We start from the raw sequence: 55,844 nt of genomic DNA, 5'->3' as shown, positions 1-55,844 counted from the left end.
GCGGCGTGAACGCAGGGGGCGGCCCGATCTGGCCAAGGCGTCTTCGCGGGTCGTGTGTCGAGGGCGACTTATCGGCGGTCGCCCTTTCCCTGCCGCCAAGCTGCGCGGCGCATTGTCTATGTGCGGAATGCGCCCGGCACGACTTGACGGCCCGGAGCGGAAATTGCCCACGTCCGATCCTTCAACAGCGAGAGACGCTGCCGGGAATAGATTTGCACCTTAAACATGGGCATGTTCTATGATGCGTTCTCCAATCCACTCACGAGATATATTGCAATATGATGTAAGTTTCAATTTATCGAAGTATAGAAAACTTGTCTCGGAATGTTTCCGTGCGTATTAGGCTGGGCAGGTCATCAAATTGCCCTATTGATCGGATGAATGCAAAATGCCGAATGCGGGTGGTGAGCCAAGCCCCGGCTTCATCCCCGTATCGCGACGCGGACAGATCTCCAACGATGGCCGCAATCGTCCGACTGGCGCTTCTGCGCCCCTATACCTTCGTGGTGATGTCTATCCTGATCCTGATCTTCGGGATCCTGTCGATCTTCCGGACGCCGACGGACATCTTTCCGAGTATCGGCATCCCGGTCATCAGCGTCGTCTGGCAATATACGGGTCTTCCGCCTGAAGACATGTCGGGCCGGATCGTTTCGGTCTTCGAGCGGTCGCTGACAACCACCGTCAATGACATCGAACATATCGAATCGCAGTCGGTCCCGGGCTACGGGATCATCAAGATCTATTTCCAGCCGACCGTCGACATCACCGCGGCCCAGGCCCAGGTGACGGCCATCTCGCAAACGCAGCTGAAGCAGCTGCCGCCTGGCATCACGCCGCCCCTGATGCTGGCCTACAACGCATCGAGCGTGCCGATCATCCAGCTCGCTTTGTCGAGCGATACGCTCTCGCAATCCGCCCTCAACGACCTTGCGATGAACTTCATCCGGCCCCAGCTCGCCACGGTGCCGGGGGCGCAGCTTCCCTACGCCTATGGCGGCGCGGCGCGGCAGGTGCAGATCGACCTCGACCAGTCGGCGCTCCACGCCCACGGGCTGTCGGCGGCCGATGTCGGCGCGGCGCTTGCCCGACAGAATCTGATCACCCCTGTCGGTACGCAGAAGATCGGCAGCTACGAGTGGGTCATCGACCTGAACGACTCGCCCAAGACCATCGAGGCGTTCAACGACCTGCCGGTGAGGGTGGTCGACGGCGCGGTGGTGTTCATGCGCGATGTCGCCCATGTTCATAACGGCTCGCCGCCCCAGACCAACGTCGTCCAGCTCGACGGCAAGAAGGGCGTGTTGATGTCGATCCTGAAGATCGGCAACGCCTCGACCCTCGACATCATCGCCGGCGTGAAGGCGCGGCTGCCCGCCATCCAGGCGACCCTGCCCGCCGGGGTGGACCTGAAATACGTCGCCGACCAGTCGGGCTTCGTGAAGGAGTCGGTGGTCGCCGTGGTACGCGAGGGTCTCATCGCCGCCGCGCTGACCGGTTTCATGATCCTGGTCTTCCTCGGCAGTTGGCGCTCGACCCTGATCATCACCGTGTCGATCCCGCTGGCGGTGCTCTGCTCGCTGATAGCCCTCTCGGTCCTGGGCCAGACCATCAATGTCATGACGCTGGGCGGCCTCGCGCTCGCGGTTGGCATCCTGGTCGATGATGCGACAGTGACGATCGAGAACATCAACCGGCACATGGAGGAGTTCGGCGAGGACATCGTCACGGCGATCACCCGCGGCGCGCAGGAGATCATGCCGCCGGCGACCATCGCGCTGTTCTGCATCTGCATCGCCTTCGCGCCGCTGCTCGCGCTCGGCGGCGTGGCCGGCTTCCTGTTCCGGCCACTCGCCATGGCGGTCGTCTTCGCGATGATCGCGTCCTACGCGCTGACCTATACCGTGGTGCCGACCCTGGCGCGCTATCTCCTGACGGAACACGCCCACGGGGCCGAGGCACACGCGCGACGTGGTTTCTTCGGGCGGTTCCAGCAGGGGTTCGAGCGGCGGTTCGAGAGCCTGCGCCGCGGCTATCTCGGCCTGCTGGCGCTCGCCCTCGCGAACCGAGGCCTGTTCGCGGGCGGGTTCCTGCTCGTCGTCGGCCTGTCCTTCGGTCTGCTGCCCTATCTCGGCCGGGACTTCTTCCCGTCAATCGAATCCGACGCCCTGCGGATGCATGTCCGCGCTCCCACCGGCACGCGCATCGAGGAGATGACGGCGCTGACCGGACGGATCGAGAACCGTGTCCGCGCCCTGCTTCCGCCAGGCCGCGTCACCAGCGTCGTCAACAACATCGGCCTGCCGATCAGCGGCATCAACATCTCCTACGGCAACAGCGGCACGATCGGCACGTTCGACGCCGACATGCTGGTGACCCTGGCCGAGGGCGAGGTTGCCGCCGACGCCATCACCCGCGATCTGCGCAGCCGCCTGCCGCGGGAATTTCCCGGCGTGACCTTCTCGTTCCTGCCGGCCGACATCGTCAGCCAGATCCTCAATTTCGGCTCGCCGGCGGCCCTCGACGTGCAGATCGCGGGCCACGACATCGAGGGCAACCGCGCCTACGCGTACACGCTGCTGTCGCGGATCCGGCGGGTCGCCGGCGTCGCCGATGCGCGGATCCAAGAGCAGTCGAAGGGTCCGGCGCTTCGGGTCGACTTCAACCGCGCCCTGGCCGGCGTCGTCGGCCTGACCGAAGGCGACGCGGCGACCAGCGTCCAGGCGAGCCTCTCGGGCAGCACGCAGACGGCGCCGACCTACTGGCTCGACCCGCGCAACGGCGTCTCCTACCCGGTCTCGGTCCAGACGCCACAATATTCCATCGACACGCTCGGCGATCTCAACAACCTGCCGATCACCGCCGCCCGCTCGGAGCAGCTCCTCGGCGGCCTCTCGACCATCTCGCCCGAGCCGCTGAGCGCGGTGGTGACGCACTACAACGTCATGGGCACGGTCAATATCCTCGCCGCCGCGCAGAGCCGCGACCTCGGCGGCACGGCCGCGGATATCCAGGCGCTCATCGACGAGACGAAGGGTACGGTGCCGAAGGGCTCGACCGTGGCGGTGCGCGGTCAGGTCGTCACCATGTCGAACGCCTACCAGCAGCTGCTGATCGGGCTCGGCTTCTCGATCGTGCTCATCTACCTGCTGATCGTAATCAACTTCCAATCCTGGCTCGATCCGTTCGTGATCATCATGGCGCTGCCGGCCGCGCTCGCCGGGATCGTCTGGATGCTGTTCGTCACGCAGACGCACGTCTCCGTCCCGGCGCTGACCGGCGCGATCATGTGCATGGGCGTCGCGACCGCCAACTCGATTCTGGTGATCAGCTTCGCCCGGGAGCAGCTCGCAGAGGGCCTGAGCGCCCTCGACGCCGCGTTGGCGGCGGGCGCGACGCGGCTGCGGCCGGTGATCATGACGGCGCTCGCCATGGTCATCGGCATGCTCCCGATGGCGATCGAGCCGGGGCAGAACGCACCCCTCGGCCGCGCCGTGATCGGTGGCCTGCTCTTTGCCACCACGGCGACGCTGTTCTTCGTCCCCGTCGTCTTTGCCATGGTACATGGCCGCGCGCGCGGCCCGGCAGCTGCGTCGCTCCCCGGTGCTCTTCCCTCTCCGTCCGTCTGAGCTGGATCACACATGGACCCCGTCGAGACGCCAACGCCGTCCAAGCGCAAGGTCGTCGTGCTTTTGCTCGGCGTCGCGGCGGGCGCCGCCGCGCTGGCCTATACCGGCATCGCCAACCGCGCGAAGGGCATGCAGGAGATCGAGGCCTGGACCGAACGTCAGGCCGTTCCGACCGTCCGGGTCGTCCAGGCCAAGCGCGGCCCGCGCGATCAGGAGCTGTCGCTGCCCGGCACCCTCAACGCCTATTACACCGGGTCACTCTATGCCCGCGCCAGCGGCTACGTGACGGCGTGGCACAAGGATATCGGCGCCCGCGTGCGGAAGGACGAAGTGCTGGCCGACATCTCGGCGCCGGATCTCGACCAGCAGCTCTCCGAAGCCCGGGCGAACCTGGTCCAGCTCCAGGCTGCCGTCCAGCAGGCCCAGGCCAACGCGGATCTCAGCGACGCCACCAACAAGCGCACCGCCCGCCTCGTCACCCAGGGCTGGTCCAGCGAGGAGCGGGGCGATACCGACCGCTTCACCGCGGCCTCGCGGGCGGCGGCGCTGTCCGTCGCCAAGGCCAACCTCGTTGTCCAACAGGCGGTCGTGAGCCGCCTGGAGGAGCTGACGCGGTTCAAGCAGATCAAGGCGCCCTTCGACGGCATCGTCACCGCCCGTGCCGTCGATATCGGCGATCTCCTCACCGCCGGCGGCACGTCGGGACGGCCGCTCTACCGCGTCTCGGACATCCACCGGATGCGCGTCTACGTGAACGTGCCGCAGGGATTCCTGGCGGTCATGAAGCCGGGACTGAAGGCGTCCCTGCACGTTCCCGGACAGGATTCCCCGTTCTCCGCCGAGGTGACGTCGACGGCCAACGCGGTCGCGGAGGATTCACGCAAGGGGCTGGTCGAGCTGCAGGCCGACAATCCCGACGGCGCGCTCTGGCCGGGAGCCTTCGTGGAGGTGCACTTCCAGATCCCGTCGAACCCGGACACCCTGCGGATCCCCACGACCGCGCTGCTCTTCACCAAGAACGGCACCCAGGTGGCGGAGGTGCAGGACGATCATCGGGTCGCCCTGAGAAAGGTCAAGCTCGGCCGCAACCTCGGCAACGACGTGGAGATTCAGGGCGGCGTGACCCTGGCACAGCGTCTGATCGACAACCCGCAGGAATTCCTGAGCTCCGGCGACGTGGTGCAGGTTGCCGGCGAGGCCGCGTTGCCGCGGACCGCGTCAGCGGAATGAGGCGCAGCCGTTGAGAGCGGCTCGGCAGCCGACAACGCCACGTGATTCCGCACCGATTCACGATGCGGATCTCCCCATTCCAGCTCTCGGAAGCGTGCCGTCGCTCTGCGGCCCGGACGCCTGCTTAGCAAAATTTTGGCCTGCGCGAAGGCACCTTCGGTTTGCGCGGCACAGGCGGTCACATGGGCGGCTCTCCCCTACCAAAAGCCGCAGATGATTTGCGGGAACTGAACCCGTGGTGGGTCAAACCGTGCGGAAGGCCGGGCGGCTCTAGCGGCTCTGGCCGGGACGGGCTGTGGCATTGCCTCCGGCACCGCGGCCGTCGCTGGCGATCGATCCGGTCCCTGCGCTGCAGCCGTGCGGCCTCATTTCCGGCGAGCTGATCGCCATGGCTCGCCAAGCCCGCGCCTTCGCGGATCGACAGGATCTCACGAAATCCATCGACATTTTGAGGTCAGTCACGGTTTGCCGGGAGGTCCGTCTTGGGGCTCCTCGCCTTCATTCTGTTCGTCTGTCCATGGATGGGCCTGGCCGGGCTTCTGTCGCGGCAGGAGCGACGGAGCCGGCCGCTCTGAGAGCGGCCCGGCTGCGCGGCCGGCTTTGAGCTTGGACCTCGGCCACGAGCCTTCGGCGGGGTCGAAGCATTTCTGACCCTCCGGCCGCTGCGCACCTGACGCTAAGGCATCGGCAATCGATTCCCGCTCCGAGCATGGCCGGCGGGAGCGAAGCTATCTGCCGATTCCGCCTAGATTGGGAGCACATTCCCGTCCAGACGGCCTATCTTGACCACATTCCCATCGCGGATCGGCGCGGGCGCCGGGTGGAGGATTGCGTGTCTGTTCCGTCCTTCGAAGCCGCATCGGGCCTTTCGCTCCCGATCACCGGCCGCGAAAGCCTCGGCACGATGGCCCAGCCCGGTCGGCTGCCGCGCCGGGCGCGAAGCTGCGTCCTCACCCCTCGGCATCGGAACCCGCACCGGCCAGCGAGACCGGTCGACCCGGCCGTATGCCCGCCTCAGAACCCCCGACACCGCTCCCGACACGAACGAGGTATCGATGAAGACGACGCGACGCTCGGTTCTGGCAGGCGCGCTGGCGCTGTCGGCGACCCGAGCACTGGCAGCGGACCCCTTGCGGGTGATTGCCTCCTCGGTGCCGCATGCGGAGATCCTACAATACGTCACCGGCGCGCTCGCGCCCGGCTTTCCCCTGACGGTGATCGAGATCAGCGGCGACGTCCGGCCCAACGCGCTCCTGCGGGACGGCGATGCCGATGCCAATTTCTTCCAGCACGTCCCCTATCTCCGCGCCGAGGAGGCTGAACTGCGGGTTCAGTTGGCGGTGGTCGCCACCGTCCATGTCGAGCCGCTCGGCATCTACTCGCGGCGCGTGAAGGCGCTGGCCGAGGTGGCCAAGGGCGCCCAAGTCGCCGTCGCGAACGACGTGACCAACTTCACGCGCGGATTGAAGCTCCTCCAGGCGAATGGCCTGATCCGGCTTCGGTCCAGCGATGCGGGGGCCTTCGCCACCCTGCAGGACATCGCCGAAAACCCGCGAGACTTGCGGTTCATCGAGGTCGCGCGGTCGCAGCTGCCCCGTTCTCTTGACGATGTCGCGCTCACGGTCATCAACGGCAACGACGCCTTGGAATATGGTCTCGTTCCGGCTCGCGATGCGCTTGCACTCGAACGCGCCGAGGGCAACCCGTACGCGAACGTCCTGGTCACGACGCAGGCCCTCGCCAAGGATGAGCGGATCCAGCGACTGGCGTCACTGCTGACCTCGGCTGACGTCGCCCGTTTCATCCACGACCGTTACAAGGGATCGGTGATCCCGGTACGGGCCGCGTGACAGCTCGGCTTCGGATCGGTTCGACGGTGGCGCGACACTGATCCCTTTGGGTGCCCGCTATCGGAGGCGGTCCCAAGAGGCGCCACGATCTGCGTCGAGACGATTGTTCTTCGAACACCGGGGCGACGAGAGAGATCGACATCACGTGTCGGAAAGCTTTGGCCTGTACTTGCCTCGGCCCTGCGCAAGCGACTCCCGGATAAACAAAGCTCAACCTTCTCCACGTGTCGCGGGCCGGCGGGTACCTAAGAGGGAGTTCCGATTGGTCGTCTCCGTATCGCCGTCGCCTTGTCGCGAGGCCGGCGCAAAGCTCATCCGGTTCGAGCAGGTGTCGAAGGTCTACCCGATCCCGGGCGATGCCGACCCGATCGCGGCGCTCGTCGGCGTCGACCTTGCCGTTGAGGCGGGCTCGATTCACGGGATCATCGGGCGCTCCGGCGCTGGAAAGTCGACGCTGATCCGGCTCATCAACGGCCTGGAGCGTCCCAGTAGCGGACGGGTCTTCATCGGTGACGTGGAGGTCTCGCGGCTGACCGAGCGGGAGATGCGCGGGACGCGAAGCCGGGTCGGCATGATCTTCCAGCATTTCAACCTGCTCTCCTCGCGCAGTGCCGCCGACAACATCGCCCTGCCTCTGGAACTTGCGGGTTGGAAACGCGGTGCGATCCGCGATCGTGTCGCGGAGCTTCTTGCGCTGGTGGGTCTCGACGCCGAGGCCGCGCGGTATCCGGCCGAGCTGTCTGGCGGCCAGATGCAGCGGGTCGGAATCGCGCGGGCGCTCGCGACAGGGCCGGATGTCCTGCTGTCGGACGAGGCCACATCGGCGCTCGATCCGGAGACCACGCGGTCGATCCTGGCGTTGCTCAAGCGGATCAACGCGACGCTCGGGCTCACCATCGTCCTGATCACCCATGAGATGTCGGTGATCCGGACCGTCGCCGATGCGGTGGCGGTGATCGAGGGCGGCGCCATCGTCGAGGCTGGCTCGGCCTTCGAGGTGTTCACCCGGCCGCGATCCGACATCACCCGTCGTCTGTTGGCCACGGAGACCGGGTCCGCCGTGCCGCCGGGCCTCGCCGCGCGGATCAGCGCCGCGCCGTGCCTGGGCGGCGCACCTTTGTTGCAGCTCCGCTTCAGGGGGCCCGGCGGCGATGCGGGGCTCGTTGCACGGCTGGCCCGCGAGACCGGGATCGAGGCGGCGATCCTGGCCGGCACCGTGGACGAGATCGGCGGCCAGCCGTTCGGCACGCTCGTCGTGGCGCTGTCGCCAGGACCGGAAGTGGTCGGCCGGGCGCAGGCATTCCTGAGCGCGGCGGGGACGGCGGCAGACCTCCTCGGCTACCTCGATCCGGTCGAGGAGGCCGCCTGTGTCGCCTGACTATCTCGGGCTCCTATCCGAGGCCACGCGCCAGACCCTGATCATGGGGGCGCTCTCCGCAATCATCGGGACCCTGATCGGCCTGCCGCTGGGCGTGTTCCTGGCGACGAGCCGGCGAGGTGAACTCCTCGCCGCGCCGGCCCTGAACGCGGCTCTGGGGCTCGCGGTCAACGCCACGCGCTCAACACCCTTCATCATCCTGGTCGTGGCAATCATCCCGTTCACCCGCCTCGTCGCCGGCACGTCGCTCGGGACCGGTGCCGCCGCTGTTCCGCTCACGGTGGCCGCAGCCCCCTACATCGCGCGCCTCGTCGAGGCGGCGATCCGCGAGGTGGATCACGGGCTCGTCGAGGCGGCCCGCGCCTTCGGAGCGAGCCCCGCACAGATCATCCGCAAGGTGCTGATCCCGGAGGCGCTGCCAGGCATCGTGCTCGGGCTGACCTTGGCTGTCGTCTCGCTCATCGGCTATTCCGCGATGGCCGGCGCTGTCGGGGGCGGCGGCCTCGGGGATCTCGGGATCCGCTACGGCTACCAGCGTTTCCGGCCCGAGATGATGCTCGCTGTCGTCATTGTTTTGATTCTGCTTGTCCAAGCGGTCCAGACTGCGGGCGATTGGCTCGCCCGACGCGTCAACCGACGCATCCGCCGCGACTGACCGATCGAAGGCCGGCGCCCCCTCCCCTCCGGCCCATGTCACGCACGTCGGCCATGAGGTCGTCGGTCGGTCCGGCGCCCTGAGCCCGTACCGGCTCCAAATGGCGGCCGAGCTCCCGCGACTCTGCATTCCATAGGACAGGGCTCGCCAATTAAATCCTCTCGGCGCATTGGTCGATGTGACCCTTATTGCATTACCACGATGTATTGATAATCATCGGAAATTTGATTTCTTCCTTGAGCAAGGTTAAATTGCCCAATATAATCGCTTGGAAAAACATGGATGCTGATGTTTAGGTCCGCACTTGCGCGGAGATCGTCCGCCAGCCTCCGAACGATCATCATCGGGTCTGCGGTGGTCCTGTTTTGTCTGTCCGTGGCGATCGGGGCGTTCTCGATTGCCCGCATCGGCCTGATCAACGACGTGAGTCGCACTGTCGCCGGAGAAATGAGGGTGGCGGCTATCCTAAGAACGATGAAACAGCTGAGCCAGGAGCTGCGCGCCCTCGACGTCCTGGCCCACATTGCTCCGTCGGACGAGAGCCGCCGGACCTACCGCGCTCAAGGCGACCAGGTGCAGGCGGCGTTCTCGGCGGCCTGGAGCGCCTACGCGCCGACGGTGACCGGAGCGGAGGAACAGCGGCTCGCCCGTGGGCTGCGCGAAGCCTGGCGGCATTTCCGCGCCGTCGAGGCCGAAGCGGCCGCCCTGGACGAGGCCGGTGAGATGGAACTCGCCGACACGGTGATCACGAGCGCGCTGCAAGGCGATTCGGCAGCTCTCGCGCAGGCGATCGACACCGCCCTGACCTATCGCGAAGCCAGAGCGTTCGAACAGGCGGCGGTGGCGGACGCGGTCGGCGCCAGCGCGCGGCTGGCAATTGCCGCGGCCGTGGCCGTGGCGTCTGCCCTGACGGGGGGGATCGTCTGGTTCAACCTGCGCAGGGTGGCTGCGCCGATTGCCGCGATGACCCGCGCCATGCAGGGCTTGGCGTCCGATCGTCTCGCTGCGGCACTCCCGGCGGGAGAGCGGCAGGACGAACTCGGCGCGATGGCGGGCGCGCTGCAGGCGGTCAAGGCTCGTGTGCTGGAGGCCGGGACGCGCGAGGCGGCGGCAGATCGGGCACGCGCCACAATTGAGCAGCAGCGCCGGATCGCGGTGCACGCGGTGGCGGCGGATTTCGAGTCCGCGGTTGGCGAGATCGTCGGGACGGTGGCCTTGGCTGCAGCCGAGCTGCGCGGGACGGCCGACCGGATGCGATGTGCGGCGGGGGCGGCCGTGAACCGGACGAGCACGATAGAGGCCGCCGCCGAGCGAGCCGGCTCCACGATCCAAACGATCGCGGCCGCTGCCGACGAACTCGGCAGCTGGATTCAAGAGGTCGGCCGCCAGGCTCAGATGACGGCCGCCATGGCCAGCGGCGCCGCCATGGAGGCGGAGCGGGCGACCGGTCGCGTCGAGGCTTTGAGCGGCGCCGCGGAACGGATTGGGGATGTCGTCCGGCTCATCGCCAAGATCGCGGCGCAGACCAATCTCCTCGCTTTGAACGCCGCTATCGAGGCGGCGCGCGCCGGCGAGGCCGGGCGCGGCTTCGCGGTCGTGGCTGCCGAGGTCAAGGTCCTCGCAGGCCAGACCAAGCAGGCGACGGACGACATCACCCGCCACGTCGCCGTCATTCAGAGCTCCACAGCCGAGGCGGTCGCGGCCGTTGCGGATATCACCACCCGGGCCGGCGACATGAACCAAGCCGCCGCATCGATCGCCGCTCTGGTCGAGGAGCAGGGAGCCGCGACCCGGGAGATCGTGCACATCGCACGGGCCGCACAGGGCAGCAACGCGGTCGGCGCACACATCGCCGGCATGGTCGAGACCGCAGAAACCGCGGGCGCGGCTGCGATCGGGATGCTTGACCAAGCGAGCGCGCTTTCGCGCGACGCCGAGCGCCTGCGCGACGAGGCTGCCTGCATCCTCGACACCATCCGGGCCGCCTGAGCGGTGCCGAGGCCCAGCCATGAGGGATCCCGCCGCATGAGCCGAACACGCCATGTCCGGGTTCTGGCTCGGATCTGCGCGGCAGCCCTGGCTGCACTCGCGTGCGGTGCGGATCATGCCCTCGCGACCACACTCGGCATCGCGATGACCCAGCCGGTCGGGTCGATGCAGCTGCTGCACGACAGCTTGGAGGAGCACGCGAGAGCCCGAAGCCTCCTGGTACGCTTCGCCTATGCCCCCGAAGGTGCAGGCGCGCAGCAGATCGCGCAGGTCCGGGACCTCATCGCCGCGAAAGTCGACGCGCTGCTGGTCATGCCGGTCGAGCCGGCCGCAAATGCCGCGATCACCCGCCTCGCCCAGGAGGCCGACATCCCGCTGGTCTATGTCAACGACGGGCCACGCGAGGATTGGCTTGCGGGGCGGGTCGCCCTCGTGATCCCGAACGAGCTCGTGGCCGGTCGCCTGCAGATGCGCAAGCTCGCCCAGATGATGAACGGAAGCGGCCGCCTCGCGATCATCTCGGGAAACCCCGCCCGAGCGGGTTCCGTCCTGCGCACCCGAGGCGTCAAGGCGGTGATGGCCGAGGTTCCGGGCCTTCAGCTCGTTGCGGAAGGCGCCGCCGATTGGGATCGCGGAACGGCAAGAACGCTGGTTTCCGGATGGCTCGCACAGGGAATGGGCATCGATGCGATTGCCGCCAACAACGACGCGATGGCGATCGGCGCCGCGGAGGCCGTCGAAGCGGCCGGGTTGCCCGCTGGGCGGATCCTGATCGGCGGTATCGATGCGACCGCGGACGGCATGCTGGCCATGCAGCGCAAACGTTTGGCGGTGACCGTCCACCAGGATGCCACGCTGCAGGGCCGCCGAGCCATCGACGACGCCCTGGCGCTGATCGCGCATCGGCCGGTTCAGCAATACGACTGGATGCCGTGCAGGCTGGTCACAGACAGGATGTCGACCATGCAATTTTCGAAATAGACGGCCTGGCGTCGCTACCACCTGTAGCTGTCGCACGGGACCTCGATCTGCTATGCCGCGCGCGTCCATCTGCGCGCGCTTCGGACAGGCGTTCTCGCGCGCCACGGCTGCGATCCCGCGGCCCGCAGGAGTTCGGAATGACCGTCCGGCCCGCGAGTCCGGAGCCCAGTGCCGGAACCGATCCGGCAACGAATCAGGCATGCCGGCACGGTCGGTCCGAAGGCGGCTGCGTCGCCTGTGATGTCCGCAGGGTCAGTGTCTGCGCCGCTCTCACCGGTCAGGAGCTCGAGCGCCTGGAGGCGGTCAGCCACCGGATCGTACTCGACCCGCGTCAGATCCTGTTCGGTCAGGAGGATCGGGCCGACGCCGTCTACAATGTGACTGAGGGGGCCCTCCGGCTGTCCCGCCTGCTCCCCGACGGGCGCCGCCACGTCATCGGTTTTGCGCTCATCGGCGACTTTGTTGGCCTCGCTCTTCCGGAGCGTTTCACCGTCACGGCCGAAGCGCTCACGCCGGTGGCGCTCTGCCGCTTCGACCGGCGTGCCTTCACGGCTCTCGTGGAGGACGTACCGCACCTGCTGCGGCGCCTGCACGAGCGTGCGGGCTACGAACTCACCCTGGCGCAGGATCACATGATGCTCCTCGGGCGGCGGACCGCCGAGGAAAAGGTCGCCGCCTTCCTGCTCGGCCTGCGGGCGCGCTATGCCCGGATCGGGCTCACGTCGGTGACGCTGGAGCTGCCGATGTGCCGCCAGGACATCGCCGACCATCTGGGGCTCACCATCGAGACCGTGAGCCGGATGCTCACCCGCCTGGATCGCGAAAGGGCCATCCTGATCGTGCCAGGCGGCGTGCGGCTCGTCGATCCCGGCCGGCTGGAGCAGCTGGCCGCCAGCTGAGCGGCGCATCTCAGTGCGCCATCAGGCAGCAGATCGCGGTGCTTCGAAGGATATCGCGGGTCGCGCCGCCGAAGGCCCATTCCCGGAGCCGGGAATGGCCGTAGGCGCCCATGACGATCAGGTCGGCCTCCTGCTCGCGGGCGAACCGGAGGATCTCCTCACCGTCGCTCACGGTCGTCGTCAGCAGGTGGCTCGTCACCGAGGCACCGTGGCGGTCCAGATGGCGGGCAACATCCTGTGCGCCGTCGAACCGGGCGCCCTCGCCTGTCGTGACGACGAAGACCTGATCGGCCGAGCGGATGAACGGCATGCTTCCGGACACGGCCCTGCGCGCCTCCGGCGTATCCTTCCACGCCACGACGATGCGCCGTCCCACCAGGTCGGCCACCCGGGGCGGGACCACCAGGACGGGCCGGCCGGCCTCCATCAGGACGGGTCCGAGCGCGACGCCGAGCGGATCCGGATCGAGGTCGCCCAGGCCGGCGCGTCCGATCACGAGGAGGTCTGCGGCCCGGCCCTGTTTAATGATGTGCACGAAGGGCCGTTCGGTGGCGGCGCGCCACTCGGTCCGGGAGGCCTCGCCGGCACAGCGGGCGAAGATCCCGTGAGCCCGTTCGAGTTCCTGCAGGATCTCGTTCCTTGAGCGGTCGTACTGGGCCTCGGCATCCCCGAGGTCGTGCGCGAAGAGCCGCGCCGGCACCGCCGCGGCGGCGGCCCCTGTGAGATGCGCATCGAAGCGGCGCGCGAGGCCGGCCGCGAGGCGGATCCGGTCGGGCGCGGTCTCGGCGAAATCCACCGATACGAGAATGTTGGCGTAGCGCACGGCGACCTCCTCGGGACCGGTCGTCCGGCCCCGGGGCGGCAATGTCGGCGGTGCCGTTCGGCGAAGCCTTGATCCAGCGCAAACGGCGAGGCCGGTCGCGCAATCCCCCGTGCAGCGGCACGCTTTGCGCTGGATCAAGGAACGGCCGCCCAGGGCGCGTCAGAGGTCGCGGGTCCGTTCCTCCGGAGACCGCGATGTCCGCCCTCGAACTGCCCAGTGCAGTCAACCTCGCGCGAGCCCAGTTCGCGCTCACGATCGTCTGGCACTTCCTGTTCCCGGCCTTCACCATCGGGCTCGCGAGCTATCTCGCGGTGCTTGAAGGCTTCTGGCTGCGGACCGGGAAGGCCGTCTACCTCGATACCTACCGCTACTGGCTCCGGATCTTCGCCATCGCCTTCGCGATGGGCGTCGTCTCGGGTCTGGTCATGAGCTACCAGTTCGGCACGAACTGGTCGGTCTTCGCCGATCGCACGGCGCCGGTGCTCGGGCCTCTCCTCGGCTACGAGGTCCTCACGGCCTTCTTCCTGGAGGCCGGCTTCCTCGGCGTCATGCTGTTCGGCCTGGAACGTGTCGGCAAGCGCCTGCACTTCCTGGCGACCTGCCTGGTGGCCGGCGGCACGCTCACCTCCGCCTTCTGGATCCTGTCGGCCAATTCCTGGATGCAGACGCCCACAGGCCACGTGGTCGGTCCGGACGGGCGCTTCGCCCCGGCCGATTGGTGGGCGATCGTCTTCAACCCGTCCTTCCCGTACCGCTTCGCCCATACGGTCACGGGCGCCTATCTCACCACCGCGATGATCGTCGGGGCGGTGGGCGCGTGGCACCTGTTGCGCGACCGTGCCAATCCCCGCGCCCGGCTCATGTTCTCCATGGCCATGTGGATGGCGGCCGTCGTCGCGCCGGCCCAGATGATCATCGGCGACCTGCACGGCGGCAACTCCTACCAGCATCAGCCGGCCAAGGTCGCCGCCATGGAAGGGCACTTCGAGTCGGAGCGGCGCGCGCCCGCGATCCTGTTCGGTTGGCCCGACGCGGAGGCCGGACTGGTGCGGGATCGGATCGGCATACCCGGTCTCGCCAGCCTCTACCTGACGCACGATCTCGACGGCGAGGTCCGGGGCCTCAAGGACATGCCGCGGGAGACTTGGCCGACGAACCTGCCGCTGGTGTTCTGGTCCTTCCGGGTGATGGTCGGCCTCGGCCTGCTGATGATCGCGCTCGGCCTCGCGGCTTTGTGGCTGCGCCGGCACGGCCGGCTTTACGAATCCCCGTGGCTGCACCGCTTCGCGGTGGGCATGGGACCCTCGGGACTGATCGCGGTCACGGCCGGATGGACGGTGACCGAGGCGGGCCGGCAGCCCTTCACGGTCTACGGCGTCCTGCGCACCGCCGACAGCGTTTCGCCGGTGGCCGCTCCGGCCGTCGCCGCCTCGCTGGCCGCCTTCGCGATCGTCTACCTCGCGGTGTTCGGGGCGGGCATCTGGTACCTCCTGCACCTGTTCAACCAAGTGCCCCACGCCCACGAGCCGGGGCCGCCCACCGACCAGCCGATCCGCACCGCAGGGATCACCCCGGCGCCCGTCCTCATCGCCGGTGCGGTGGCGGACGGCCGTCCCCTCGCCCAGCCCGCGGAGTAAGCCCGATGTCCCTCGATCTCACGCTCATCTGGGCGCTGCTCATCGCGACGGCCGTCTTTCTCTACGTGGTGATGGACGGTTTCGACCTCGGGGTCGGTATCCTGTTCCCGGCCGTCCGCGGCAAGGCGGAGCGGGATGTCATGGTCAACACGGTCGCCCCCGTCTGGGACGGCAACGAGACCTGGCTCATCCTCGGCGGCGGCGGGCTGTTCGCGGTCTTCCCGCTCGCCTACGCGACCATCCTGCCGGCGCTCTACATGCCGCTGATCTTGATGCTGCTGGCCCTGGTGTTCCGCGGCGTCGCCTTCGAGATGCGCTTCCGCGCCGCGACCCTGCGGTCGCAAGCTGTGTGGGACCGGTCCTTCTCGTGGGGCAGCTACGTGGCGGCCTTCTGCCAGGGTATCTGCCTCGGTGCGCTGGTCCAAGGCATCCGGGTGGAGGGCCGCGCCTATGCGGGCGGCTGGTGGAACTGGCTGACGCCGTTCTCGCTGCTGACCGGGGCCGCCCTGGTCGCCGGCTACGGCCTGCTCGGGGCGTGCTGGCTGATCTGGAAGACCGAGGGGGAACTCCAGCTCCGAGCCTACCGGCTTGCACGGCGGCTCGGATACGTCACCCTGGCGGCGATCGTGATCGTCTCCGCCGCCATGCCGTTCCTGAGCGCGGCCTTCCGGGCCCGCTGGATCGCTTGGCCGAACCTCGTCCTCGCCGCGCCGGTTCCGATTTTGGTCGCGCTCCTGGCTTGGCGGTTCTTCGTAGCCCTCGACCGGCGCGCCGAGGTGATGCCGTTCCTCTGCGCGCTCGGTCTGTTCCTGCTGTCGTATGTCGGCCTCGGAATCAGCCTGTGGCCGATGATCGTCCCGCCGGCGATCACCATCTGGGACGCCGCCACCCATCCGAGCAGCCAGGCCTTCCTGCTCGCCGGCGCGGTCGTGCTGGTGCCGATGGTGCTGGTCTATACCGGCTACGTATACTGGTTGTTCCGAGGCAAGGTCGCGGCCGGCGCCCCGGGCTACCATTAGGAGGGCGGGTCATGACCTCGGTGACGAAAACCCGCACATCCCTGCATCGGCTTGGCTGGTTCATCGCGCTCTGGGCCGGCGGCGTCGCGGGCCTCACCGCCGTGGCGCTGCCGCTCCGATGGCTCCTGAAGGCGGTGTGAGGGCCAAAGCGACGGCCGCGTCGCCCCCGAGTGACGCGGCGCTCGGCGTCAACGCATGACGAACGGGTTCTCCGGCGCGTCCCGGCTGGTCGAGATCCAGACGCTCTTGGTCTCCAGAAATTCCCGGATCGATTCGATACCGCTCTCGCGGCCGATGCCGGAGCGCTTCATGCCGCCGAACGGCATCATGTAGCTGACCGCCCGGTAGGTATTCACCCAGACGGTGCCGGCCCGCAAACCTTTGGACATGCGCATCGCGCGGCCGATATCCTGGGTCCAGACGCCGGCCGCCAGCCCATAGACTACGTCGTTGCCGATCCTCAGCGCCTCCGCCTCGTCGTCGAAGCCGATGATCGACAGGACCGGGCCGAACACCTCCTCCTGGGCGATGCGCATGGCGTTGGTGACGCCGGTGAAGATCGTCGGCTCGACGAACTGGCCGCCGATCACCCCGGGCCCGGTGGCCGGGTTGCCGCCGAACACGCAGCGCGCGCCTTCGCTCTTGGCGAGCGCGATGTAGTCGAGCACCTTCGCGTATTGCGGCGGCGTGGTGATCGGTCCGATGTTGGTGTCGGCCTGCATGGGATCGCCGAGCTTGGCCGTGCGGGCAAGCTCGATCAGGCGGGTGACGAAGTCCTCGCGGATGCTGTTCTGGACCAGGAGCCTGGAGCCGGCGATGCAGGTCTGCCCGGTGGCCGCGAAAATGCCTGAGATCGCGCCCGCGGCGGCGGCCTTCAGGTCGGCATCGGCGAAGACGATGTTGGGTGACTTGCCGCCAAGCTCGAGGGAGACGCGCTTGATCTGGCGCGCGGCCGCTTCGTAGACCTTCGCGCCGGTGACGTCAGAGCCCGTGAAGGTGATCTTCGCGACGTCCGGGTGCTCCACGATGGCGGTCCCCGCCTCGCCGCCATATCCGGTGACGACGTTGAACATTCCGTCCGGAAGGCCGGCCTCCTTGGTCAGCCGTGCGAATTCCAGCGTGCTGGCGGACGCGAATTCCGAGGGCTTCACCACGACCGCGCAGCCGGCCGCGAGCGCGGGGGCGCATTTCCAGGCCACGAACAGCAGGGGTGAGTTCCAGGCGGTCAGCGCCCCGACCACGCCCACCGGCTCATGCCGGGTGAACGCGAAGGTCTCGGGCTTGTCGATCGGCACTTGGGCGCCCTCGACCTTGTCGGCGAGGCCAGCGTAGTACCACCACCATTCCGGCTGGTAGCGGGTCTGGCCGTACATCTCGGCGAAAAGCTTGCCGTTGTCGCGGACCTCGACCTCGGCCAGCGCCTTGGCCTCCCGCTCGACGAGGTCCCCGATCCGGCGCAGCACCTTCCCGCGGGCCGAAGCGGTCATGGTGGCCCAGGGCCCCTCCCACATGGCGCGCTTGGCCGCCGCCACTGCCCGGTCGACATCGGCCCGCGAGGCACGCGGAATCCGGGCCCAGGCCTCGCCGCGATAGGGATCGATCGACTCGAACCACGAGCCCTCGACCGGATCGACGTGCTCACCGTCGATGTAGAGCTGATAGGTCTTCACGGCGCGCATCTCCGGGATGAGATGTCCGCCATATGGACCCGCCGGCGGGCGGCGGCGAGCCCGGGCGCTCAGGCGTTGGCGCTGAGGCGGCGGATGTCGGCGTCGACCATCTCGGTGATGAGCGCTTCCAGACTCGTCTTCGCCTCCCAGCCGAAGGTCGCCTTCGCCTTGGCGGGGTTGCCCAGGAGCACCTCCACCTCCGCCGGCCGGAACAGGGACGGGTCGATGACGAGGTGGTCGTCGATATCCAGGCCCGCATGCTTGAATGCGATGACGCACATGTCCCGCACCGTCGTGGTCCGCCCGGTGGCGATCACGTAGTCGTCCGGCCAGTCCTGCTGCAGCATCAGCCACATCGCCTCGACGTAGTCTCGGGCATGGCCCCAGTCGCGCTTGGCGTCGATATTGCCCAGCCGCAGCTCCTTCTGCTTGCCGAGCTTGATCCGCGCCACCGCGTCCGTAACCTTGCGGGTCACGAATTCCACGCCGCGCAGCGGGCTTTCGTGGTTGAACAGGATGCCGTTCGAGGCGTGCAGCCCGAAACTCTCCCGGTAGTTTATCGTCATCCAGTGCGCGTAAAGCTTGGCCACCCCGTAGGGCGAGCGCGGGTAGAACGGCGTGGTCTCGCTCTGGCGCTCCTCCTGGATCAACCCGAACATCTCCGAGGTCGAAGCTTGGTAGTAGCGCGCCTGCGGGGCCACCGAGCGCAGGCATTCCAGCATGTGCACGGCGCCGAGCCCCGTCACCTGCCCGGTCAGCAGCGGCTGCTGCCAGGAGGAGGTGACGAAGGATTGCGCGGCGAGGTTATAGATCTCGTCGGGCTTGGCCGCCTGGACGATGCGCAGCAGGGCGGATTGGTCGAGCAGATTGCCGTCGACCAGCTCCACGTCGTCGAGAATGCCGAGCCACTTCAACCGATGGTCGAACACGCCGGCATGGCTGGAGCGGCGCACGATGCCGGTCACCGCGTAGCCCTTCTTCAGGAGCAGTTGCGCCAGATACGCGCCGTCCTGGCCCGTCACACCCGTGATCAGCGCTCGCTTGGCCGTCATGAACCCGTCTCGTTCCGCAGTTGACCGGCTGCTACGACCGCGACCGCATCCGCGTCAAGGAGCAGCCAGACCTCAATATCTTCCGACGCTGAATGTCACCGATGCGCGGAGGATTTAGGTTGCGAATGTATTCAAATGCTGCTCGATCAATATTTATTAGTCCTTGTTCGCGCATCTCACGGGGAGGACAGCCAGTCCGCGACGCCAGAAATCGACCGGAACTCGTCCAGGGCGTGGACGCGCGCCTTCGGCAGCGCCGATCGCGCCATGGTCGCCAGGGCGTGACCGGGACCGAGTTCCAGAACCCGGTCGGCGCCGTATTCGCCGCAGGCTTCAAGACAAGCAGCCCAGTCAATCGTCCGCGAAATCTGAAGCGCGAGCTTTTCCAGCCCCGCTTCGGCTCGGAAAACCGCAGCTCCGTCGAGGCCGCTGACAAGACGCGGCGCACCGGCCGGAGGACGTTCCTGATTTGCGGCCTGCAGGATGTGCCGGAACGCATCTGTCGCTGACGACAGGAACGGCGTGTGGGAGGGGGTCCGGACCGGCAGGATGACGGCTCGCTGCGCCCCCGATCCGCTCGCCGCGGAGCACAGGGTATCGAGGGCGTCCCGCCGACCGCCGACGACGCCGCTGTCCGAGGCGTTGCGGATGGCGAGGTGGCATCCGTGGCTGGCCGCGAGCGTGTCCAGAACATCGAGCCGAAGACCCCGTATCCCCGCCAGCCCGAAACCCCGGCCCGTGGCGGCGTCCATCACCTCGGCTCGACGCGCGGCCAGCGTCAGGACGACTTCAGGAGCGAGCCGTCCGGCGACACCCCACGCGGCGAAATCGCCGATGCTGTAGCCGGCCACAATGGCGCGGGCCGGTCGAGCGCAGCTGAGGGCGTTCCAGGCGGCAAGTGCCGCGACGCAGCACAGGATCTGCCCCGTGCGGTTCGCGTGCAGGTCGTCGCCGCCGGTCCTGGCGACGTCGCGCGGATCCCGGCCGCCCAGGAGCGGCTTGGCGGCGGCGAAGATCGCCTGAGCTTCGGGTCGGTCGGCCGTGAGATCGAACATCCCCGGATGCTGGCCGCCCTGGCCGGAGAGCAGGATCGCGAGCGTCATCGGCGGATCGACGCCCGCAGAGCCGCGGCCGGCACCAGAGCCACCCGATCGAGGCTCTTGGCCACGACCGATCCGTCTTCAGGGGCGTCGCGCAATTCCCGCCACTGCACACCGGTCCCGTCCGGAAGCAGGATCTCTCCGTCGATGGACATGGGTGCCGTGTCCGCGACAGCGCCGATCCGCTCGAGCAGGCCGGCCGGCAGGCCGGTCGCGCACGGCCAGAGCAGGTCGAGATCGGACGTCGCGCTCAGATAGGTCAGACCGGTCAGGGCCTGCCAGAGCAGGGCGCCGAACGGTCGCGGCACGATCGCGTCGTGGCGGCCGACCGCGACCAGGGCGCCAATGCTCGCTTGCCACGCCGCAGGAGCATGCCGGGCCGCTTCGGCCAGATCCGGTGCCTCCCTGGGCGACAGCATCGCTGACGGCAGGGCGAGCCCGATCCGCCGCTTGCCGTCGGCGGGTGGCAGCGGCAGGCCGAGGGGAACGGCGTCACCGCTTTCCCCCGGCACCCGGCGGCGAACGATCAGCGGCCGCCCGGCCTTCGCCCAGCCGTCGAGATGGGGCGCACCGGCAAGGTCGGGGCGCGATACCAGCCACGCGGTCCAGGCCGCCGGATCAGCCTGCACGAGGTCGTGGCGGCTGTAGCCCTCAGCCAAGGCGCGCCTGATCGGCCACGGCCGTCGCGACGCCGCGGGCCACCGGGCGGCCGCCGCGCTCCTCGCCGAGGCGGTCTCGTACGTCGTCGGTCTGCGTTTCCGCGACGAGATCACGAATCTGGCCGCCCAGCGGCTTGCCCGGATCGAGGACTGCGTGCACCGCCCCGGTCGCCACCATGTTGTCGAGGCCGGGCGCGAAGACGGGTGTCGACTTGGCCATGTCCTGGAGCTTCGCCAGGGGCAGCTTCGTGACGCGGGCGACCGAGGGCAGATCCATCACGCTGGGGCTGGCGCCCGGAAGTGCCGCCAGCACCCGGGTTGCCAGCGCGGTGGCGATGAAGGCGCCTGCGGCCGAGTGGCCGTAGATCAGCCCGACCGTCGAGTGCCCCGATCGGTCGGCGAGGAGCAGGGCCTTGGCGAGATGCGCGAGGCATTCGTTCAGGCCCAGGAGCTCGTCCCGCCGGCTCATGCGCTGGCTGTCGGAATCGACCACGACCAGGATCGGCGCCTGCTCGCCCGCCCGCACCGTATCGAGTACGGCGCGCGACAGTGTCAGGGCCCCCTCGACACCGAGGGGCGTGTCGCCATCGACACCCACGACCTGGATCCGGCCGCGCTCGAACGGGCCGCTTCCGGTCACGAGCCCGTCGCGGACCGTCACCGCATGCCCGTCCGGGAACAGCGAGGCGAGGATCTCAGCGAGCGTCATGATCGGCCTCCCTGACCCGGGCCACGGTCTCGTCGAACGCGTCCGTGTCCATCCCCGGCACTGCCTCCGGATCGTTCACGCCGAGACGCGCCCAGACATCCGTTCCATCTCGGCAATCGCCGAAGCGCGCAATCCTGTCCTCGAGACGCGCCTGCTCGGCCTCCAGCGTGGCCAGATCGAAGGCCGGCGCGCGGCTGAGGAGGTCGAGGGCGGCCCCGCGGAAAGCCGTAACGGAGTCGGCGCAGAAGGCGTCGGCGCCCCCGATCAGGCGGCGGTGCTTGCCGCCCATCGTGCGCCAGACCAGCGCCCGATCGCGCGAATCGAACTCCTCGGCGCCCTTGTTGGTCTCGATGACCTCGGGGCCGGACACCGAGATCCGCCCGCCCTCCGACACCGCCAGCCGCGAGCAGGTTCCGGCGATCAGGCCGCCGCCCCCGTAGCAGCCGGCGCGGCCGCCGATCAGCCCGACGACCGGGATCCCGGCTGCGCGGGCATCGACGATGGCCCGCATGGTTTCGGCAATGGCGGTCTCGCCGGCATTGGCCTCCTGGAGACGGACGCCCCCGGTGTCGAACAGGATCAGCACCGCTTTCGGCTTCAGCTCCAGCGCCACCCGGAGCAATCCGACCAGCTTGCCGCCATGCACCTCACCGAAAGCGCCGCCCATGAAGCGGCCCTCCTGGGCGGCGATCAGGATCGGGTTGCCGTCGAGGCGCGCGCGGCCCACCACGATGCCGTCATCGAAGGCGCGCGGCAGATCGAACAGCGGCAGGTGCGGGCTCATGCGCCGCTCCGTCGGCGGCAGGAACTCGCGGAAGCTTCCCGGATCGGTGAGCGCCAACACGCGCTGACGGGCAGTCGCCTCGTACCAGCTCAGGGCATCCGGATCGATCCGCTTGGCGCGGTCGCCAGCCATGGTCAGGCCTCCATAAGCCGTGCGCCCTGGAGCAGACGCAGCGACACGGTGTCGGGACGGGCGCCACCGTCGTTGATGCTGATGCGGAGGCCGCCGGGCTGCGCCCGGGCGACGAAATCGGCCACCACCGCCGCCCAGACATCGCCGTAGCCGGCGATCGGGGTCTCGACCGCGACCTCGCAGGCATCCGGCGGCAGCACCCGCTCCAGCAGGATTTCCAGGTTGCCGGAGGCCACGACGCCGGTGATCGCGCTCGGCACCGAGCCGGAGAGCGGCTTCTTCGTGGTGTGGCGGAAGGTCAGGGTTTCCATCGCCGGCTCCTTGAGAGAGGACCCATCATCGCGCGAAGCTCACCAGTTCCGGAACCGGGCCGGCGGCTCGTAGAGCCCGCCGGACCAATGCACGAGGTCCTTGATCGACTTCGCGGCCAGCAGCGCCCGGTCGGCATCCAGCGGCTCGATGCCGAGATCCTCCGGGCGGCGGATGACGCCCCGGGCGCGCAGCTCCTCGACCTTCGCCCGGTCGCGGCCGCGGCCGACCTCGGTATAGCCGGCCACGCCCCGGATCGCCTGTTCGCGCTCGTCGGCATCGCGGCAAAGCAGCAGGTTGGCGATGCCCTCCTCGGTGACGATGTGGGTCACGTCGTCGGCGTAGATCATGACCGGCGCCAGCTCCAGGCCGATCTTCCTGGCCAGCTCGAGGGCATCGAGCTTCTCCACGAAGGTCGGTACGAGCTTGTCGCCGAAGGTCTCGACCAGCTGCACCACGAGCTTGCGGCCGCGCATCAGCGCCGGATCGCCGACGATCTGGCCCTCGCGGCCCGCCTTCATCCAGGCATCGGACGGGTGGCGCCGGCCGTGCGGGTCTGAGCCCATGTTGGGGGCACCGCCGAAACCCGCCACTCGCGACTGCGTGATGGTCGAGGAATGGCCCATCAGGTCGATCTGGAGCGTCGCCCCGATGAACATGTCGCACGCGTAGAGGCCGGCGGTCTGGCAGAAGGCGCGGTTGGAGCGCAGGCTCCCGTCCGCACCGGTGAAGAAGATGTCGGGGCGCTCGCGGATGTAGCGGTCCATTCCGACCTCCGAGCCGAAGCAGTGGATCTGCTTGACCCAGCCGGATTCGATCGCCGGAATGAGGGTCGGGTGCGGGTTGAGCGCCCAATGGGTGGCGATCTTGCCCCTCAGTCCAAGTTTCTCCCCGTAGGTCGGCAGCAGCAGCTCGATCGCCGCCGTGCCGAACCCGATCCCGTGGTTGAGGCGCTTGATGCCGTACTCGGCGTAGATCCCCTTGATCGCCATCATGGCGATCAGGATCTGCGTCTCGGTCATCGCCGCCGGATCTCGGGTGAACAGGGGCTCGACGTAGAACGGCGTGTCCGCCTCGACCACGAAATCGATCCGGTCGCCCGGGATGTCGACCCGCGGGACACGGTCGACGATCTCGTTGACCTGCGCGATCACGACGCCGTTCTTGAAGGCGGTCGCTTCCACAACTGTGGGCGTGTCCTCGGTGTTCGGCCCGGTATACAGGTTGCCGTCCCGGTCCGCCGAGACGCCCGCGATCAGCGCCACGTTGGGCGTGAGGTCGACGAAGTAGCGCGCGAAGAGTTCCAGGTAGGTGTGGACCGCCCCGAGCTCGATCTGACCGCCATACAGCATCTTGGCGATGCGTCCGCCCTGCGGACCGGAATAGGAATAGTCGAGCCGCTTGGCGATGCCGGTCTCGAACACGTCGAGATGTTCCGGCAGGACGATCCCGGACTGGACCATGTGCAGGTCATGGATCTTCCCGGGATCGCAGGCGCTGAGGCCGCGGGCGAGGCAGTCGGCCTGCTTCTGGTTATCGCCTTCGAGGCAGACCCGGTCGCCGGGCCGCAGGATCGCCTCCAGCAGATCGACGACGGAACCCGCCGGAACCACCTTGCCCTGCGCATGGGCGCGCCCCGCCTCGATGCGGGCATCACGGGCCTGCCTATCACCGCGCCACTCGCTCATTCGCGCGCTCCAACTGGTGTACAGAACCGGAGATATCAGCATTTCCGGTATTTTTAAAGTCCGCCTGATCACGGTTTCGTATACGGGATTGCGATCCCGTCAATCTTCTGCATACTGACGTCAACGGTCATTAGGCCGATTCGGGAAGGAGACGCTCCATGACGAGCGCGTCGCCACGGCCGCCGCACCGGCGAGGCAGGACGGCACTGCAGAACGGTCAACGCCGATGATCGTCCTCGGTGTCGCTCTGCTCGCTGCCTGCACGTTGATCGGCGTGTATCTCGGCGACCTTCTCGGCATTGCCCTCGGCGTGAAGGCCAATGTCGGCGGCGTCGGCATCGCCATGATCCTGCTGATCGCCGCCCGGCTCTGGCTCTCCCGCCACGGCCGCCTGACCAAAGGCGTCCAGTTCGGTGTCGAGTTCTGGGCGGGCATGTACATCCCGATCGTGGTCGCCATGGCGGCCCAGCAGAACGTGGTGGCTGCGGTCAGCGGCGGCCCGATCGTGCTCATCGCGGCGACCGGCTCGCTGGTGCTGTGTTTCGGCGCCGTGGCCCTGCTCAGCCGGATCGGCCGCCGGGATCCGGGCAGCGCCACCGTCGAGCACGGTGGATCGGTAATCGGCGGCGATGCCGAAGCCCCCGACGCAGCACCGGCTTCGGCAACCGCCGTCAGGAAGGGCTGAACGCCATGGGACACGAGATCTGGCACGGCATCGAGCACGTCTTCATCGAGCAGAGCCTCGTGGCCGCCTTCGCGGTGGTCGGGGCGCTGATCCTCGTCTCGAATCGCGCCGCCAAGTATCTCACCAACGGCCGCGTCCACGGCTCCGCCATCGCGATCGTGCTGGGGCTGGTCCTGGCCTATGTCGGCGGGCTCTATACGGGCGGGAAGAAAGGGCTTGCCGACATCCCGGCGCTCGCCGGAATCGGCCTCATGGGCGGCGCGATGCTGCGCGATTTCGCCATCGTCGCGACCGCCTTCGAGGTGGATGTGGTCGAGGCGCGGCGGGCCGGCCTGCTCGGCGTCCTAGCGCTCGCCCTCGGCACGATCCTGCCGTTCATCGTCGGAACTCTGACCGCCGTGGCTTTCGGCTACCACGATGCCGTCTCGATCACGACGATCGGCGCGGGGGCGATCACCTACATCGTCGGCCCCGTCACCGGTGCGGCGATCGGTGCGGATTCCACCGTGATGGCACTGTCCATCGCCACGGGGGTGACCAAGGCGGTGATGGTCATGGTGGGTACGCCCCTGGTGGCGCGGATGATCGGCCTCGACAATCCGCGCTCGGCCATGGCGTATGGCGGGCTGATGGGCACGGTGAGCGGGGTCGCGGGCGGTCTGGCTGCGACCGATCCGAAGCTCGTGCCTTACGGCGCCCTCACGGCGACATTCCACACCGGCATCGGCTGCCTCGTCGGGCCCTCCCTCCTGTTTCTGACGGTGCGCGCCCTCGTCGGCTAGACACCCTAATCCTGCCGTTTCCTGATCCCACTCTGTGGATTAGGCTATGCTTCCGCATCGTCTGACCCGAAGACTGGCAGTCGCCGCTCGCGGGATGGTCTAGGAACGGCGGATGCACGGAGATTTTCAGAAGATCGAGACTGGGCTGCTCTCGGACCGGATCCGCGACGCACTCACGGACGCGATCGCGTCGGGAACGATCGCGGCCGGCACGGCGCTTGACGAGCAGAATCTCGCGGATCGCTACGGCGCCTCGCGTACGCCCGTTCGCGAGGCGCTGCGGCAGCTCGCGGCCTCGGGGCTGGTGGAGATCCGGCCCCGCCGGGGCGTCGTGGTGGTGCGCCTGACGCCGCAGCGGATCGCCGACATGTTCGAGACCACCGCCGAGATCGAGGCGATGTGCGCCCGGCTGGCCACCTACCGGATGACGCCCCTCGAGCGAGGGCAGCTCATGGAGCTGCACGAGGAATCGGCCCGGGCGGTGGAGGCGGGCGACGTCGACGCCTACGACCGCTTCAACCGCACCTTCCATGAAGCGCTCTACACGGCGACCCATAACGGATTCATGGCCGAGCAGGCGCTGGCGATCCGCGAGCGCCTCGCCGCCTTTCGGCGCACGCAGCTGCGCCACGCCGACCGGATCCGCCGGTCGCGGGAGGAGCACGGCGAGATCCTGGCGGCGATCGCGGAAGGGGACGGCGAGACGGCGGCGCGCCGCATGCGCGCCCACATGCTCCGGGCCGCGGCCGCGCTCGGCCGCTACATCGCCGAGACCGGCTGAGGCGAGCCGCCGGGACCGGCGCAAACGCCAACGCGGCGCGGCGGCGGGCGCGCTCAGCCGCGTGGGGCGGATCCCCCGAGCGCGTCTGCCAGCCGCCCGATGCGCTCCGCCGCACGGCCGATTCCCGTTGCCGCCCGCGCCGCATCCTCCGCGCGGCCCTGCTCGGCGGTCTCCGTGGTCTGGCGCAGCTCGGCGACCTGCGTCTCCAGCGTCGAGAGCCGTCCCCGCAATTCGGACAGTTCATCGGCGATCGTGAGGGCGGCCATGACTTGAAGGCGCATGTCGCCGATCTCGCCGAAATTCTTGCGCATCTCGCCGATGCGCTCGTCCAGGGTCTCAGCAAGACCGGTGAGATGGGCTTCCTCGCCCGACCCGCAGGCCATGCGGTAGCTGCGGCCGTCGATAGTCACGTTGATCTGCGGCAAGGGCTGCTCCGACGGGCTGCTCCGATGAACGCTCAGAGGGCGGGGCCGTTGCCTCAGGAGCGTCCGAGCACATCCTGGACGGTCTCGATGGCGCGGTCGAGCCGGTAGCCGACCGCGCCGGTGGTGGCCGAGACCTCGGCGAGGCGGGCGCTGGCCGCGTCGAGGGCAGCGGCCAGGCGGGCCCGATCCTCGTCCATGAGGGCGAGCTCGGCATCCCGGTCGTCGGGCTGCGCCGCCGCCTCGATCCGGTGGGCGACCACGGCGTCCAGGCGGCTCAGGGCTGCGTCGAGACGCGCGAGGGCTTCGTCGATGGAATCGGTATCGGTCGCGTCGGCCATGGTGTCGTGTCCGCCTCGACGGGAAGCTTTCCGTCGAATGCTGCTGGATTTCCAGTCCGAAATGGCGTCCCGCACCGGGATCGATCCGGCCACGTAATGGAGCGCAGCAATCCTTGTTTATTGGTCGGTGGATCGACGAGGTTTGTCATGGCCGCGCGTTTGACAGGTAGGGGCGCCATGCTAGACAGCCGCGCGCTCCCGAGAGGGACCGCGCGAGACAGGCCGGATAGCCGATCCGTGACAGTCCCGAGGCCTCAGCCTGCGCCGTCTGATCCGACGGTCTCTGGCCGCGGAGCGCGGCGTCTCCCGGGCCGGTTCATCGCAGGTTCAAACCCGCCCGCCCAGATCCGCCCGGCCCGGACGGCACGGAGGCGGGCCGCCGAGACCGCCCCGCGGACCGTGCCCAGCGGTCCGGCGCGCGGTGCGCCGCATCAGGAAGGAGTCACGCCGTGACGAAGGTTGCCATCAACGGGTTCGGACGCATCGGCCGCAACGTCCTGCGCGCGATCGCGGAAGCCGGCCGCACCGACATCGAGGTCGTGGCGATCAACGATCTCGGCCCGGTGGAGACCAACGCCCACCTGCTCCGTTACGACTCGGTGCATGGCCGCTTCCCCGGCGAAGTGGCCGTTGACGGCGAGTTCCTGGTGGTGAACGGCAAGCGCATCAAGGTCACGGCCGTGCGCAACCCGGCCGAGCTGCCCCACCGTGATCTCGGCGTCGATATCGCGCTGGAATGCACCGGCATCTTCACCTCGAAGGACAAGGCGAAGGCCCATCTTGATGCCGGCGCCAAGCGCGTCCTCGTCTCGGCCCCGGCCGACGGCGCCGACCTGACGGTGGTCTACGGCGTCAACCACGACAAGCTGTCGAGCGAGCACCTCGTCGTCTCGAACGCCTCCTGCACGACCAACTGCCTGGCGCCGGTCGCCCAGGTGCTCGACGCGGCGGTGGGCATCGAGCGCGGCTTCATGACCACGATCCACTCCTACACCAACGACCAGCCGTCGCTGGACCAGATGCACAAGGATCTCTACCGGGCGCGCGCCGCGGCGCTGTCGATGATCCCGACCTCGACCGGCGCCGCCAAGGCCGTCGGCCTCGTGCTGCCGGAGTTGAAGGGCAAGCTCGACGGGACCGCGATCCGCGTGCCGACCCCGAACGTCTCGGCGGTTGACCTTGTCTTCACGGCGAAGCGGGCGACCACGGTCCAGGAGATCAACGACGCCATCAAGGCCGCCGCCGCGGGCCCGCTCAAGGGCGTTCTCGGCGTGACCGACCGGCCGAACGTGTCGATCGACTTCAACCACGACCCACACTCGTCGACGTTCCACCTCGACCAGACCAAGGTGATGGACGGCGTGCTGGTGCGCATCCTGACTTGGTACGACAACGAGTGGGGCTTCTCGAACCGCATGGCCGATACGGCCGTTGCGATGGCCAAGCTCATCTGAGCTGCCTTGCCGTGGTCGCCGCCTCGTGAGAGGGCGGCGGCCGCCGGTTTATTCAGACGGCCTTTCTTCGGACCAGGGACTCTTCAGGGATGACCGACGCTTCGCAGGGCACGTCAGCTGGGCCGGACTTCGTGCCGCCCGCACCGAGGCCGGCTCCGCCGCCCCCCGCCGCGGCGGTTGCCCCCGCCGGTATCGCGCCGTCGCACGCGCTTCCGGCCAATCAGCTCTTCGACCAGCTCGCGCGGATCGAGGACAAGTGCTCGCGCATCGAGGACAAGTACGCCCGCTCCGAGGCACTGCTGACCCGCGTCGAGGACAAGGTCGAGAACGCCGCGAATCGGATGAACGAATCGGCGCGCCAATCCGACCTCGCTGCGCTCCGCACGGAGATGCGCGGTCTGGCCGAGCGCACCCGGCGTCTGCCCGGGACCGGCGCCCTGGTCCTCACCGCCGTCATCACGGCCATTTTGACCGTCGTCCTGATGGTCGCGGTTCAGCGGCTCAACCTCGACCGCCTGCTGCCGCAGCGTACCGCCATCGGCACGACCGTCCAGTAATCCACTCGCGCCCCCGCACAGGACCGCAACAGACCGCATGAGCGCCTTCCGTACCCTCGACGACACCGGCTCCCTGACGGGCAAGCGGGTTCTCATGCGCGTCGACCTGAACGTGCCGATGGAGAACGGCCGCGTCACCGACGCGACCCGCATCGCGCGTGTCGCGCCGACGATCCGCGAGGTCGCCGAGCAGGGCGCGAGGGTGATCCTGCTGGCGCATTTCGGGCGGCCGAAGGGCAAGCGCGAGCCGAAGGATTCCCTGGAGCCGGTGGTGCCGGCGCTCGCGGCGGCCCTGGGGCGCAACGTCGCCTTCGCGACGGATTGCGTCGGCGAGGCGGCCGCGCAGGCGGTGGCGGCCCTCCAGGACGGCGATGTCCTGCTCCTCGAGAACACCCGCTACCATCCGGGCGAGGAGAAGAACGACTCGGCCTTCGCGGACGCGCTGGCGGCGAACGGTGACGTCTACGTCAACGAGGCTTTCTCAGCGGCCCACCGGGCCCACGCCTCCACCGAGGGCCTGGCGCACCGGCTGCCGGCCTATGCAGGCCGCGAGATGCAGGCCGAGCTCGAGGCCCTGACCAAGGGCCTGGAATCACCCGAGCGCCCGGTGATCGCGCTGGTCGGCGGCGCCAAGGTGTCCTCCAAGATCGATCTTCTGGAGAACCTCGTCGCCAAGGTCGACATGCTGGTGATCGGCGGCGGCATGGCCAACACCTTCCTGCACGCGCAGGGCAAGTCCGTCGGCAAGTCCCTGTGCGAGAAGGATCTCGCCGAGACCGCGACCCGGATCCTGGCGGCGGCCGAGAAGGCGGGCTGCCGGATCATCCTGCCGGTGGACGCGGTGGCCGCGACGGAGTTCAAGGCGCAGGCCCCTCACGACACCGTGTCGGTGGACGCCGTGCCGGAATCCAGCATGATCCTCGATGCCGGCCCGCGCTCGGTCGCCGAGATCGATGCCGCCATCGACGGGGCCAAGACCCTGGTCTGGAACGGCCCGCTTGGCGCGTTCGAGCTCGCGCCGTTCGACGCCGCCACGGTGGCCGCCGCCAGGCACGCGGCCGCGCGGACGAAGGCCGGCCAGCTGGTCTCGGTGGCGGGCGGTGGCGACACCGTGGCCGCCCTGAACCATGCGGGCGTGGCGCAGGATTTCACCTATGTGTCGACCGCGGGCGGCGCGTTCCTCGAATGGCTGGAAGGCAAGGCCCTGCCGGGCGTCGAGGCACTGCGGGCGAAGGACTGAGGAGGCCCTTGGACTGCTCCCCCAGCGGCGCGACTCCATCTAGTATCGCGGCGTTCCTCAGGCGGGTGGCCGAGTCGATGGGTGAAAACGAGGAGAACGCGACTTTCGAGATCCTGAAGGGCATCCAGGCGAGCCGAGCGGATCTGCCGGCCGAGACGGTGACGCGGTTCGGCAGGCTCGAAGCGCGGATCGGTCGCCTCGATCTCGGTCTGCGCAAGGATCGTCGGAATGCAACCGGGATGCTCGTGATGATGGGCGAAACGGTCGGCGATTTCGCTGCGCGGGTCAGCGAGTTCGAGAAACGTGTCGCGGCTCTGGAGAGCAGAACGGGTTGAGGATCATCCGGCCAAGGACTGGGCAATTCGGCGTCTGAGATTGACCGAAAGCAAGGCTCTCGGCAGAGCGATACGATACAGCTCCGCTGAGCGCCTCAGGGCGCCATCGGCGATCGGGCGGACGACCAAACGGAAACGGGAAGACACGCACGATGGCACGCATCACCCTCCGGCAGCTCCTCGATCACGCCGCTGAGTACGAGTACGGGGTGCCCGCCTTCAACCTGAACAACATGGAGCAGGGGCTGGCCATCATGGCGGCGGCCGACGCCACGGACTCGCCCGTCATCCTGCAGGCGAGCCGCGGTGCCCGCGCCTACGCCAACGACGTCGTGCTGGCCAAGCTGATCGACGGGCTCGTCGAGATCTACCCGCACATCCCGGTCTGCATGCATCTCGACCACGGCAACAACGAAGCGACCTGCGCCACCGCCATCCAGTACGGCTTCACCTCGGTGATGATGGACGGCTCGCTGAAGGCCGACGGCAAGACCCCGGCCGATTACAACTACAACGTCGAGATCACCCGCAACGTCACCAAGATGGCGCATTGGGCCGGCGTCTCCGTCGAGGGCGAGCTGGGCGTGCTGGGTTCCCTGGAGAGTGGCCAGGGCGAGGCCGAGGATGGACACGGCGCTGAGGGCACCCTCAGCCACGACCAGCTCCTGACCGATCCGGACGAGGCGGTGAAGTTCGTCGAGGCCACCAAGGTCGATGCTCTGGCCGTAGCCATGGGCACCAGCCACGGCGCCTACAAGTTCACCCGCCAGCCAGACGGCGAGGTTCTGGCGATGAACGTGATCGAGGAGATCCACCGCCGCCTGCCGACGACCCACCTCGTCATGCACGGCTCCTCGTCGGTGCCGCAGGACCTGCAGGACATCATCAACCAGTATGGCGGCCAGATGAAGCCGACCTGGGGCGTCCCGGTCGAGGAGATTCAGCGCGGCATCAAGCACGGCGTGCGCAAGATCAACATCGACACCGACAACCGAATGGCGATGACCGGCCAGATCCGGAAGATCCTGACCGAGAACCCGTCCGAATTCGATCCGCGCAAGTACCTGAAGCCCGCCATGGAGGCGATGACGAAGCTCTGCAAGCAGCGCTTTGAGGAGTTCGACACTGCGGGCAAGGGCTCGAAGATCCGGCCGATCTCGGTCGCCGAGATGGCAAAGCGCTACGCCAGCGGGGCGCTCGATCCGAAGATCGGCGCCCGGTAAGGACGCGTAGCCCCCCGCGATGAGCAACAATGCGCGTCTCGCCCTGCTCGGGCCCCACGGCCTCGACGCGGCCGACCTCGACGGTTTCGTTGCGGCATTGAAGGCCGCATGCGAAGCCGGCGACGTGGCCGCAATCATCCTGCGCCTTGCCGCTGCCGACGAGCGCGCTTTGGTTGGACGGGTGAAGCAGGTGGCGGCGGTGGCCCAGGAGCACGGCGCCGCGCTGGTCGTGGCCTGCCCGGGCTTTGTCGGCGATCTGGCCGCGGTGGCGATCCGCGGCGGTGCCGACGGCATCCATGTCGACAAGCCGCGCGACCTCAAGGACCTGCGCGGCCGGTTGAAGGAGGGGCGCATCCTCGGCGCAGGCGGGCTCGAGTCGAAGCACGCGGCCATGGAGGCCGGCGAGGCGGGCATCGATTACTTGATGGTCGGCGGGCTCTATCCGGACGGCATCGCTCCCGATCCAGAGGGCGTGCTGGCGCGCACCTCGTGGTGGGCGGAGATTTTCGAGACCCCGTGCATCGCCGTCGCTGCGGCAGCGGAAGAGATCGCGCCGCTGGCGGCGACCGGGGCTGAATTCGTCGGCCTAGAGAGCGGGATCTGGCTCCAGGACGCTGGCGCGGTCGAGCGCACCCGGCGGACGCTTCAGGACCCGGGCGCGCGATGAAGCGCCTGTCGAACCCGATCCTGGCTCTGGTCGCGCTCACAATTGTCGAAGGGCCGTCCTGGGGGGCCGCCGGTCCGGCCGACCCGTCCAAGGGCGTTCCGCCGGCGGCCGTATCGCCCGGAGCCGAGCCCGGCAAGAAGCAGATGCCGGAGCTGCCGAGTCCCTACACCCCGAACTATACGAGGGGTGCCGTGCCCCCGGCCAATGGCCAGCCCCCGGATCTCGCCTACGGGGCGTACCAGCGCGGCCAATACGTCACGGCTTTCCGGGAGGCGACCAAGCGCATCGAGGCCAATCCCAAGGATGCGGCGGCGATGACCCTGCTCGGGGAGCTCTACAATCAGGGTCTCGGCGTCAAGCAGAACCCGGTCAAGGCCGCCGAGTGGTACCGGCTTGCGGCGGCTCAGAACGACGCCTCCGCCATGTCGTCCCTGGGCCTCATGGCCCTCGACGGGCGCGGTATGCCGAAGGATGCCAAGGCTGGCCGCCGCTGGCTGGAGCAGGCCACCTCTCAGGGCTCGCCTACAGCCGCCTACAATCTCGGACTGATCCTGATTGGCACCGGCGCGACCGCCGACGAGGCCGCGGCCGCGGCGCAGTTCCGGAAGGCTGCGGATGCGGAAATCGGCCCGGCCCAGCACGATCTCGGCGTGCTCTACCTCCAGGGTCGCGGCGTGCCCAAGGATCCCGCAATGGCGGCACAACTCTTCCGCCGCGGCGCCGATAACGGCGATCTCGCCAGCGAGGTCGAGTATGCGATCCTTCTGTTCAATGGCAACGGCGTGACCAAGGACGAGCGCTCCGCAGCCCGCTACTTTCTGCACGCGGCGTCACGTGGGAACGCAATCGCGCAGAACCGGGTCGCGCGGCTCTACGCGGTCGGCCGCGGCGTTTCTAAGAACGTCGTCGAAGCTGCGGCCTGGAATCTCGCCGCCGCCGGTCAGGGTCTGTCCGACGCGTGGCTCGACCAGACCCTGTCGGGCCTCTCCGCCGACGAGCGGACCCGCGCCGAGCGCTTGGCGAACGAACGGATCGAGCAGCGCTGAGAGGCTAGGCTTCGGCCTTCGACCAGTCGACGCCGGCCTCCAGGTCCGGCAACAGGACCACGCTCTCCTGCTCGTTCGGGTCGGTGCGGGCGATCACCGCCGTCACCGGCTCCGTCCGGCTGCGATTGTAGGGCAGGTGCGGGACGTTGGCGGCGATGTAGACGAACTCGCCGGACCCCGCGATCGCGTGGTGCTCCAGACGCTCGCCCCAGAAGCAGCCCGACACGCCCGAGAGGACGTAGATCGCCGTCTCATGCGCTTCGTGCTTGTGCGCGTGGGCGCGCTCGCCGGGCGGGATCTCGAGGAGCTGCATGTGCAGGGCCTTGGAATCGACCGCCTCGGCCGAGATGGCCGGACGATAGAGGTGTCCCTGCTTGCCGCGAAATGCTGCGCTCTCGCGCACAACCAAGAAGCCTGGCTTCTGCGTGTCGGACCCGGTGCTCATGGACCTTCCTCCACCCTGAAGGCGGGATCGACGGGTATCTGCATGCCGTTGACCAGAGCGTTGGTCTGGTTCGCCATGCTGACCACCGCCAGGAACTCGCCGTGCTGCTCCGCCGTCAAGCCCTTCGCGCGCGCCGCAGCCGTGTGCGAATGGATGCAGTACGGGCAGCCATTGGCAATCGAGACCGCGATGTAGACCAGTTCCTTCGTCAGGGGATCGAGCGCGCCCGGCCCCATGACGGCCTTGAGATTGGTCCAGGTCCGCTCCAGGAGGGCGGCATCGTTGGCGAGCCCGCGCCAGAAATTGTTGATGAAATCGGACCCCCGGGTCGCCCGGATGTCCGCAAACACCGCCCGCACCCGCGGCTCCGCTTCAGCGTCGGAATCGCTCCAGAGGGTGACAGTTGCCATGGCGCAGGCCTCCTTTCAGAGCTTGCAGGCACCTTCGAGGGCGCGATTCTCGGCCTCGGAGAACAGGCGCGAGCGAATGTGGAAGCGCTTCTCGCGGCCATTCTCGAGCGAGAACATGCCCCCGCGACCGGGGACGACGTCGAGGATCAGGTGCGTGTGCTTCCAGACCTCGAACTGTGACCGGCTGATGTAGAACGCCGCGCCACCGACGCTGCCGAGATGGACGTCGCCGTCGCCGACGATGAAGTCGCCGACCGGGTAGCACATGGGTGAGGAGCCGTCGCAGCACCCCCCGGATTGGTGAAACATCACCGGGCCGTACTCGGCCCGCAATTCGTCGACGAGTTCCAGGGCCTTCGGCGTGGCGGTGACCCGCAGCGGCGTGCCGTCGGCACCGACCTGACCGGCGGTGGTAGCTTCAACCGTCGCGTCCAAGCTCATGCTGTCCTCCCCATGCTCGCTTCGATATGCGTGCACCGCACCCGGATTTCCACATCCGGCCCGGAGAAGCGGCCGCGGCGATGTAGGACCGAAAAAGCCCCGGCCGCGAGGCCGGGGCTGAAGTTGTCTCGGGGGGTGACCCGGGCAGAAGCTCAGAAGAAGCCGAGCTTCTTGGCCGAGTAGCTAACCAGCATGTTCTTGGTCTGCTGGTAGTGATCAAGCATCATCTTGTGGGTCTCGCGGCCGATGCCGGACTGCTTGTAGCCGCCGAAGGCCGCGTGGGCCGGGTAGGCGTGGTAGCAGTTCGTCCAGACGCGGCCGGCCTGGATCGCCCGGCCGAAGCGGTAGGCGCGAGTCCCGTCGCGGGTCCAGACGCCGGCGCCGAGGCCGTAGAGCGTGTCGTTGGCGATGGACAGTGCCTCGGCATCGTCCTTGAAGGTCGTGACCGACAGGACCGGCCCAAAAATCTCCTCCTGGAAGATGCGCATCTTGTTGTGGCCGCGGAAGACGGTCGGCTTCACGTAGAAGCCTTCGGCGAACTCACCGTCCTTGACGTTGCGCTCGCCGCCGGTGAGCAGCTGCGCGCCCTCCTGCCGGCCGATGTCGATGTAGGAGAGGATCTTCTCCATCTGCTCGCCCGAGGCCTGGGCGCCGATCATCGTGGCCGGATCCAGCGGCGAGCCCTGGGTGATGGCCTCGACGCGCTTCACCGCCCGCTCCATGAAGCGGTCGTAGATCGATTCGTGCACGAGCGCCCGGCTCGGGCAGGTGCAGACCTCGCCCTGATTCAGGGCGAACATCGTGAAGCCCTCGAGCGCCTTGTCGAAGAAATCGTCGTCCTCGTTGGCGACGTCGGCGAAGAAAATGTTCGGCGACTTGCCGCCGAGCTCCAGCGTCACTGGGATCAGGTTCTGCGACGCGTACTGCATGATGAGGCGGCCAGTGGTCGTCTCACCCGTGAAGGCGATCTTGGCGATCCGCGGCGACGAGGCGAGCGGCTTGCCGGCCTCGAGGCCGAAGCCGTTGACGATGTTGAGCACGCCCGGCGGCAGCAGGTCACCGATGATCTCCATCAGCACCAGCACGGAGGCCGGGGTCTGCTCGGCGGGCTTCAAAACCACGCAATTGCCGGCGGCGAGCGCCGGGGCGAGCTTCCACACCGCCATCAGGATCGGGAAGTTCCACGGGATGATCTGCCCGACGACGCCGAGCGGCTCGTGGAAGTGGTAGGCGACCGTGTCGTGGTCGATCTCGGAGATCGAGCCCTCCTGCGCCCGCACGCAGCCGGCGAAGTAGCGGAAATGGTCGATCGCCAAGGGGATGTCGGCGTTCATCGTCTCGCGGATCGGCTTGCCGTTGTCCCAGGTCTCGGCGAGGGCGATCAGATCGAGGTTTTCCTCCATCCTGTCGGCCATCTTGAGGAGGATGCGGGCGCGCTCCGCCGGTGCCGTGCGGCCCCAGGCCTCCTTGGCCGCGTGCGCGGCGTCGAGTGCCTTCTCGACGTCCTGTGCGTCGGAGCGGGCGACCTCGCACACCACCTTGCCGGTGATCGGCGAGGTGTTCTCGAAATAGCGGCCGGCCGCGGGGGCGACCCACTGGCCACCGATGAAATTCTCGTAGCGGGCCGAGAAGGGCGACTTGATCTTGGCGTCGCCGAGGAATTCCGGCTTGTTCATCGCTCTGTTTCCTCCATAGGCCCCGGCCTCGCGAACCGCGGCTCTTGGGCGTTAGCTGGCGCCCGGGCGGCCATTCCATGGGGCCGCATCCGGTTCCGCTGTGATCGCAGCCAATGGCTTTTGGCCGGTCGAATCAAGATGGACTTTTGGCCAGTGCGCGAGTGCGAGGATCCTACGCCCTTCCGATCGTCACCGCGAGGGGGGACAATCCTCCGGGGATCCAGCGTGCGCCACGTCCATATTCGGGCGATCATTACGTGCGGCGGGCAGGCCAAGACTAAGCTTCATGTCCGCTCGATGACGGTTGCCGCGCACGAGATCTTTCGAGGCATTGCGCCGCGCGCTCATGACGGGAGCGCCAGAGGCAGCAGGGCGGCCGCGAGCGGCAGCGCGGCGAGGGCCGCCATCCGCAACCAGCCGGGCCGGTAGGCAATCAGCGCCACCACCGCGAGAGCCGAAGCGGTCAGCGACCCGACCCACTGGACTGGACCGAACGCCCAGCCGGACGACCCGACGGCGGCCGCGAAGGCCAGTGCGAGGCCCGACCAGCCGGCAGCGCGCAGGCCGCCGACCCGGCGCCTGGGAACCGGTGTTCGTAATGCGGCACGGTGGTGCCGGTCCAGGCTCAGCGCGAGGGCCGCGAACGCCGAGAAGGCGAGGAGCAATGTCACCGCGTGTGCGGCCATCATCATGCCTGCGCCGTCCTGTGCAGGGCCGCCTCGGCCATGCGCGGGCGCGATGCGCGGCGCCGCGCTGCCAATCGCGCTGCCAGCAGCAGGAGGAGCCCCAGGGCCGTCATGGACAGATCGAAACCGAGAAAACGCGCCTCGCCCACCGTCACGGCGTCGACGATCGGGATCGCAAGGAACGCGCAGGCGGCCAGACCGAGGACGATGGTCCAGGCCCGCGCGCGCTGAACCAAGGCGGCGATGAGGGCGGCGAGCACCCAGGCCGCGAAGAAGCTCCGAACTTCCCAGTCCGCCCGGGCCACCAGGCCGATCGGCAGGAGCCGGTTGGCCAGAAAGTAGGCCGCGAGTCCAACCGGCAGGCCCCCGACGGTGCCCAGATTGAGCACGCGCACGAGGCGCAGACCGAACCCTTCGGGATCGCTCCCCTTCGGCGCCCGCGCCACGGTCCAGAGCACGAGGCCGCTGGCGACCGTCGCCGCACCCATCATTCCGCAGAGGAAGAACAGGAGACGTAAGGGCGCGGCGGCGAAATGTGCTTCGTGGAGGCCGGCCATGACCGCGCCCGTCCGGGTGGCAGCCCCAGCCTCGCCGACACGCCCGATCTCGGCGCCGGTATCACCCGCATAGGCGATCTGCGGATGCAGGTGCGCGAGGCCGTGCGGCTCCTCGAAATACGCGGTGGCGGTTGCGCCGGCGTCGCCCGGCATCGACATCACGAGCACTTCCGGTATCTCGCCGCGAGCCGCGGCCGCCCGCGATACGATCTCCCCGAGCGGCAGCAGGACACCCGGCCGCCCCTGGGGCGCCCGGCCCGGAGTCATCAGACCGGCCTCGGCGTAGTACCGGAGCGCGTCCTCGCCATAGATGGTCCGGACGCCCCAGGGCATCAGCATCGACGCCAGGGTGACCAGCCCCGTGTAGACGATCATCAGGTGAAACGGCAGCGCCAGCACGCCCGTCACGTTGTGAGCGTCGAGCCAGCCTCGCTGCGCCGAGCGGTCGCGGCGGAAGGTGAAGAAATCGACGAAGATGCGCCGGTGCGTGACGATTCCCGAGATCAGCGCGATCAGCAGGACCATCGCGCAGGCCGAGACGATCCAGCGCCCCCAGATCGGCGGCAGGTTCAATTCGAAATGGAAGCGGTAGAGAAAGTCGCCGCCCCGGGTGTCGCGAGCCCGCGACAGCTCGCCGGTGACAGGATCGAGAAGCGCGTGGTGATAGGGGCCGGCCGCGCTTGGCCACCAATAGACTTCGACGGCCGGGTTCTCACCGGTCGGCAGGCGCACGGACCAGCCCGCAGCGTCCGCCATCGTCTTCCGCAGGAATGTCCCGGCACGCGTGGCCGCCTCAACCGGGTCCGGCGCCGTGTCGGTCAATTCCGGCCGCATCCAGTGCGAGATATCGGTGCGATAGTAGCTGGCCGTCCCGGTCACGAAGATCGCGAACAGCACCCAGCCGACCACGAGGCCGGACCACGTGTGCAGCCAGGCCATGGACTGGCGGACGCTTCGGGCTCGGCTCACGCGGCCACTCCGGCCGAAAAGGCTCCCGCCAGCCAGAGCGCAAAAATCAGCGCCGATACGGCGACGCCCAGAACCAGCGCCGCCCGGGCAAGAGTCCGTGCCGCAAAGACCCAGATGATCGCCGCAGCCATGATCGCGAAGCTCGCGAGCGTCGCGGCGGAGACCGCTTCGGCCTTCGGGCCGGGCAGGCTGAGGGCGAGGAACGCGGTCGCGAGCGCAGCGACGACATAGCCGCCCAAAGCCGCCAGGAGCACACGGCCTCCGACCGTCATCCAGTCGGCGAGCTTCGGCGTCGCGCGGGCGCTCATGGCACCACCTCTCGTTTCCGTGAGCCCATGGCGCGACCTAGCAGCGGCCGCCGCGACGGTGCAACGTCTATGTTCCGGAACGATTCCAGTGTGAGACGAGGCGCTTAGAGCTGCCGTCGGCGAGGCGGTCGAGTGCCGTTTTCCACCGTCATGCCGGCTGATCGGAGCAACGCCCGATGCATCGATGGAGCCGGTGCCCGAGCCCGGCTGCGCATATCTGGGATCGCGCGTTGGCGGTTCCTTCAGGCGCGCGCTGCTCTCCGGGATGAATCATTCGACCGGCATCGCCTCAACGTCCGGACAAGCCGCCGGCGTCGCGAGATCGAATCGCCGCGGCCGCATCCCGCGCGCTGGGCGGCAGCTCGGCTCCGGGGACCGGCTTGGGCATAGACGCCGCGGATCCGGTGCTGCGTACCGTGCCGGGCCTGTCGTGCCCGTGACCGGCGGCATAGCCCGCGTTGATCCCCGCATAGAAGCCGGAGAAGTCTTCTGCGCCAGCCGGACCCGCAAGAACGAGCAGTACAGTCGACAGGAGGACGCGGCGCATGACAGACCCGATACGAAAAGGGCGGCAGCCCCGCTGGAGGAGCCGCCGCCCTGAAGTCTTCATCATGGATAACGGCCGGAACAGGGCCGCCGCAAGCCCGTCAATCCTCGACGTTGATGCTCTGCGCTTCACGACCCTTCTGGCCTTCGACCACGCCCAGCGTGACCTGCTGCCCCTCGGCGAGCGAGTCGAGACCAGCACGCGACAGAGCGGAACGATGGACGAAAACGTCCTTGCCGCCGTCGTTGACCGAGACGAAGCCGAAGCCCTTGGCGGGATCGTACCACTTCACGGTGCCGCTCATCTCGACGGAAGGACCGCCGGCAGAACGGCCACCGCCGCCGCCAGCGCCGTAACCACCGCCGCCGCCACCGCCGTAACCGCCGCCGCCACCGCCGCCGTAGCCACCGCCGCCGCCGCCGTAGCCGCCCCCAGCACCACCGCCGAAGCCGCCGGTGCGCGGACGGAATTCGCGACGTGGCGCGGGCGCCTCAGCCGTCGAGGTATCGACGCTGGTTACGCTGGTGACCTGAGGACCCTTCTGGCCCTGAGCCGTCGTCACCGTCAGCCGGGTACCCGGCTGCAGGTCATCGTGGCCGGCCGCCTCGACGGCGCGGATGTGGAGGAAGGCATCGCCCGAACCGTCGCCGAGTTCGACGAAACCGAAGCCCTTCTCCTTGTTGAACCACTTGACCGTGGCATCGCGCTCCGGCCCAGAAGCCACCGGCGCCGCACCACGCGCCGGGCCGCGGTCGAAACCGCCCCCACCGAAACCGCCGCCGCCGCCGCCACCGAAGCCGCCGCCGCCGTATCCGCCGCTGGGGGGAGCCTGGTCAGGCCATCTCGGCTCGCCACCCTCGTCGAAGCCGCGCTTCTGCGGCCCCCTGAAATCACGACCACGTCCCATAGAAAGCTCGCAAAAACCGTCCGCCGCCCTTGTCTCGAATACCGCGTGCGCGCCATCCCAGACAGCCCACGCCCCGCACTATCATTACCCCAGGTCGCGGTAACCAAGAATAACGCCCTAGTCCTGACGCAATCGGGCCTTGACCGCAAGGACCTTCTTGTCCCAGACGCGCCCGTTTCGTTACTTTCTTGCGGCAAACAACGCAGGCGGGCCTGCTCGGACGATGGCCTTTCTCATTTGACGGAACGCGTTAGCGAAACGCAAACGCTGACCCGGCTAGACTCTCCGGCACGACCCGCAATGCCGGCCGGCCATGATCGCGACCCCGACCTTCCCCGATCTTTCGGCCCTCGTAGTCGACGAGAGCCTCTACATCCGCCGAATCGTGCGCGATATGCTGATGCGCGTCGGCATCAAGCGCGTCCTCGAAGCGCCGGACGGCGCCGAGGCGCTCGGCGTCCTGGCGGAAAGCAAGCCGGATATCAGCATCATCGACTGGGATCTGTCGATCCTCTCGGGCGAGGAGTTCATCCGCCTCGCGCGCACGCCGACGACCTCGCCCTGCCCCACGATCCCGATCATCCTGATGCTTGCCCAGCCCCGCCGGAACGTGGTCGACCGGGCCGTGGCGCTCGGCGTCAACGAGATCATCGCAAAGCCGTTCTCGCCCAAGACCCTGTGGTCGCGCCTGGACGAGGTGATCAATCGCCCGCGCCCCTATTCGCAGGTGAAAAGCCTCCTCCGCCCGATCCCGCGGCGGGCCAGCGCGATGAAGGCCGTCGCCTGATCGCGTGAGCGATCGGACGTTGCAGTTCCCGACCGAGCCTGTAGGGTCACAATCAAGATAGGCCGGGCGTTGCGCTCACGGCCGACCCAAAGGATCGACGGCCGCGCCGATGAGGGACGAGTCCGCCGCGGCCGCGCCGTCCCGAATCCAGACCGGCGCCGCGCCGCTCCAGCCGCCAGCCCCGATACCGGGCCGTGAGCGTCGTCGCGCCACCTACGCGGCGCTCGATCTCGGCACCAACAATTGCCGCCTGCTGATCGCCGAGCCGACCTTCAGCGGCTTCCGGGTGATCGACGCGTTCTCGCGCATCGTGCGCCTCGGCGAGGGCCTCGGGACCTCCGACCGGCTGAGCGATGCGGCGATCGAGCGGACCGTCGAAGCCCTGCGCATCTGCCGGACCAAGATGCAGGCCCGCGGCGTGCAGCGCGCCAAGGTGATCGCCACGGAGGCGTGCCGTTTCGCCGTGAACGGGGCGGCTTTCGTCGAGCGCGTCCGCCGCGGCGTCGGCCTCGATCTCGAGATCGTCGATCGGCAGACCGAGGCCTATCTGGCCGTCACCGGCTGCGCCGCGCTCGCGGACCCGCTCGCCGAATCCGTCGTGATCTTCGATATCGGCGGCGGCTCCACCGAGATCGCGTGGCTTGACGGCGCGGCGGCCAACCCCTCCACCGACCCGACCTTGCGGATCCGGGCCTGGGACTCACTGCCCGTCGGGGTCGTCACCCTGGCGGAGCGCCACGGCGGCGCCGAGGTCACCCGGCGCATGTTCGAGGGCATGGTCGAGGAGGTGGCGGAGAAGCTCTCGGCCTTCGCGCTACGCGCTGCGGCGGCCGCGACGGCCTCCCAGTTTCACCTGCTGGGCACGTCCGGCACGGTGACGACGATCGCCGCGATGCATCTGCGGTTGGCGCGCTACGAGCGGCGGCGGGTCGATGGGCTCTGGATGCAGGACGACGAGGTCACCGCGGCGATCGACGACCTGCTCGACACGCGGCTCGAACAGCGGGCCGACAACCCTTGTATCGGCCGCGACCGGGCCGATCTCGTCCTGGCGGGCTGCGCGATCCTGGAAGCGATCCGCCGGGCATTCCCGTCCGAGCGCCTGCGTATCGCCGACCGTGGCCTGCGCGAAGGATTGCTGATGAACATGATGCGGGAGGACGGGGTCTGGAACCGGAAAGCGGTGCGATGAGGGTGTCGCAATGAGCGATCGGCGCGGCGGCGCGAGTTCCGGCGGTGGCGTGCGCGGGGAACTGAAGCAGCGGGTGAAGACCGGCCGCGGACGAACCCAGTCGCAAAAGCGCTGGCTCGAGCGCCAGCTCAACGATCCCTACGTGGCGCGGGCCAAGCGCGAAGGCTACCGGTCGCGGGCGGCCTACAAGCTCATCGAGATCGACGAGCGCTACAAGATTCTGCGGCCCGGTCAGAAGATCGTCGATCTCGGCGCCGCTCCCGGCGGCTGGTCGCAAGTGGCCGCGCGGGTGGTCGGGCCGTCGGGCCGTATCGTGGGCATCGACCTCTTGGAGATCGAGCCGATGGCCGGCGTCGAGTTCATCACCCTGGACTTCCTCGATACCGAGGCGCCGGCCAAGCTGACATCCCTGCTGGGCGGTCCGGCCGACCTCGTAATGTCCGACATGGCCGCCAACGCCACGGGCCACAAGAAGACCGATCACCTGCGCATCATCGGCCTGGCCGAGACGGCCGCCGAATTCGCCCGCGAGATCCTGGGGCCGGGCGGCGCGTACCTTGCGAAGGTGCTCCAGGGCGGGACCGAGACCGCGCTGCTCACCGATCTGAAGCGCGACTTCGCCCTCGTCCGCCACGTGAAACCCGCGGCGAGCCGCGCCGATTCGAGCGAGCTCTACGTGCTGGCGACCGGCTATCGCGGAACTCCGGTGCGGGCGCAGGCGCCGGACGAGGTCTGAGCCGACCGGCGATGCTGCTCGCGGGCGCACTGTCGCTCCTCAATCCCGCACCGCCGCGCCTGCGCCGGCTCGGCTATGTCCGGCAGAGCGGCCTGCTCCACGCCCGATCCCGCCGCTGCCGCGCCGCCTGGGCGCCGCATCTGGAGGCCGCGCGCGGCATTGTCGCGGCGGCCACGGAGGCGACCCGGCGGCGGCGCCATGCGGTCGTGCTGGGTTCCGGACTCCTCGACGACGTGCCGCTGGCGATCCTCGCGGGACTGTTCGAGCGGGTCAGCCTGGTGGACGCGGTGCATCCTTGGCCGACGCGGCTTGCCGTGCGGCGCTACCGGAACGTCGGTCTGAGGACCGCGGAGATCAGCGCCGGCCTTGCCGGGCACTGGACCGAGATCTGCGCGGAGGCCGACCTGATCGTCTCGGCCAACCTTCTCTCGCAGCTCCCCATCGTACCGCTGGATTACTACGAGGCGCGGGGCTGCGAAGCACCGCCGCATCTCGGACGGCACATCATCGAGACACATCTCTCCGCGCTGGACGCCCTCGCCCTCCAGGCCCAGCGCGTGTGCCTCATCACCGATACGGTCCAGCGTGACGAGGACTGTGCCGGCCAGACCACCGCCAGCCTCGACCTGTTATTCGGCATCGCCCTGCCCCGACCCGAAGCAGCCTGGGATTGGGAGATCGCTCCCTTCGGCGAGATCGGCCCGCGGCACCGCTTGGTCCACCGGGTCCATGCCTATCCGGACTGGCGCGCGGCGCGCGCCTGACCGCGGCGCGTAAAAAAGGGCCGTCCCGGTTGCCCGGAACGACCCTATCGAACACGCGGTCTCGGTCCGCCGTGCGCTTACTCGTTCGGCACGTCGTCGGCAGCCGTCCCAGCGCCGCCCTCCTCCGCGGCAACGCTCTCGAAGCGCGGCCGGCGGCGACGGCGGGGCTTCGCGACCGGCGCGTCGTCGGCGGCGGCATCAGGCTCAGCGGAAACCGGTGGCTCTGCAGCCGGAACGGGGCGCGGCGGGGTCATAAGGAAAGCCGGCAGGCCGGCCGGATCCTCGGCGACCGCGACGGGCGCAGCCTCGCGGCGACGCTCCCGGCGCGGCGCCGGCTCGCCCTGGCGCACCGCCTCGCCGCGGGGCGCCCGCTCAGGCCGGCCTTCCGGCCGAGCCTCCTGCCGGTTCTCAGACCGGGGACCATCGCCGCGACCGTTGTCGTAGCGGCCCTGATCGCCGCGGTTGTCGGCCCGATTGTCCTGCCGCGCGTCGATCCGGTTCTCTTGGCGAACCTCTTGGCGGTTCTCCTGGCGACCGTCTTGGCGGTTCTCCTGGCGACCCTCTTGCCGGTCCTGCCGGTAATCGGGACGGCCATAATCAGGGCGATCCTGACGATCCTGGCGGTAATCCGGCCGCTGGTAATCCTGGCGCTGGTAATCCTGACGCGGCTGGTCCTGCCGCCGATAATCCTGCCGCCCGTTGTTGTCGAACCGGCGCTGATCGCGGTTCGGGAACCTGTCCCGGCCCTGCCGACCATCCTGGCTCGGCTCCGGACGGTTCTCGTAGGGCTGCGGCTGCTGACCCGGGTCGCCGTCATCGTAGCCGTTATAGGCATGGCCGTTCTGGGACGTACCGTTGCCCTGACCCTCGTCCTCGCCCTCGTCCATCTCGTCGTCGTAGGGCCGGCTGGCATAACCGCCGGTGTTGGCCGGGCGGGTCTGATCCTGGGCGCCGGACACGATCCGGAAGTAGTGCTCGCCGTGCTGGAAGTAATTCTCGGCCGCCACGGGATCGCCCGCCGCCAGCGCGTCACGTGCGAGCTGCGCGTACTTGTCGGCGATGTGCTGCGCGGTGCCGCGGATTTTGACGTCGGGACCGTTGGATTCGTACGAACGCGTCAGCGGATTCGGACCCTTCGGCCGATTCCGGCCGCGCATCCGTCGATTCTGGTTTGGTCTCATTGGTCTGTAATGACCCTCGTTCACGCAAACGACTGTTTTCGGAGGCGCCCGTCTCAGGATCTCGTGACGCAATCCGGCCAAGCGCATCCGGCGGCGCCGCGCGTGCAGCCGCTCTGCGACCGGCGCGCCTGTCTGACCATCCCTCGCACCGCGCCCGGACCGTGACGCCGGCAACCAGTCGATTGTCAGATTCGAATGCCGCCGAACCGCCGCGCGATCACTGGAGCGCTCTGGTTCAACGTCTCTGGGGGATCAGCGAACCCATCGGCGACACACGGTCGCCACCAACCATATGGTCGTCCGTCTTAACGAACCGTTCGCGATCTTCAAGCCGACTCTAGCGTTCCGCGGTTGATGCAACAAGAGTTTTTTCGATGCGGGGATCGTCTGTCGAGACTTAGGCATCCCTATGGCCTGAGAGAAGACCCTCCGGTCGGCCGAATCTCAAAACTCTGTCTTGGCCGGCAAGGTCGCGGGTCAGGCCCCTTTCGATGAACCCCCGGGCCTGCGCGAGCGCCCGGACCGCCTGAGCCTGGTCATAACCGATCTCGACGGCGAGCGTCCCGCCGGGGGCGAGCAGCGCGCCCACGCCGTCCAGGATCCGCCGATAGGCCTTGAGCCCGTCCGGCCCGCCGTCGAGGGCTGCGATGGGATCATGATCCTGCACCTCCCGATGGAGCGTCGCGATCACGTCCCGCACGATGTAGGGCGGATTCGAAACGATGAGATCGAACGTGCCGGACGCCGCATCGCACCAATCGCCGACGAAGAAGGCCGCCCGGTCGCCGATCCCGTTCGCCGCGGCATTGTGCCGGGCCACCGTCGCCGCCGCCTCGGAGCGGTCGACGCCGATGCCGAACGCGCCGGGCAGCTCGGACAGGAGCGCGGTCAGAATGCAGCCCGAGCCGGTGCCGAGATCGAGGCAGCGTAGGGGTGACGTTCGGTCGGCGACGGCAGCGAGGGCGACCTCCACCAGGATTTCGGTATCCGGGCGGGGCACGAGCGTCTCGGGCGCGAGCCGGAACGGCAGGCCCCAGAACTCCCAGGCGCCGAGGATGCGGGCCACGGGTTCTCCAGCGAGGCGCCGGGCCAGGGCGGCGTCGAGGGACGCGGCCTCGTCCGGACCGAGGAGCCGGTCGCCATCGAGGAGGAGGTCACGGGTCTCGAGGCCCAGGACACCCAGCAGGAGGAACCTGGCATCGCCGGCCGCTTCCGCGATGCCGCCATCAGCCAGGAGCGCCGACCCGCGCCGGAGGGCGGCGCGGCGTGACAAGCAAAGGCTCGACCCGGATGTCACGGCGCCACTCAGGCCATGCCCTCGGCGGCCAGCAGTTCCGCCTGGTGCTCGGTGATCAGCGCGTCCACCACCTCGTCGAGGGCAGTCCCAGCCATCACCTCCTCGAGCTTGTAGAGGGTCAGGTTGATGCGGTGATCGGTGACCCGCCCCTGCGGGAAGTTGTAGGTGCGGATCCGCTCGCTGCGGTCGCCGGAGCCGACCTGGGCCTTGCGGTCGGCGGCCCGGGCCGAATCCTTGGCGGTGCGCTCGGCGTCGTAGAGTCGGGCGCGCAACAGCGTCATCGCGCGGGCGCGGTTCTTGTGCTGCGACCGCTCCTCCTGAACGAACACGACGATACCGGTCGGCAGGTGCGTGATGCGGATTGCCGATTCAGTCTTGTTGACGTGCTGGCCGCCGGCACCCTGCGCACGCATCGTATCGATCTTCAGGTCGGCATCGTTGACGACGATGTCGACATCTTCCGCCTCCGGGAGCACGGCCACTGTGGCGGCCGAGGTGTGGATGCGCCCCTGCGTCTCGGTGTCGGGCACGCGCTGCACCCGGTGGGCGCCGCTCTCGAACTTCAGCCGGGCGAAGACGCCCCGTCCCTTCACCTCGGCCACGACCTCGCGGAAGCCGCCGACAGTGCCCTCGCTCTCGGAAATCACCTCGACGCGCCAGCCTTTCGACTCGGCGTATTTCGCGTACATCCGGAAAAGGTCACCCGCGAACAGGGCCGCCTCGTCGCCGCCCGTGCCGGCGCGCACTTCCAGGATGGCGCTCTTCTCGTCAGCCGCATCCTTCGGGAGGAGCAGGAGCTGGAGCGCGCGGTGCGCATCCTCCAGCTGTGCCTGGGCGTCCGGCTTCTCCTCGGCGGCGAGCGCCCGCATCTCGGAATCGGTGCCGGGCTCGTCGATCAGCGCTTCGAGGCCTGCCAAATTGTCCAGAGCGGCCCGATAAACACGGATCGCCGCCACGACCGGATCGAGGTCCGAGAGCTCGCGCGAGAGCTGGACCACCATCTCGGGATCGATCTCGCCCGAGGCGAGCTGCGCGGTGACGATATCATGCCGCGCCAGGATGGCGTCGAGGCGCTCGGAGGGAAAGGGGATCATCGCCCGTGTTTCTAAGGTCTGCGCGCGGCGATCTGGGCCGGGCGCGGGTCATGTCTCGGGCGGGAGAGGGTCGGCTCGGAGGGTTCTCGACCCGGCAAGACTTCCCCTCTGCCCACGCCTGTTCCGCTCGAAAGCGGAAGCCGCCGCGCGTCGACCGAGATCGTCGTGGCGTTGCCGTACAACCCCGGCCGAATGTTCGGCAAGGGTCGCCTTGACGTTAGATAGGTACGCCGTGCGCGTGAGCGAAGGCGGTGAGCGCCGGGCGCAGGGAATCGCCGTCGTGCACGCGCGACATCTCCGCATCGATCAGTTCGGCCACAGCCCGAGCCTCGAGGCTGAGCACCATCGCCTTGACCGGGCCGATGGCGGCCGGCGACATCGACAGGTCGCGGTAGCCGAGGCCGATCAGCGCCATGGCGTCGAGGGGACGCCCGCCGATCTCGCCGCAGACCGTCACCGGACAGCCGGCGGCGTTCGCCCGCTCGACGATCAGCCGGAAGGCCCTGAGTGCCGCGACGCTGAGCGGGTCGAAGCGGTCGGCGACCCGGCGGTTCTCGCGATCCACCGCGAACAGGAACTGCATCAGGTCGTTCGAGCCCACGGAGAGGAAGTCGGCCTCCTTCGCGATCTCGTCGATCTGGAACAGCAGCGAGGGCACTTCGATCATGGCGCCGAGCCGGCACTCGGTCGGGAGCCGGTAGCCGTGGCGCCTCAGATAGGCCTTCTCCCGCTCGACGATGCCCCGGGCGCGGACGAATTCGTCGACCGTCGCGACCATCGGGAACATGATCTTCAGCGGATCGCCGTCGGCGGCCTTCAGAAGCGCGCGCAGCTGCATGCGCAGCAGAGCCGGCCGGTCGAGGCCGATCCGGATTGCGCGCCAGCCGAGCGCCGGGTTCTCCTCCTCCAGCTTGGCCATGTAGGGGAGAATCTTGTCGCCGCCGATATCCAGGGTGCGGACCGTGACGGATTTTCCCGCCGAGGCCGCGAACACCTTGCGGTACAGCTCCTCCTGCTCGGCGGCCGACGGCATGCGCTGCGCGACCATGAATTGCAGCTCGGTACGGAACAGCCCGACCCCCTCGGCACCGGTCTCCTGCAGGTGGCTAAAATCGACCAGCAGGCCGGCATTGAGATGCAGGCCAACGCGCACGCCGTCGCGGGTCTGGGCCGGGACGTCGCGCAGCGCCCGATACTGCTCCTGCCGGCGGGCGCGCAGGCGCACCATCTCGGCATAGGCCGCCTCGACCTCCGGGCCGGGCCGGACGTGGATCTCGCCGGCGACGCCGTCGACGATGATGGCGTCGCCGGCATCGCACAGGGCCGTGGCGTTCTCGACCTCGCCCACGGCCGGGATGCCGAGCGCCCGCGCGACGATGGCGACGTGGCTGGTCGGGCCGCCCTCCTCCAGCACGATGCCGCGCAGCGTCGAGGCCTCGTAGTCGAGCAGCGCCGCCGGCCCCATGGTGCGCGCCACCAGGATGGCATTCTCGGGCAGGACGAGAATGCCCGCCGCCTCGGAGCCGATCAGCGTCCGCAGGAGACGGTTGGCGAGGTCGTCGAGATCGTGCAGTCGCTCGCGCAGGTACGGATCGGATTGCCGCATCATCCGGGCGCGGTTGTCCGACTGGACCCGCTCCACGGCAGCCTCGGCGGTCAGGCCCGAGGCAACGGCCTCGCGCATGCGCCGGAGCCAGCCCTTGTCGTGGGCGAACATGCGGACCGTTTCGAGAACTTCCCGCGACTCGGCGGTGCCGATGCGATCGCCGCGCTCCACCAGCGCGTCGATCGCGGAGCGAACCTCCTCGATCGCCGCGTCGAGGCGGGCGACCTCGCGATCGACATTCTCGGCGATCAGCGTCTTCACCACGACGCGGGGCTCGTGCAGGACCACGTAGCCGAGGCCGATGCCGTCGGCGAGCGCGATGCCGCGCGACAGCACGGGCCGGCGGGCCGCCGTGCCGGCATCCGGCGCCAAGCCCTCCAGCTCGCCGGACGCGATCATCTCCGAGAGCACCATGGCGGTGGTCTGGAGCGCCTCGATCTCCTCTTCGGAGTAAACCCGGTAGGTCTTGTTCTGGACCGTCAGGACGCCGAGCGTGTTGCCGGCCCGCAGAAGCGGCACGCCCAGGAAGGCGTGGTAGGCCTCTTCGCCGGTCTCCGGCCGATACGAGAACGCCGGATGGTTCTGCGCGTCGGACAGGGAGAGCGGCTCGGCCGTGCGGGCGATGAGGCCGACGAGACCCTCGTCGGTGCGCATGCGGGTCTGATGGACCGCCTCGCGGTTCAGCCCCTCGGTGGCGAACAGCTCGAGGTTGTTGTCGTCCCGCAGCACGTAGACCGAGCAGACCTCGGCCACGACGTTGGCGGCGATCAGGACGACGATGCGGTCGAGGCGCGCTTGGGGACTGACCGGCTCCGCCATCGCTTCGCGGAGGCGGCGCAGCAGCAGGCGCGGGCCTCCGGGCGCAGCGGGCATCGGTTCGTCGTTCCAGCGTTGGTGGATGGCCTTGGCGTCGACCACCCTGCAACCTTGGCGCCAAGTTCGGGACGGCCGGCGCCGGAGGGACCGTGCCGCTGGTCCCAGAGGCGCTCTGGATCCCGCGGACCGGCTCGTGACTGTTCAGTTCAAACCACGCGACCCGCTCGAAATCGCGTCGTCCAGGTTCAGGCCTGATCGAGGCCGTATAGCGAGTGAAGCGTGCGAACGGCAAGCTCCGTATAGGCAGCATCGATCAGCACGGAGAACTTGATCTCCGACGTGGTGATCGCGCGGATGTTGATTCCCTTCTCGGCGAGCGCGCGGAAGGCCTTGGCGGCGACGCCCGCGTGGCTGCGCATGCCGACGCCGATCGCCGACACCTTCACGACGTCGGTGGCGCCCTCGATCTGCACGTAGCCGATCTGCGTGCGGGCCTCGTCGAGGATCGCGCGGGAGCGCTGATAATCGGAGGCTGGCACCGTGAAGGTCATGTCGGTGGTCGACTGGTCGCCCGACACGGTCTGGATGATCATGTCGACGTTGATGTTGGCATCCGCCAGCGGCCCGAAGATGGCGGCGGCCACGCCGGGGCTGTCCTTGACCTTGCGCAGGGTGATCTGCGCCTCGTCCCGGGAGAAGGCGATCCCGGTGATGATCTGCTGTTCCACGATATCGTCCTCGTCGCAGATGAGGGTGCCCGGGCGCGCGGCGTCCGGCGGATCGAAGGAGGACCGGACCGTGGTCGGGACACGGTGGACCATGGCGAGTTCCACCGAGCGGACCTGCAGCACCTTGGCCCCCAGCGAGGCCATCTCCAGCATCTCTTCGAAGGTCACCCGCTCCATGCGCCGGGCCTTCGGCACGATGCGCGGATCGGTGGTGTAGACACCGTCGACATCGGTATAGATGTCGCAGCGCTCGGCGCCGATCGCCGCCGCCACCGCCACCGCCGATGTGTCGGAGCCGCCGCGGCCCAGCGTCGTCACCCGGCCGGTCTCGGCATGGATCCCCTGGAAACCGGCGATTACCGCCACCTCGCCCTGGGCGAAGCCGGCTTCGAGGTTCTTGGGATCGATCTCGGCGATGCGCGCCGAGCCGTGCGCATCCGAGGTGATCACGGGAATCTGCCAGCCCTGCCAGGAGCGGGCCTTGATCCCGTCTTTCTGCAGCGCGATTGCCAGGAGGCCGGCGGTGACGAGCTCACCCGAGGCCACGACGGCATCGGACTCGCGCGGATCGTAGAGCGGGTTGGCGTCCTTGACCCAATCGACCAGTTCGTTGGTCTTGCCCGACATGGCGGACACGATCACCGCGACGTCGTAGCCGGCCGCCACCTCGCGGGCGACATGGCGCGCCACGTTGCGGATGCGGTCGATTGTGGCGACGGACGTGCCGCCGAATTTCATCACCAGACGGGGCATGGTCTCTTGATCGCGGGTTCCCGGTGGCGACTGGATGGACCGCTGCAGCCCGGCCCGGACGGTGCCCGGCGGGTACAAGCGGCTCGGTAGAGTGTCAACAACCTGCCAAGCATGGCGCCCGCGCGCCGCGGCGACTTCCAGCCTGCCCGCGTGCTAAGGCGCGGACGAACCCTATCGGACGGATCACGCATGGACAGGCCAGCCACGGACCACCCTTCGGACGGCTTCGTCGACCGCGGCGAGGTCGCGCGATTCGACGCCCTCGCGGCGACCTGGTGGGACGAGTCCGGTCCGATGCGGGTCCTGCACCGGTTCAACCCGGTGCGGCTCGCCTATATCCGCGACGCGCTCTGCCGGCATCACGGCCGCGATCCGCAGGCGCCCCTCCCCCTCGACGGGCTGTCGATCTGCGATGTCGGCTGCGGCGGCGGCGTGCTCTCGGAGCCGCTGGCGCGGCTCGGCGCCACGGTGACCGGCCTCGATCCCGCGGAGCAGAACATCGCGGTGGCCCGGGCGCATGCCGAAGCGGCCGGCGTGCCGATCGATTACCGCGGCGAGACGATCGAGGCCGTGGTCGCCGCCGGCCGGAGCTTCGATGCCGTTCTGATCATGGAGGTCGTGGAGCACGTCTCGGACATGCCCGCCTTCGTGCGTACCGCCTGTTCTGCCGTGAAGCCCGGCGGGATGCTGTTCGGCGCGACCCTCAACCGGACGATGCGCTCCTTCGCGCTCGCGATCGTCGGGGCCGAATACGTGCTGGGCTGGCTCCCCCGCGGCACGCATGATTGGGAAAAGTTCGTGACGCCGGACGAACTCGGCCGGGCGATCCGGGCGGGTGGACTGGCCGTCACCGACACGGTCGGGGTTATTTACAATCCGCTCACCGATGGCTGGCGCACCGGGCGGGATACCGCCGTGAACTATATGGTCGCGGCCGCGCATCGCGGCTGAACCGGAGCAGCCGCACGCCGTTGGCTCGGCGGCGGAGGGGCCGGCAATGCTTGAGATGATACCCAGCGTGATCGGCGAGGCCCTGTCGGGCCTGAAGGCCGGCCGCGAGAAGACGGCCTATTACGCGGTTTTTACCGACGTCCCTGAGACGCTCACGCTCACGAGCCCCGCCTTCGCCGACGGCGCTGACATGCCGTCCCGCTTCACCGCGGACGGCGAGGGACTCTCGCCGCCGCTGGCTTGGGCCGGCCTGCCGGACGGCACCGCCGCCCTGGTCGTGCTTGTCGAGGATGCCGGCAGCCCGACCCCGCAGCCGCTGGTCCACCTCATCGCCTGGGATGTCGCGCCCGAGCCGGCACGTCTCGACGAAGGCGCTCTGCCGAGTCCCGGCCGCCCAGGCGGCATGCACCGGATGGGCCGGAACAGCTTCCTGCGTCCCGAATGGCTGCCCCCGGATCCCCCGAGCGGGCACGGCCGGCACGACTACGTCCTGCAGCTCTATGCCTTGCGGCGGCCTCTTCATCTGGCCGACGAGCCGGGCCGCGGTGCCGTGATCGAGGCGATGCAGGGTCACGTGCTCGCAAAGGGACATCTGATCGGCGCCTACGCGCGCGCCTGAGGTGCCGAAGCACGGGTAAGCGTGCGAGGCCGAACGTCTTGCCGCGGCGTTGTGCGGTCACCGACGCACCGGTATTGTGTCGACCAGGCTTCCCACTCGGGCAGCGTGTTGGACCAGGATCGGAGTTCAAACCCGTGGGCGTCGACGCACGGACGAAGCGGCGCGGCCGCGCGAGCGTGGCGCGCGCGCTGGCTGCATCGGATGTCGGCACCTGGGAATGGCATATCGCAGACGACGTCCTGCGCTGCGACGCCGCCGCGGCGGCGATGCTGGGCATTCCGCAATCCCGCGGGGACCGTGGCACGACCTTCGGGCTGTTCCTGGATCGGATCCACCCGGAGGATCAGCGGCGCATCGGCACGTTGGTCGAGGACCTACGCCGCAAGGGTGGGCTCTACATCGCACAGTACCGGACCGTTCCGGAGCCGGGCGACGTCCGTTGGGTTCTGGCCCGTGGCCGCTTCGCCCTGGACGGGAACGGGGTCGTGAGCGAGGCGCGTGGGATCGTCATCGACGTCACCGAGAGCAGCCGCGACGGCTTCCTGGACGAGGCGGCCTTCAGCGCGACCGACGCCTCTGCGGGCGGGCTCGACCGGGTGGCCGAGCTCGCGCTCGCCCTGTTCTCATCGGCGGAGGCCGGTCTGCCGCCGCTGGGCTTCGAGCGGCTGAAGCCACTGCTCGAGGCGTTGCTGCACGAGATCGGGCGCCAGCTCGTGAGCGCACCGCCGGTGCCGGACCTCGACAGCATCCACTGATCCCCGGCCCTTCAGCGCCTTGCCTAGCGGGGGCGAATCCTGATAAGGCGGCGCCATCCCGCGATGCGTGTGCCGTGATCGCCGGACGCGAATGCGCGTCCTGCCTCGTGACCACGTTCCCGACACCCTACAGATGGACGGCCCTCCGGGCTCGAGAGACCGATGAAGATCCGCAACTCCCTCAAGTCCCTGCGTGGCCGCCACCGCGACAACCAGCTCGTCCGCCGCAAGGGCCGGGTCTACGTGATCAACAAGACCCAGAAGCGCTTCAAGGCCCGCCAGGGCTGAGGACCGGTCGGCCGGCCAAAGGCCAGCGTCGTCGCTTTGAAGGCAGCCGCACCCGACCGGGATGCGGCTGCTTTCGTTTGCGCGGCACCAACGCACGTTGACGGGCGCGATCACCGCGCACAGTCTGACGCGATGATGCTGCTCGGCTTTCGCGTCGCCCTGATCTGCCTCTCGGCGTTCACCGCCGGGGCGACGCATGCCCTGGCGGCCGCGGACACGAACCGGCCCGCCCGCACGGCACCCGAGGCGAAGCCGGCACCGAAGCCGCCGAGCCTCGACGATCTGTTCGCCCGGCTGCGCGCCAGCGAGGATCCCGCGGAAGCCAAGGGCATCGCCCGGCTGATCGAGCGTCGGCTCGCCGGCTCCGGCAGCCCGACTGCAGACCTGCTCACCGACCGGGCCCGGCAGGCCGTGACCGCCCACGATTTCGCGCTCGCCGCCGAGCTGATGGACCGGGTCACGGCCCTGGAGCCCAGCTGGTCTGAGGGTTGGAATCGGCGGGCGACGGTGTTCTGGCTCCTGACCGACAAGGACGACGCCATCGCCGACCTGCAGCGGGCGCTGGTGCTCGAGCCGCGCCACTTCGAGGCCTGGATGGCCCTGGGCCGGATCTACGAGGCGAACGACGACAAGGCGCGGGCGCTCGCGGCGTTCCGACGGGCGCGGTCTCTCTACCCGCAGATGGACAAGATCGGCGAGGCCATCGACCGTCTTGCGCCGGAGGTCGACGGCCGCGACCTGTGACCCGGGTGTTCGCCGTTCTCCTGGCAATCCTGGCGCTGCCTTTCGCTCTCGCCGGCTTGGTCCTCGCGGTCGGTGCGCTGGCGAGCCTCGCGATCAGCCTCCGGGTCGGCGCCGCCCATCCTCCGGCCGGCCCGTTCGTGGCGGTGACCGGCGGTCGCCTCGCCACGATCCAGGACGGGCCGGCGGACGGCCCGCCGGTCGTCCTCCTCCACGGTGCTTCGGCCAACGCCTCGGACCCGATGGAGGGCATCGGCCGCCGGCTCGCCGCGCAGGGCTTCCGGGTGATCGCGTTCGACCGGCCGGGCTTCGGCTGGAGCGACCGGATCGCCGGTGCCGAGGCCGCCGCTCCGTCGGTTCAGGCGCGGCTGATCGCCGAGGCGCTGGAGCATCTGGGCGTCGGCCCGGCGATCGTGTTCGGCCATTCCTGGGCCGGCGCGCTGGCCCTGGCTCTGGCGCTCGATCATCCCGAGCGGGTCTCCGCCCTGGCGCTCGCCGCCCCCGTGGCGATGCCCATGCCGGACCGGATGCCGGACCTGCCCTGGTACTGGAAGCTCGCCGTGAAGCCGCCGGTGGCCTGGCTGCTCAGCCGCACGGTCGGACCGCCTCTGGCGCAGCGCTTCCTGCCCGAGGCGGCGCGCCGGGTGTTCCAGCCCCAGGCGGCGAATCCGGACTACCCGGAACTGGCGCGCGCCGACATGGTCCTGCGGCCCGGGACGCTGCTCGCCAACGTGCAGGATCTTCTCGGCCTGTCGGCGGCGCTCGCGGCGCAGAGCCCGCGCTATCCTACAATCCGCGTCCCGACGCTGGTGATATCCGGCGAAGCCGACCCGATCGTCCGCAGCGATACGCAGGCGGTGCCGC

56 protein-coding genes (2 of these 56 running past the window's edge) are annotated in these 55,844 nt (G+C 68.8%); 32 read left to right on the top strand and 24 right to left on the bottom strand.

The features are described from left to right. From JOE48_RS23410 to JOE48_RS23370, 9 genes are all read left to right on the top strand, one after another. A protein-coding gene (locus tag JOE48_RS23410; RefSeq protein WP_210033303.1) for a glycosyltransferase crosses the window boundary here: on the top strand, positions 1–9 show its 3' end. Its footprint begins 1,161 nt before the window's first position; 9 of the gene's 1,170 nt are visible here — the last part of the coding sequence; the start codon falls outside the window, past its left edge; it ends in the stop codon at positions 7–9. A gap of 449 nt (positions 10–458) precedes the next feature. Continuing rightward, positions 459–3,629 (top strand): efflux RND transporter permease subunit, encoded by a 3,171-nt coding sequence (locus JOE48_RS23405; RefSeq protein ID WP_210033302.1) that lies wholly within the window; start codon positions 459–461, stop codon positions 3,627–3,629. Positions 3,630–3,641: 12 nt separating this feature from the next. Then, positions 3,642–4,859, top strand: a complete 1,218-nt coding sequence (locus tag JOE48_RS23400; RefSeq protein WP_210033301.1) for an efflux RND transporter periplasmic adaptor subunit — start codon at positions 3,642–3,644, stop codon at positions 4,857–4,859. Positions 4,860–5,914: 1,055 nt separating this feature from the next. Further along, positions 5,915–6,709 carry a MetQ/NlpA family ABC transporter substrate-binding protein gene (locus JOE48_RS23395; protein WP_210033300.1) on the top strand — a complete coding sequence of 265 codons (795 nt, stop codon included), beginning with the start codon at positions 5,915–5,917 and terminating at the stop codon, positions 6,707–6,709. 328 nt (positions 6,710–7,037) lie between these two features. After that, entirely contained in the window at positions 7,038–8,087 is a 1,050-nt protein-coding gene (locus JOE48_RS23390; RefSeq protein ID WP_312893360.1) for an ATP-binding cassette domain-containing protein, read from the top strand. Next, positions 8,077–8,742, top strand: coding sequence for a methionine ABC transporter permease (locus tag JOE48_RS23385; protein WP_210033298.1), 666 nt, complete (start codon positions 8,077–8,079; stop codon positions 8,740–8,742). The genes JOE48_RS23390 and JOE48_RS23385 overlap by 11 nt, the downstream gene beginning before the upstream one ends. Before the next feature lie 282 nt (positions 8,743–9,024). Then, positions 9,025–10,731 carry a methyl-accepting chemotaxis protein gene (locus JOE48_RS23380; protein WP_312893359.1) on the top strand — a complete coding sequence of 569 codons (1,707 nt, stop codon included), beginning with the start codon at positions 9,025–9,027 and terminating at the stop codon, positions 10,729–10,731. Positions 10,732–10,767: 36 nt separating this feature from the next. After that, positions 10,768–11,712, top strand: a complete 945-nt coding sequence (locus tag JOE48_RS23375; RefSeq protein ID WP_210033288.1) for a substrate-binding domain-containing protein — start codon at positions 10,768–10,770, stop codon at positions 11,710–11,712. Between the two features lie 137 nt (positions 11,713–11,849). Beyond that, the gene (locus JOE48_RS23370; RefSeq protein WP_210033286.1) at positions 11,850–12,611 is read left to right on the top strand and encodes a Crp/Fnr family transcriptional regulator; all 762 of its coding nucleotides are present in this window, start codon (positions 11,850–11,852) and stop codon (positions 12,609–12,611) included. A gap of 10 nt (positions 12,612–12,621) precedes the next feature. Here the strand turns inward: JOE48_RS23370 and JOE48_RS23365 are convergent, their stop codons facing one another. Continuing rightward, positions 12,622–13,434: a universal stress protein gene (locus JOE48_RS23365; RefSeq protein WP_210033284.1), complete on the bottom strand. Its 813-nt coding sequence runs from the start codon at positions 13,432–13,434 to the stop codon at positions 12,622–12,624. 194 nt (positions 13,435–13,628) lie between these two features. Between JOE48_RS23365 and JOE48_RS23360 the strand changes: the two genes are divergently transcribed. The 3 genes from JOE48_RS23360 to JOE48_RS23350 are packed head-to-tail and all read left to right on the top strand — an operon-like array spanning position 13,629 to position 16,230. Then, on the top strand, positions 13,629–15,071 hold the full coding sequence (locus JOE48_RS23360) for a cytochrome ubiquinol oxidase subunit I (protein WP_210033282.1): 1,443 nt from the start codon (positions 13,629–13,631) through the stop codon (positions 15,069–15,071). Positions 15,072–15,076: 5 nt separating this feature from the next. Beyond that, complete coding sequence (gene cydB, locus JOE48_RS23355) at positions 15,077–16,090, top strand: cytochrome d ubiquinol oxidase subunit II (RefSeq protein ID WP_210033280.1); 1,014 nt, start codon at positions 15,077–15,079, stop codon at positions 16,088–16,090. 11 nt (positions 16,091–16,101) lie between these two features. Beyond that, a complete protein-coding gene (locus tag JOE48_RS23350) occupies positions 16,102–16,230 on the top strand; it encodes a DUF2474 family protein (protein WP_210033278.1) in 129 nt (42 codons plus the stop codon). A 48-nt stretch (positions 16,231–16,278) separates the two neighbouring features. Here the strand turns inward: JOE48_RS23350 and JOE48_RS23345 are convergent, their stop codons facing one another. The 8 genes from JOE48_RS23345 to mdcA all read right to left on the bottom strand — a co-directional run bounded on the left by JOE48_RS23345 (position 16,279) and on the right by mdcA (position 24,193). Next, positions 16,279–17,760, bottom strand: a complete 1,482-nt coding sequence (locus tag JOE48_RS23345; protein WP_210033276.1) for an aldehyde dehydrogenase — start codon at positions 17,758–17,760, stop codon at positions 16,279–16,281. 68 nt (positions 17,761–17,828) lie between these two features. Continuing rightward, positions 17,829–18,812, bottom strand: coding sequence for a GDP-mannose 4,6-dehydratase (locus JOE48_RS23340; RefSeq protein WP_210033274.1), 984 nt, complete (start codon positions 18,810–18,812; stop codon positions 17,829–17,831). Between the two features lie 176 nt (positions 18,813–18,988). Continuing rightward, positions 18,989–19,915, bottom strand: a complete 927-nt coding sequence (locus JOE48_RS23335) for an acyltransferase domain-containing protein (RefSeq protein ID WP_210033272.1) — start codon at positions 19,913–19,915, stop codon at positions 18,989–18,991. Further along, positions 19,912–20,571: a malonate decarboxylase holo-[acyl-carrier-protein] synthase gene (gene mdcG / locus JOE48_RS23330; RefSeq protein ID WP_210033270.1), complete on the bottom strand. Its 660-nt coding sequence runs from the start codon at positions 20,569–20,571 to the stop codon at positions 19,912–19,914. Before mdcG ends, JOE48_RS23335 begins: the two co-directional genes overlap by 4 nt. Then, complete coding sequence (gene mdcE / locus JOE48_RS23325) at positions 20,564–21,280, bottom strand: biotin-independent malonate decarboxylase subunit gamma (protein ID WP_210033269.1); 717 nt, start codon at positions 21,278–21,280, stop codon at positions 20,564–20,566. The genes mdcG and mdcE overlap by 8 nt, the downstream gene beginning before the upstream one ends. Beyond that, positions 21,267–22,196 carry a biotin-independent malonate decarboxylase subunit beta gene (locus tag JOE48_RS23320; protein WP_210033268.1) on the bottom strand — a complete coding sequence of 310 codons (930 nt, stop codon included), beginning with the start codon at positions 22,194–22,196 and terminating at the stop codon, positions 21,267–21,269. Before JOE48_RS23320 ends, mdcE begins: the two co-directional genes overlap by 14 nt. A 2-nt stretch (positions 22,197–22,198) precedes the next feature. Then, entirely contained in the window at positions 22,199–22,507 is a 309-nt protein-coding gene (gene mdcC, locus JOE48_RS23315) for a malonate decarboxylase acyl carrier protein (protein WP_210033267.1), read from the bottom strand. A gap of 39 nt (positions 22,508–22,546) precedes the next feature. After that, positions 22,547–24,193 carry a malonate decarboxylase subunit alpha gene (gene mdcA, locus JOE48_RS23310; protein ID WP_210033266.1) on the bottom strand — a complete coding sequence of 549 codons (1,647 nt, stop codon included), beginning with the start codon at positions 24,191–24,193 and terminating at the stop codon, positions 22,547–22,549. A gap of 226 nt (positions 24,194–24,419) precedes the next feature. Here mdcA and madL point away from each other — a divergent pair, with 226 nt between their 5' ends. From madL to JOE48_RS23295, 3 genes are all read left to right on the top strand, one after another. Beyond that, entirely contained in the window at positions 24,420–24,878 is a 459-nt protein-coding gene (gene madL, locus JOE48_RS23305; protein ID WP_210033265.1) for a malonate transporter subunit MadL, read from the top strand. A 17-nt stretch (positions 24,879–24,895) separates the two neighbouring features. Further along, positions 24,896–25,660, top strand: a complete 765-nt coding sequence (gene madM, locus JOE48_RS23300; RefSeq protein ID WP_210036011.1) for a malonate transporter subunit MadM — start codon at positions 24,896–24,898, stop codon at positions 25,658–25,660. 112 nt (positions 25,661–25,772) lie between these two features. After that, complete coding sequence (locus tag JOE48_RS23295) at positions 25,773–26,441, top strand: GntR family transcriptional regulator (RefSeq protein WP_210033264.1); 669 nt, start codon at positions 25,773–25,775, stop codon at positions 26,439–26,441. A gap of 53 nt (positions 26,442–26,494) precedes the next feature. Here JOE48_RS23295 and JOE48_RS23290 read toward each other — a convergent pair whose 3' ends face one another. Beyond that, complete coding sequence (locus JOE48_RS23290; protein ID WP_210033263.1) at positions 26,495–26,866, bottom strand: cell division protein ZapA; 372 nt, start codon at positions 26,864–26,866, stop codon at positions 26,495–26,497. Between the two features lie 53 nt (positions 26,867–26,919). Beyond that, positions 26,920–27,204 carry a DUF4164 family protein gene (locus JOE48_RS23285; RefSeq protein WP_210033261.1) on the bottom strand — a complete coding sequence of 95 codons (285 nt, stop codon included), beginning with the start codon at positions 27,202–27,204 and terminating at the stop codon, positions 26,920–26,922. Positions 27,205–27,653: 449 nt separating this feature from the next. On the opposite strand from JOE48_RS23285, the gene gap reads away from it, so the two are divergent. The 7 genes from gap to JOE48_RS23250 all read left to right on the top strand — a co-directional run bounded on the left by gap (position 27,654) and on the right by JOE48_RS23250 (position 33,726). Next, positions 27,654–28,658, top strand: a complete 1,005-nt coding sequence (gene gap / locus JOE48_RS23280) for a type I glyceraldehyde-3-phosphate dehydrogenase (RefSeq protein ID WP_210033253.1) — start codon at positions 27,654–27,656, stop codon at positions 28,656–28,658. Between the two features lie 89 nt (positions 28,659–28,747). Next, complete coding sequence (locus JOE48_RS23275; protein WP_210033247.1) at positions 28,748–29,215, top strand: hypothetical protein; 468 nt, start codon at positions 28,748–28,750, stop codon at positions 29,213–29,215. A 37-nt stretch (positions 29,216–29,252) separates the two neighbouring features. Continuing rightward, positions 29,253–30,455, top strand: a complete 1,203-nt coding sequence (locus tag JOE48_RS23270; protein WP_210033245.1) for a phosphoglycerate kinase — start codon at positions 29,253–29,255, stop codon at positions 30,453–30,455. An 8-nt stretch (positions 30,456–30,463) separates the two neighbouring features. Then, the gene (locus JOE48_RS23265; protein WP_245252929.1) at positions 30,464–30,790 is read left to right on the top strand and encodes a hypothetical protein; all 327 of its coding nucleotides are present in this window, start codon (positions 30,464–30,466) and stop codon (positions 30,788–30,790) included. Positions 30,791–30,942: 152 nt separating this feature from the next. Continuing rightward, positions 30,943–32,013, top strand: a complete 1,071-nt coding sequence (gene fba / locus JOE48_RS23260) for a class II fructose-bisphosphate aldolase (RefSeq protein ID WP_210033239.1) — start codon at positions 30,943–30,945, stop codon at positions 32,011–32,013. 19 nt (positions 32,014–32,032) lie between these two features. Beyond that, positions 32,033–32,680, top strand: a complete 648-nt coding sequence (locus tag JOE48_RS23255; protein WP_210033237.1) for a thiamine phosphate synthase — start codon at positions 32,033–32,035, stop codon at positions 32,678–32,680. Next, complete coding sequence (locus JOE48_RS23250; RefSeq protein ID WP_210033236.1) at positions 32,677–33,726, top strand: tetratricopeptide repeat protein; 1,050 nt, start codon at positions 32,677–32,679, stop codon at positions 33,724–33,726. The genes JOE48_RS23255 and JOE48_RS23250 overlap by 4 nt, the downstream gene beginning before the upstream one ends. 4 nt (positions 33,727–33,730) lie before the next feature. Here the strand turns inward: JOE48_RS23250 and JOE48_RS23245 are convergent, their stop codons facing one another. The 8 genes from JOE48_RS23245 to JOE48_RS30905 form a co-directional block, all read right to left on the bottom strand. Then, a complete protein-coding gene (locus JOE48_RS23245) occupies positions 33,731–34,171 on the bottom strand; it encodes a cupin domain-containing protein (protein WP_210033235.1) in 441 nt (146 codons plus the stop codon). Continuing rightward, positions 34,168–34,581, bottom strand: coding sequence for a carboxymuconolactone decarboxylase family protein (locus JOE48_RS23240; RefSeq protein ID WP_210033232.1), 414 nt, complete (start codon positions 34,579–34,581; stop codon positions 34,168–34,170). Before JOE48_RS23240 ends, JOE48_RS23245 begins: the two co-directional genes overlap by 4 nt. Positions 34,582–34,596: 15 nt before the next feature. Then, positions 34,597–35,022: a DUF779 domain-containing protein gene (locus JOE48_RS23235; RefSeq protein WP_210033231.1), complete on the bottom strand. Its 426-nt coding sequence runs from the start codon at positions 35,020–35,022 to the stop codon at positions 34,597–34,599. A gap of 152 nt (positions 35,023–35,174) precedes the next feature. Beyond that, positions 35,175–36,698: an aldehyde dehydrogenase gene (gene adh, locus JOE48_RS23230; protein WP_210033230.1), complete on the bottom strand. Its 1,524-nt coding sequence runs from the start codon at positions 36,696–36,698 to the stop codon at positions 35,175–35,177. A gap of 344 nt (positions 36,699–37,042) precedes the next feature. After that, a complete protein-coding gene (locus tag JOE48_RS23225; protein ID WP_210033229.1) occupies positions 37,043–37,390 on the bottom strand; it encodes a DUF3325 domain-containing protein in 348 nt (115 codons plus the stop codon). Then, positions 37,387–38,880 (bottom strand): PepSY domain-containing protein, encoded by a 1,494-nt coding sequence (locus JOE48_RS23220; protein WP_210036009.1) that lies wholly within the window; start codon positions 38,878–38,880, stop codon positions 37,387–37,389. The genes JOE48_RS23225 and JOE48_RS23220 overlap by 4 nt, the downstream gene beginning before the upstream one ends. A 26-nt stretch (positions 38,881–38,906) precedes the next feature. Further along, positions 38,907–39,218 carry an iron transporter gene (locus JOE48_RS23215; RefSeq protein ID WP_210033228.1) on the bottom strand — a complete coding sequence of 104 codons (312 nt, stop codon included), beginning with the start codon at positions 39,216–39,218 and terminating at the stop codon, positions 38,907–38,909. Positions 39,219–39,865: 647 nt separating this feature from the next. Beyond that, a complete protein-coding gene (locus tag JOE48_RS30905) occupies positions 39,866–40,672 on the bottom strand; it encodes a cold-shock protein (RefSeq protein WP_210033226.1) in 807 nt (268 codons plus the stop codon). A gap of 313 nt (positions 40,673–40,985) precedes the next feature. Between JOE48_RS30905 and JOE48_RS23205 the strand changes: the two genes are divergently transcribed. The 4 genes from JOE48_RS23205 to JOE48_RS23190 all read left to right on the top strand — a co-directional run bounded on the left by JOE48_RS23205 (position 40,986) and on the right by JOE48_RS23190 (position 44,151). Next, a complete protein-coding gene (locus JOE48_RS23205) occupies positions 40,986–41,459 on the top strand; it encodes a response regulator (RefSeq protein WP_012317168.1) in 474 nt (157 codons plus the stop codon). Between the two features lie 109 nt (positions 41,460–41,568). Beyond that, positions 41,569–42,651, top strand: coding sequence for a Ppx/GppA phosphatase family protein (locus tag JOE48_RS23200; protein ID WP_210033223.1), 1,083 nt, complete (start codon positions 41,569–41,571; stop codon positions 42,649–42,651). Positions 42,652–42,661: 10 nt separating this feature from the next. Further along, positions 42,662–43,387, top strand: a complete 726-nt coding sequence (locus tag JOE48_RS23195) for an RlmE family RNA methyltransferase (protein WP_210033221.1) — start codon at positions 42,662–42,664, stop codon at positions 43,385–43,387. Positions 43,388–43,398: 11 nt separating this feature from the next. Next, positions 43,399–44,151 (top strand): hypothetical protein, encoded by a 753-nt coding sequence (locus tag JOE48_RS23190; RefSeq protein ID WP_210033212.1) that lies wholly within the window; start codon positions 43,399–43,401, stop codon positions 44,149–44,151. Between the two features lie 77 nt (positions 44,152–44,228). Here JOE48_RS23190 and JOE48_RS23185 read toward each other — a convergent pair whose 3' ends face one another. The 5 genes from JOE48_RS23185 to JOE48_RS23165 form a co-directional block, all read right to left on the bottom strand. Continuing rightward, entirely contained in the window at positions 44,229–45,308 is a 1,080-nt protein-coding gene (locus JOE48_RS23185; RefSeq protein WP_210033210.1) for a DUF4167 domain-containing protein, read from the bottom strand. Between the two features lie 421 nt (positions 45,309–45,729). Next, positions 45,730–46,605: a peptide chain release factor N(5)-glutamine methyltransferase gene (prmC, locus tag JOE48_RS23180; RefSeq protein ID WP_245252927.1), complete on the bottom strand. Its 876-nt coding sequence runs from the start codon at positions 46,603–46,605 to the stop codon at positions 45,730–45,732. A 32-nt stretch (positions 46,606–46,637) separates the two neighbouring features. Beyond that, on the bottom strand, positions 46,638–47,723 hold the full coding sequence (gene prfA, locus JOE48_RS23175) for a peptide chain release factor 1 (RefSeq protein ID WP_210033206.1): 1,086 nt from the start codon (positions 47,721–47,723) through the stop codon (positions 46,638–46,640). 217 nt (positions 47,724–47,940) lie between these two features. Next, positions 47,941–50,202 (bottom strand): phosphoenolpyruvate--protein phosphotransferase, encoded by a 2,262-nt coding sequence (gene ptsP, locus JOE48_RS23170; protein WP_210033204.1) that lies wholly within the window; start codon positions 50,200–50,202, stop codon positions 47,941–47,943. 188 nt (positions 50,203–50,390) lie between these two features. Further along, complete coding sequence (locus tag JOE48_RS23165; protein ID WP_210033197.1) at positions 50,391–51,626, bottom strand: aspartate kinase; 1,236 nt, start codon at positions 51,624–51,626, stop codon at positions 50,391–50,393. A 189-nt stretch (positions 51,627–51,815) separates the two neighbouring features. On the opposite strand from JOE48_RS23165, the gene ubiG reads away from it, so the two are divergent. The 6 genes from ubiG to JOE48_RS23135 form a co-directional block, all read left to right on the top strand. Next, positions 51,816–52,577: a bifunctional 2-polyprenyl-6-hydroxyphenol methylase/3-demethylubiquinol 3-O-methyltransferase UbiG gene (gene ubiG / locus JOE48_RS23160; RefSeq protein WP_210033193.1), complete on the top strand. Its 762-nt coding sequence runs from the start codon at positions 51,816–51,818 to the stop codon at positions 52,575–52,577. Positions 52,578–52,623: 46 nt separating this feature from the next. Then, complete coding sequence (locus JOE48_RS23155) at positions 52,624–53,196, top strand: YbhB/YbcL family Raf kinase inhibitor-like protein (protein WP_210033192.1); 573 nt, start codon at positions 52,624–52,626, stop codon at positions 53,194–53,196. Between the two features lie 134 nt (positions 53,197–53,330). Then, positions 53,331–53,951: a PAS domain-containing protein gene (locus JOE48_RS23150; RefSeq protein ID WP_210033190.1), complete on the top strand. Its 621-nt coding sequence runs from the start codon at positions 53,331–53,333 to the stop codon at positions 53,949–53,951. Between the two features lie 162 nt (positions 53,952–54,113). Next, on the top strand, positions 54,114–54,239 hold the full coding sequence (ykgO, locus tag JOE48_RS23145) for a type B 50S ribosomal protein L36 (RefSeq protein WP_003601867.1): 126 nt from the start codon (positions 54,114–54,116) through the stop codon (positions 54,237–54,239). Positions 54,240–54,371: 132 nt separating this feature from the next. Beyond that, on the top strand, positions 54,372–54,983 hold the full coding sequence (locus JOE48_RS23140; protein WP_210033188.1) for a tetratricopeptide repeat protein: 612 nt from the start codon (positions 54,372–54,374) through the stop codon (positions 54,981–54,983). Next, a protein-coding gene (locus JOE48_RS23135) for an alpha/beta fold hydrolase (RefSeq protein WP_210033186.1) crosses the window boundary here: on the top strand, positions 54,980–55,844 show its 5' portion. It continues 155 nt past the right edge of the window; the window shows 865 of its 1,020 coding nt (coding positions 1–865); it begins with the start codon at positions 54,980–54,982; its stop codon lies beyond the right edge, outside the window. Before JOE48_RS23140 ends, JOE48_RS23135 begins: the two co-directional genes overlap by 4 nt.

It is taken from the genome of Methylobacterium sp. PvR107 (assembly GCF_017833295.1).
GTDB lineage: Bacteria > Pseudomonadota > Alphaproteobacteria > Rhizobiales > Beijerinckiaceae > Methylobacterium.
The sequence above is the reverse complement of the archived record's forward strand: the minus strand, read 5'-3'. Positions and strand labels throughout refer to the sequence as shown.

What these genes read in the sequence shown, in the direction of transcription:
- JOE48_RS23395 (WP_210033300.1), top strand. Translation starts at nt 5,915, where the DNA reads ATGAAGACGACGCGACGCTCGGTTCTGGCAGGCGCGCTGGCGCTGTCG.
- JOE48_RS30905 (WP_210033226.1), bottom strand. Translation starts at nt 40,672, where the DNA reads ATGGGACGTGGTCGTGATTTCAGGGGGCCGCAGAAGCGCGGCTTCGAC.
- JOE48_RS23285 (WP_210033261.1), bottom strand. Translation starts at nt 27,204, where the DNA reads ATGGCCGACGCGACCGATACCGATTCCATCGACGAAGCCCTCGCGCGT.
- JOE48_RS23235 (WP_210033231.1), bottom strand. Translation starts at nt 35,022, where the DNA reads ATGAGCTTGGACGCGACGGTTGAAGCTACCACCGCCGGTCAGGTCGGT.
- fba (WP_210033239.1), top strand. Translation starts at nt 30,943, where the DNA reads ATGGCACGCATCACCCTCCGGCAGCTCCTCGATCACGCCGCTGAGTAC.
- JOE48_RS23295 (WP_210033264.1), top strand. Translation starts at nt 25,773, where the DNA reads ATGCACGGAGATTTTCAGAAGATCGAGACTGGGCTGCTCTCGGACCGG.
- JOE48_RS23270 (WP_210033245.1), top strand. Translation starts at nt 29,253, where the DNA reads ATGAGCGCCTTCCGTACCCTCGACGACACCGGCTCCCTGACGGGCAAG.
- adh (WP_210033230.1), bottom strand. Translation starts at nt 36,698, where the DNA reads ATGAACAAGCCGGAATTCCTCGGCGACGCCAAGATCAAGTCGCCCTTC.
- JOE48_RS23320 (WP_210033268.1), bottom strand. Translation starts at nt 22,196, where the DNA reads ATGGCTGGCGACCGCGCCAAGCGGATCGATCCGGATGCCCTGAGCTGG.
- JOE48_RS23185 (WP_210033210.1), bottom strand. Translation starts at nt 45,308, where the DNA reads ATGCGCGGCCGGAATCGGCCGAAGGGTCCGAATCCGCTGACGCGTTCG.
- JOE48_RS23190 (WP_210033212.1), top strand. Translation starts at nt 43,399, where the DNA reads ATGCTGCTCGCGGGCGCACTGTCGCTCCTCAATCCCGCACCGCCGCGC.
- JOE48_RS23350 (WP_210033278.1), top strand. Translation starts at nt 16,102, where the DNA reads ATGACCTCGGTGACGAAAACCCGCACATCCCTGCATCGGCTTGGCTGG.
- JOE48_RS23220 (WP_210036009.1), bottom strand. Translation starts at nt 38,880, where the DNA reads ATGGCCTGGCTGCACACGTGGTCCGGCCTCGTGGTCGGCTGGGTGCTG.
- JOE48_RS23245 (WP_210033235.1), bottom strand. Translation starts at nt 34,171, where the DNA reads ATGAGCACCGGGTCCGACACGCAGAAGCCAGGCTTCTTGGTTGTGCGC.
- JOE48_RS23195 (WP_210033221.1), top strand. Translation starts at nt 42,662, where the DNA reads ATGAGCGATCGGCGCGGCGGCGCGAGTTCCGGCGGTGGCGTGCGCGGG.
- JOE48_RS23140 (WP_210033188.1), top strand. Translation starts at nt 54,372, where the DNA reads ATGATGCTGCTCGGCTTTCGCGTCGCCCTGATCTGCCTCTCGGCGTTC.
- JOE48_RS23370 (WP_210033286.1), top strand. Translation starts at nt 11,850, where the DNA reads ATGACCGTCCGGCCCGCGAGTCCGGAGCCCAGTGCCGGAACCGATCCG.
- mdcE (WP_210033269.1), bottom strand. Translation starts at nt 21,280, where the DNA reads ATGACGCTCGCTGAGATCCTCGCCTCGCTGTTCCCGGACGGGCATGCG.
- prfA (WP_210033206.1), bottom strand. Translation starts at nt 47,723, where the DNA reads ATGATCCCCTTTCCCTCCGAGCGCCTCGACGCCATCCTGGCGCGGCAT.
- cydB (WP_210033280.1), top strand. Translation starts at nt 15,077, where the DNA reads ATGTCCCTCGATCTCACGCTCATCTGGGCGCTGCTCATCGCGACGGCC.
- JOE48_RS23250 (WP_210033236.1), top strand. Translation starts at nt 32,677, where the DNA reads ATGAAGCGCCTGTCGAACCCGATCCTGGCTCTGGTCGCGCTCACAATT.
- JOE48_RS23165 (WP_210033197.1), bottom strand. Translation starts at nt 51,626, where the DNA reads ATGCCCCGTCTGGTGATGAAATTCGGCGGCACGTCCGTCGCCACAATC.
- mdcA (WP_210033266.1), bottom strand. Translation starts at nt 24,193, where the DNA reads ATGAGCGAGTGGCGCGGTGATAGGCAGGCCCGTGATGCCCGCATCGAG.
- JOE48_RS23400 (WP_210033301.1), top strand. Translation starts at nt 3,642, where the DNA reads ATGGACCCCGTCGAGACGCCAACGCCGTCCAAGCGCAAGGTCGTCGTG.
- JOE48_RS23215 (WP_210033228.1), bottom strand. Translation starts at nt 39,218, where the DNA reads ATGAGCGCCCGCGCGACGCCGAAGCTCGCCGACTGGATGACGGTCGGA.
- JOE48_RS23200 (WP_210033223.1), top strand. Translation starts at nt 41,569, where the DNA reads ATGAGGGACGAGTCCGCCGCGGCCGCGCCGTCCCGAATCCAGACCGGC.
- JOE48_RS23205 (WP_012317168.1), top strand. Translation starts at nt 40,986, where the DNA reads ATGATCGCGACCCCGACCTTCCCCGATCTTTCGGCCCTCGTAGTCGAC.
- ptsP (WP_210033204.1), bottom strand. Translation starts at nt 50,202, where the DNA reads ATGCCCGCTGCGCCCGGAGGCCCGCGCCTGCTGCTGCGCCGCCTCCGC.
- JOE48_RS23240 (WP_210033232.1), bottom strand. Translation starts at nt 34,581, where the DNA reads ATGGCAACTGTCACCCTCTGGAGCGATTCCGACGCTGAAGCGGAGCCG.
- JOE48_RS23335 (WP_210033272.1), bottom strand. Translation starts at nt 19,915, where the DNA reads ATGACGCTCGCGATCCTGCTCTCCGGCCAGGGCGGCCAGCATCCGGGG.
- JOE48_RS23255 (WP_210033237.1), top strand. Translation starts at nt 32,033, where the DNA reads ATGAGCAACAATGCGCGTCTCGCCCTGCTCGGGCCCCACGGCCTCGAC.
- JOE48_RS23275 (WP_210033247.1), top strand. Translation starts at nt 28,748, where the DNA reads ATGACCGACGCTTCGCAGGGCACGTCAGCTGGGCCGGACTTCGTGCCG.
- JOE48_RS23375 (WP_210033288.1), top strand. Translation starts at nt 10,768, where the DNA reads ATGAGCCGAACACGCCATGTCCGGGTTCTGGCTCGGATCTGCGCGGCA.
- JOE48_RS23360 (WP_210033282.1), top strand. Translation starts at nt 13,629, where the DNA reads ATGTCCGCCCTCGAACTGCCCAGTGCAGTCAACCTCGCGCGAGCCCAG.
- JOE48_RS23340 (WP_210033274.1), bottom strand. Translation starts at nt 18,812, where the DNA reads ATGACGGCCAAGCGAGCGCTGATCACGGGTGTGACGGGCCAGGACGGC.
- mdcC (WP_210033267.1), bottom strand. Translation starts at nt 22,507, where the DNA reads ATGGAAACCCTGACCTTCCGCCACACCACGAAGAAGCCGCTCTCCGGC.
- JOE48_RS23405 (WP_210033302.1), top strand. Translation starts at nt 459, where the DNA reads ATGGCCGCAATCGTCCGACTGGCGCTTCTGCGCCCCTATACCTTCGTG.
- ubiG (WP_210033193.1), top strand. Translation starts at nt 51,816, where the DNA reads ATGGACAGGCCAGCCACGGACCACCCTTCGGACGGCTTCGTCGACCGC.
- JOE48_RS23155 (WP_210033192.1), top strand. Translation starts at nt 52,624, where the DNA reads ATGCTTGAGATGATACCCAGCGTGATCGGCGAGGCCCTGTCGGGCCTG.
- madL (WP_210033265.1), top strand. Translation starts at nt 24,420, where the DNA reads ATGATCGTCCTCGGTGTCGCTCTGCTCGCTGCCTGCACGTTGATCGGC.
- ykgO (WP_003601867.1), top strand. Translation starts at nt 54,114, where the DNA reads ATGAAGATCCGCAACTCCCTCAAGTCCCTGCGTGGCCGCCACCGCGAC.
- JOE48_RS23380 (WP_312893359.1), top strand. Translation starts at nt 9,025, where the DNA reads ATGCTGATGTTTAGGTCCGCACTTGCGCGGAGATCGTCCGCCAGCCTC.
- JOE48_RS23225 (WP_210033229.1), bottom strand. Translation starts at nt 37,390, where the DNA reads ATGATGATGGCCGCACACGCGGTGACATTGCTCCTCGCCTTCTCGGCG.